General features: G+C 72.8%; 43 protein-coding genes and 1 pseudogene. 20 read left to right on the top strand and 24 right to left on the bottom strand.

Annotation, left to right across the window (positions count from 1 at the left end; genetic code table 11):
* Window positions 1-146 precede the first annotated feature (146 nt).
* From ACFZBD_RS04040 to ACFZBD_RS04015, 6 genes are all read right to left on the bottom strand, one after another.
* The gene (locus ACFZBD_RS04040) at window positions 147-1,328 is read right to left on the bottom strand and encodes an acetylornithine transaminase (protein ID WP_391134891.1); all 1,182 of its coding nucleotides are present in this window, start codon (window positions 1,326-1,328) and stop codon (window positions 147-149) included.
* Entirely contained in the window at window positions 1,325-2,308 is a 984-nt protein-coding gene (gene argB / locus ACFZBD_RS04035) for an acetylglutamate kinase (protein WP_391135932.1), read from the bottom strand. Before argB ends, ACFZBD_RS04040 begins: the two co-directional genes overlap by 4 nt.
* Before the next feature lie 74 nt (window positions 2,309-2,382).
* Window positions 2,383-3,534, bottom strand: a complete 1,152-nt coding sequence (gene argJ, locus ACFZBD_RS04030; RefSeq protein WP_391134888.1) for a bifunctional glutamate N-acetyltransferase/amino-acid acetyltransferase ArgJ — start codon at window positions 3,532-3,534, stop codon at window positions 2,383-2,385.
* 118 nt (window positions 3,535-3,652) lie between these two features.
* Window positions 3,653-4,690 carry an N-acetyl-gamma-glutamyl-phosphate reductase gene (gene argC, locus ACFZBD_RS04025; RefSeq protein ID WP_391134885.1) on the bottom strand — a complete coding sequence of 346 codons (1,038 nt, stop codon included), beginning with the start codon at window positions 4,688-4,690 and terminating at the stop codon, window positions 3,653-3,655.
* 52 nt (window positions 4,691-4,742) lie between these two features.
* Entirely contained in the window at window positions 4,743-5,411 is a 669-nt protein-coding gene (locus ACFZBD_RS04020) for an isochorismatase family protein (protein WP_391134882.1), read from the bottom strand.
* A gap of 211 nt (window positions 5,412-5,622) precedes the next feature.
* Window positions 5,623-6,345, bottom strand: a complete 723-nt coding sequence (locus ACFZBD_RS04015) for a DUF2470 domain-containing protein (protein ID WP_391134879.1) — start codon at window positions 6,343-6,345, stop codon at window positions 5,623-5,625.
* Window positions 6,346-6,581: 236 nt separating this feature from the next.
* Here ACFZBD_RS04015 and ACFZBD_RS04010 point away from each other — a divergent pair, with 236 nt between their 5' ends.
* From ACFZBD_RS04010 to ACFZBD_RS03995, 4 genes and pseudogenes are all read left to right on the top strand, one after another.
* Window positions 6,582-7,439, top strand: a complete 858-nt coding sequence (locus ACFZBD_RS04010; protein ID WP_391134876.1) for an ATP-binding cassette domain-containing protein — start codon at window positions 6,582-6,584, stop codon at window positions 7,437-7,439.
* The gene (locus tag ACFZBD_RS04005; protein WP_391134873.1) at window positions 7,436-8,410 is read left to right on the top strand and encodes an ABC transporter substrate-binding protein; all 975 of its coding nucleotides are present in this window, start codon (window positions 7,436-7,438) and stop codon (window positions 8,408-8,410) included. Before ACFZBD_RS04010 ends, ACFZBD_RS04005 begins: the two co-directional genes overlap by 4 nt.
* Window positions 8,411-8,414: 4 nt before the next feature.
* A pseudogene (locus ACFZBD_RS04000) lies at window positions 8,415-10,480 on the top strand (iron ABC transporter permease).
* 167 nt (window positions 10,481-10,647) lie between these two features.
* Complete coding sequence (locus tag ACFZBD_RS03995) at window positions 10,648-11,319, top strand: hypothetical protein (protein WP_391134870.1); 672 nt, start codon at window positions 10,648-10,650, stop codon at window positions 11,317-11,319.
* A gap of 38 nt (window positions 11,320-11,357) precedes the next feature.
* Here ACFZBD_RS03995 and ACFZBD_RS03990 read toward each other — a convergent pair whose 3' ends face one another.
* Together ACFZBD_RS03990 and ACFZBD_RS03985 are read right to left on the bottom strand one after the other, a co-directional pair.
* Window positions 11,358-12,095, bottom strand: a complete 738-nt coding sequence (locus ACFZBD_RS03990) for a LuxR C-terminal-related transcriptional regulator (protein ID WP_391134867.1) — start codon at window positions 12,093-12,095, stop codon at window positions 11,358-11,360.
* Between the two features lie 78 nt (window positions 12,096-12,173).
* Window positions 12,174-13,877 (bottom strand): amidohydrolase family protein, encoded by a 1,704-nt coding sequence (locus ACFZBD_RS03985; protein ID WP_391134864.1) that lies wholly within the window; start codon window positions 13,875-13,877, stop codon window positions 12,174-12,176.
* Window positions 13,878-14,275: 398 nt separating this feature from the next.
* On the opposite strand from ACFZBD_RS03985, the gene ACFZBD_RS03980 reads away from it, so the two are divergent.
* The 13 genes from ACFZBD_RS03980 to ACFZBD_RS03920 all read left to right on the top strand — a co-directional run bounded on the left by ACFZBD_RS03980 (window position 14,276) and on the right by ACFZBD_RS03920 (window position 22,028).
* Entirely contained in the window at window positions 14,276-14,575 is a 300-nt protein-coding gene (locus ACFZBD_RS03980) for a gas vesicle protein GvpO (protein WP_391134861.1), read from the top strand.
* Between the two features lie 74 nt (window positions 14,576-14,649).
* Window positions 14,650-15,093, top strand: a complete 444-nt coding sequence (locus ACFZBD_RS03975; RefSeq protein WP_391134858.1) for a gas vesicle protein GvpJ — start codon at window positions 14,650-14,652, stop codon at window positions 15,091-15,093.
* A gap of 3 nt (window positions 15,094-15,096) precedes the next feature.
* Window positions 15,097-15,810: a GvpL/GvpF family gas vesicle protein gene (locus tag ACFZBD_RS03970; protein ID WP_391134855.1), complete on the top strand. Its 714-nt coding sequence runs from the start codon at window positions 15,097-15,099 to the stop codon at window positions 15,808-15,810.
* Window positions 15,811-15,835: 25 nt separating this feature from the next.
* Window positions 15,836-16,093 (top strand): gas vesicle protein GvpG, encoded by a 258-nt coding sequence (locus ACFZBD_RS03965; RefSeq protein WP_391134852.1) that lies wholly within the window; start codon window positions 15,836-15,838, stop codon window positions 16,091-16,093.
* Window positions 16,094-16,430: 337 nt separating this feature from the next.
* Window positions 16,431-16,886: a gas vesicle protein GvpJ gene (locus ACFZBD_RS03960; protein WP_391134848.1), complete on the top strand. Its 456-nt coding sequence runs from the start codon at window positions 16,431-16,433 to the stop codon at window positions 16,884-16,886.
* Window positions 16,883-17,923, top strand: a complete 1,041-nt coding sequence (locus ACFZBD_RS03955) for a GvpL/GvpF family gas vesicle protein (RefSeq protein WP_391134845.1) — start codon at window positions 16,883-16,885, stop codon at window positions 17,921-17,923. Before ACFZBD_RS03960 ends, ACFZBD_RS03955 begins: the two co-directional genes overlap by 4 nt.
* Window positions 17,920-18,192, top strand: a complete 273-nt coding sequence (locus ACFZBD_RS03950; protein ID WP_391134842.1) for a gas vesicle protein GvpJ — start codon at window positions 17,920-17,922, stop codon at window positions 18,190-18,192. Before ACFZBD_RS03955 ends, ACFZBD_RS03950 begins: the two co-directional genes overlap by 4 nt.
* Window positions 18,189-18,479: a gas vesicle protein GvpK gene (locus tag ACFZBD_RS03945; RefSeq protein ID WP_391134839.1), complete on the top strand. Its 291-nt coding sequence runs from the start codon at window positions 18,189-18,191 to the stop codon at window positions 18,477-18,479. The genes ACFZBD_RS03950 and ACFZBD_RS03945 overlap by 4 nt, the downstream gene beginning before the upstream one ends.
* Before the next feature lie 64 nt (window positions 18,480-18,543).
* The gene (locus tag ACFZBD_RS03940) at window positions 18,544-18,957 is read left to right on the top strand and encodes a hypothetical protein (RefSeq protein ID WP_391134836.1); all 414 of its coding nucleotides are present in this window, start codon (window positions 18,544-18,546) and stop codon (window positions 18,955-18,957) included.
* A 151-nt stretch (window positions 18,958-19,108) separates the two neighbouring features.
* Complete coding sequence (locus ACFZBD_RS03935) at window positions 19,109-19,723, top strand: NAD(P)H-dependent oxidoreductase (RefSeq protein WP_391134833.1); 615 nt, start codon at window positions 19,109-19,111, stop codon at window positions 19,721-19,723.
* Window positions 19,724-19,777: 54 nt separating this feature from the next.
* The gene (locus ACFZBD_RS03930) at window positions 19,778-19,963 is read left to right on the top strand and encodes a hypothetical protein (RefSeq protein WP_391134829.1); all 186 of its coding nucleotides are present in this window, start codon (window positions 19,778-19,780) and stop codon (window positions 19,961-19,963) included.
* Between the two features lie 165 nt (window positions 19,964-20,128).
* Window positions 20,129-20,284: a DUF6131 family protein gene (locus tag ACFZBD_RS03925; protein WP_391134826.1), complete on the top strand. Its 156-nt coding sequence runs from the start codon at window positions 20,129-20,131 to the stop codon at window positions 20,282-20,284.
* 130 nt (window positions 20,285-20,414) lie between these two features.
* Window positions 20,415-22,028, top strand: a complete 1,614-nt coding sequence (locus ACFZBD_RS03920; protein ID WP_391134823.1) for a phospholipase D-like domain-containing protein — start codon at window positions 20,415-20,417, stop codon at window positions 22,026-22,028.
* A 108-nt stretch (window positions 22,029-22,136) separates the two neighbouring features.
* Here ACFZBD_RS03920 and ACFZBD_RS03915 read toward each other — a convergent pair whose 3' ends face one another.
* A complete protein-coding gene (locus tag ACFZBD_RS03915; RefSeq protein WP_391134820.1) occupies window positions 22,137-25,265 on the bottom strand; it encodes a hypothetical protein in 3,129 nt (1,042 codons plus the stop codon).
* A 593-nt stretch (window positions 25,266-25,858) separates the two neighbouring features.
* Here ACFZBD_RS03915 and ACFZBD_RS03910 point away from each other — a divergent pair.
* The 3 genes from ACFZBD_RS03910 (at window position 25,859) to ACFZBD_RS03900 (ending at window position 36,234) form a co-directional block, all read left to right on the top strand.
* Complete coding sequence (locus tag ACFZBD_RS03910; protein ID WP_391135929.1) at window positions 25,859-33,751, top strand: polymorphic toxin-type HINT domain-containing protein; 7,893 nt, start codon at window positions 25,859-25,861, stop codon at window positions 33,749-33,751.
* 195 nt (window positions 33,752-33,946) lie between these two features.
* Window positions 33,947-34,726, top strand: coding sequence for a hypothetical protein (locus ACFZBD_RS03905; protein WP_391134817.1), 780 nt, complete (start codon window positions 33,947-33,949; stop codon window positions 34,724-34,726).
* Between the two features lie 173 nt (window positions 34,727-34,899).
* Window positions 34,900-36,234: a radical SAM protein gene (locus ACFZBD_RS03900; protein ID WP_391135926.1), complete on the top strand. Its 1,335-nt coding sequence runs from the start codon at window positions 34,900-34,902 to the stop codon at window positions 36,232-36,234.
* 136 nt (window positions 36,235-36,370) lie between these two features.
* Here ACFZBD_RS03900 and ACFZBD_RS03895 read toward each other — a convergent pair whose 3' ends face one another.
* The 15 genes from ACFZBD_RS03895 to ACFZBD_RS03825 all read right to left on the bottom strand — a co-directional run bounded on the left by ACFZBD_RS03895 (window position 36,371) and on the right by ACFZBD_RS03825 (window position 57,618).
* Entirely contained in the window at window positions 36,371-37,915 is a 1,545-nt protein-coding gene (locus ACFZBD_RS03895) for a hypothetical protein (RefSeq protein WP_391134814.1), read from the bottom strand.
* A 7-nt stretch (window positions 37,916-37,922) separates the two neighbouring features.
* Window positions 37,923-40,655 carry a GTPase-associated protein 1-related protein gene (locus tag ACFZBD_RS03890; RefSeq protein WP_391134811.1) on the bottom strand — a complete coding sequence of 911 codons (2,733 nt, stop codon included), beginning with the start codon at window positions 40,653-40,655 and terminating at the stop codon, window positions 37,923-37,925.
* Between the two features lie 80 nt (window positions 40,656-40,735).
* Window positions 40,736-41,920, bottom strand: a complete 1,185-nt coding sequence (locus tag ACFZBD_RS03885; RefSeq protein WP_391134807.1) for a hypothetical protein — start codon at window positions 41,918-41,920, stop codon at window positions 40,736-40,738.
* On the bottom strand, window positions 41,921-43,708 hold the full coding sequence (locus ACFZBD_RS03880) for an Hsp70 family protein (RefSeq protein WP_391134804.1): 1,788 nt from the start codon (window positions 43,706-43,708) through the stop codon (window positions 41,921-41,923).
* 2 nt (window positions 43,709-43,710) lie between these two features.
* Window positions 43,711-45,675, bottom strand: coding sequence for an AAA family ATPase (locus tag ACFZBD_RS03875; RefSeq protein WP_391134801.1), 1,965 nt, complete (start codon window positions 45,673-45,675; stop codon window positions 43,711-43,713).
* A 263-nt stretch (window positions 45,676-45,938) separates the two neighbouring features.
* Window positions 45,939-47,402 carry a hypothetical protein gene (locus tag ACFZBD_RS03870; RefSeq protein ID WP_391134798.1) on the bottom strand — a complete coding sequence of 488 codons (1,464 nt, stop codon included), beginning with the start codon at window positions 47,400-47,402 and terminating at the stop codon, window positions 45,939-45,941.
* A gap of 216 nt (window positions 47,403-47,618) precedes the next feature.
* Window positions 47,619-48,281: a 4Fe-4S cluster-binding domain-containing protein gene (locus tag ACFZBD_RS03865; protein ID WP_391134795.1), complete on the bottom strand. Its 663-nt coding sequence runs from the start codon at window positions 48,279-48,281 to the stop codon at window positions 47,619-47,621.
* Window positions 48,278-49,339, bottom strand: a complete 1,062-nt coding sequence (locus ACFZBD_RS03860) for a hypothetical protein (RefSeq protein WP_391134792.1) — start codon at window positions 49,337-49,339, stop codon at window positions 48,278-48,280. The genes ACFZBD_RS03865 and ACFZBD_RS03860 overlap by 4 nt, the downstream gene beginning before the upstream one ends.
* Entirely contained in the window at window positions 49,330-50,247 is a 918-nt protein-coding gene (locus tag ACFZBD_RS03855) for a protein phosphatase 2C domain-containing protein (protein WP_391134789.1), read from the bottom strand. Before ACFZBD_RS03855 ends, ACFZBD_RS03860 begins: the two co-directional genes overlap by 10 nt.
* The gene (locus ACFZBD_RS03850; RefSeq protein WP_391134786.1) at window positions 50,244-51,020 is read right to left on the bottom strand and encodes a hypothetical protein; all 777 of its coding nucleotides are present in this window, start codon (window positions 51,018-51,020) and stop codon (window positions 50,244-50,246) included. Before ACFZBD_RS03850 ends, ACFZBD_RS03855 begins: the two co-directional genes overlap by 4 nt.
* On the bottom strand, window positions 51,017-51,214 hold the full coding sequence (locus tag ACFZBD_RS03845; RefSeq protein WP_391134783.1) for a hypothetical protein: 198 nt from the start codon (window positions 51,212-51,214) through the stop codon (window positions 51,017-51,019). Before ACFZBD_RS03845 ends, ACFZBD_RS03850 begins: the two co-directional genes overlap by 4 nt.
* 144 nt (window positions 51,215-51,358) lie before the next feature.
* On the bottom strand, window positions 51,359-52,591 hold the full coding sequence (locus ACFZBD_RS03840) for a hypothetical protein (RefSeq protein WP_391134780.1): 1,233 nt from the start codon (window positions 52,589-52,591) through the stop codon (window positions 51,359-51,361).
* Between the two features lie 58 nt (window positions 52,592-52,649).
* Window positions 52,650-53,315 carry an RES domain-containing protein gene (locus ACFZBD_RS03835; RefSeq protein ID WP_391134777.1) on the bottom strand — a complete coding sequence of 222 codons (666 nt, stop codon included), beginning with the start codon at window positions 53,313-53,315 and terminating at the stop codon, window positions 52,650-52,652.
* Window positions 53,315-54,133, bottom strand: a complete 819-nt coding sequence (locus ACFZBD_RS03830) for a hypothetical protein (protein WP_391134774.1) — start codon at window positions 54,131-54,133, stop codon at window positions 53,315-53,317. The genes ACFZBD_RS03835 and ACFZBD_RS03830 overlap by 1 nt, the downstream gene beginning before the upstream one ends.
* A complete protein-coding gene (locus tag ACFZBD_RS03825; protein ID WP_391134771.1) occupies window positions 54,130-57,618 on the bottom strand; it encodes a CHAT domain-containing protein in 3,489 nt (1,162 codons plus the stop codon). The genes ACFZBD_RS03830 and ACFZBD_RS03825 overlap by 4 nt, the downstream gene beginning before the upstream one ends.
* Window positions 57,619-57,671 lie beyond the last annotated feature (53 nt).

The following is a 57,671-nucleotide window of genomic DNA, read 5'->3' as shown; positions in this document are numbered from 1 at the left end:
CCGTGGCCGGTGCCCGGCGCCGGGGAGGGGACACCCGGTCCGCGGTACGAAAGGGGCGGGCCCGGGAGCCGTGTGGCTCCCGGGCCCGCCCCTTTCGTACGGTCCGTTGCTCTCCCGGCCCCGCCGTTTTCGCGCGGCCGCCCGCCTCAGGCGGCGAGGATCTTCGGCAGTGCCTCGACCAGTTCGTCGATCTCGCGGTCCGTCACGATCAGCGGGGGAGCCAGCCGTACGACGGCCGGGCCGGCCGCGTTGACGAGGAAACCGGCGTCCTGGGCCGCCTGTTGGACCAGGGCGGCGGTCGGGGAGGTGAGGACGACGCCGAGGAGGAGGCCGGTGCCGCGGACTTCGGCGATCCGGGGGTGCCCCAGCGCCTCGATGCCCCGGCGCAGGCGGTCGCCCGCCCGGGTGACCCGGGCGAGGAGCCCCTCGGCATCGATGGTGTCCAGCACGGCGAGGCCGGCCGCGCAGGCGACCGGGTTGCCGCCGAAGGTGGAGCCGTGCTGGCCGGGGCCGAGCAGGTCGGCGGCCGCGCCGAAGGCGACCAGGGCGCCGATCGGCAGGCCGCCGCCCAGGCCCTTGGCGAGCGTGAGGGCGTCGGGGTCCACGCCGTCGACGGCCTGGTGCGCGAACCAGTGGCCGGTCCGGCCGATGCCCGTCTGGACCTCGTCCAGGACGAGCAGGGTGCCGGTCGCCCGGGTGATCTCCCGGGCGGCGCGCAGATACCCGGCGGGCGCCGGGACGACACCGGCCTCGCCCTGCACCGGTTCGAGGACCACCGCCGCGGTCTCCTCCGTGACCGCCGCGCGCAGCGCCGCCACGTCGCCGAACGGCACGTGCGTGACCTCTCCCGGCAGCGGCAGGAAGGGATCCTGTTTGGCCGGCTGACCGGTGAGGGCCAGCGCTCCCATGGTCCGCCCGTGGAACCCGCCCGCCGCGGCGACCAGACGTGGCCGCCCGGTGCGCCGGGCGAGCTTGAAGGCCGCCTCGACCGCCTCCGTACCGGAGTTCGCGAAGAAGACCCGGCCCGGCCGGTCCAGCAGGCCCAGCAGCCGCTCCGCCAGCGCGACCGGCGGTTCGGCGACGAAGAGGTTGGAGACATGGCCCAGGCGGGCGATCTGGGTCCGCACGGCGGAGACGACGGCCGGGTGGGCGTGGCCCAGGGTGTTGACCGCGATCCCGCCGGTGAAGTCGGTGTACGCGCGCCCCGCCTCGTCCCGGACCGTGCTGCCCTCGCCCCGGACCAGGGCGAGCGGGGGCGTGCCGTACGTGTCCATCATGACCGCGCGCCAGCGGTCGGTGAGCGTGCGGGCGCCGTCGTCGTCGGTCACGCGCCGACCTCCTCGGTCGCGGGCCGGGGGCCCGCCTCGTGATTTGTCGTCGTCGCGTCGTGCGGCCCGTCGTCCGGCACGCGGTGCGAGACCGGGGCGGGGTCCGGTACCACGGTCGTGCCCGGGCCGTGCTCGGCGAAGACGCCGCGCAGCAGCGCGTGCGGCACCCGGCCGTCGACGACCTGGGCCCGGCGGACGCCCGCCCGGACCGCCCGCAGGCAGCCCTCCATCTTCGGCAGCATGCCGCTGACGAGCGCCGGGAGCAGCGCGTCCAGCTGCCCCGCCGTCAGACGCTCGATCACCTCGGTGCTGCGCGGCCAGTCGGCGTACAGCCCCTCGACATCGGTCAGGAGCACCAGCCGCTCCGCTTCGAGGGCCACGGCCAGCGCGGAGGCGGCGAGGTCGGCGTTGACGTTGTACACCTCCCCGTCCGTCCCGCGCGCGACGGGCGAGACCACGGGGATCCGGCCCTCGTCGAGCAGGGTGCGCACGGTACGCGGGTCGACGTCCACGACCTCGCCGACGAGGCCGATGTCCACGGGCCGGCCGTCCACCCACGCGGGCCGCCGTACGGCCGTCATGGTGTGCGCGTCCTCGCCCGACAGGCCCACGGCGAAGGGGCCGTGGGCGTTGAGGGCGCCGACGAGCTCGCGCTGGACCGATCCGGTCAGCACCATCCGGACCACGTCCATGGTCTCCGGCGTGGTCACCCGCAGCCCCGCCTCGAAGCGGACCTCCAGGTCGAGGCGGGCGAGCATGGAGCTGATCTGCGGCCCGCCGCCGTGCACGACGACCGGCCGCAGGCCCGCGTGCCATAGCTCCACGACGTCCTGCGCGAAGGTCCGGTGCAGCGCCGGGTCGACCATGGCGTTGCCGCCGAACTTGATGACGACCGTCCGGCCCTGGAGCTCCTCGAGCCACGGCAGGTCGGCGGCGGTCAGCCCGGCGGCGCCGGCGTCGGTGATGTCGAGCCGCACCATCGGCCGTGCCGCCGACGGCGCCGGGCGCGCGTCCCCGCCGGGCAGGTGTCCGGTGCGTGTCGTCCCCGGCCCGCTCATGAGCTGTACGCGCTGTTCTCGTGGACGTACTCGGCGGTGAGGTCGTTGGTCCAGATCACCGCCGAGGAGTCGCCGGAGCAGAGGTCCACCGTGATCGTGACCGAGCGCCCGGACAGGTCGACCTTGTCCCGCGACTCGCCGGCGGCGCCGTTGCGGCACACCCAGACGTCGTTGATCGCCACGTCCAGCCGGTCGGGGTCGAAGACGGCCGAGGTCGTACCGATCGCGGACAGCACCCGGCCCCAGTTCGGGTCCTCCCCGTGCAGGGCGCACTTGAGGAGGTTGTTGCGGGCCACGGACCGGCCGACCTCCACGGCGTCCTCCTCGGTGGCCGCGCCGACGACGGTCACCTCGATCTCCTTGGAGGCGCCCTCGGCGTCCGCGATCAGCTGCCGTGCCAGGTCCAGGCAGACCGCGTGCACGGCCTCGGCGAACTCCTCCGCGTCGGGCACGGTCCCGGAGGCCCCCGACGCGAGCAGCAGGACGGTGTCGTTGGTGGACATGCAGCCGTCCGAGTCCACCCGGTCGAAGGTGGTGCGCACCGCCGTCCGGAGCGCCGGGTCGAGCGCGTCCGCGCTCACGTCGGCGTCCGTGGTGAGGACGACCAGCATGGTGGCGAGGCCGGGGGCGAGCATGCCCGCGCCCTTCGCCATCCCGCCCACGGTCCAGCCGGCCCGGGTGACGACGGCGCTCTTGTGCACCGAGTCGGTCGTCTTGATCGCGACGGCGGCGTCCTCGCCGCCCTCCGGGGACAGCGCGCCGCCACAGGCGGTGATGCCCGCCATGACGCGGTCCATGGGCAGCCGTACGCCGATGAGCCCGGTGGAGCACACCGCGACCTCGTGCGGGACCGTGTCGACGACCCGGGCGGTGTGCTCGGCCATCAGCAGGGCGTCGACGGCGCCCGCCTGCCCCGTACAGGCGTTGGCGCCGCCGGAGTTGAGGACGACGGCCGTGATCCGGCCGTCGGACAGGACGCGCCGGGACCAGCGGACGGGCGCGGCCTGCACACGGTTGGAGGTGAAGACCCCGGCGGCGGCGCGGGACGGCCCGTGGTTCACCACCAGGGCCAGGTCGCGGTCGCCGGACTCCTTGATGCCGGCGGCCACTCCGCCGGCGAGGAACCCACGGGCTGCGGTCACACTCACTGTGCTTCTCCGTTCTCCGCCGGGGCCGACGCCCGGGCGGTTCCCGCGACCGTGCCCGCACGGCGCGGTGGTGCGGGCTTCGTCGTCGACTTCGGACCGGCGGTCGTGCGCACGTCGCTCACGGAGCCACTCCGTTGTGCGGCAGGCCCAGCTCTTCGGGCAGGCCCAGGGCGACGTTCATGCTCTGCACCGCGCCACCCGCGGTGCCCTTCGTCAGGTTGTCGATGGCGCTCACGCAGATCAGCCGGCCGGCGTCGGGGTCCACGGCGATCTGCACCTGCGCGGTGTTGGAGCCGAGGACGGCGGCGGTCGAGGGCCACTGCCCCTCCGGCAGCAGGCGGACGAACGGCTCGTCGGCGTAGGCGGCTTCGTACGCCGCGCGCACCCGCTCCCCGCCGGCCGCGGCGGCCTCGGGGCGCAGGGCGGCGGAGCAGGTGGCGAGGATGCCCCGGGGCATCGGGGCCAGGGTCGGGGTGAAGGAGACCGTGACGCGCTCGCCCGCCACCGCGGAGAGGTTCTGCGTCAGCTCCGGGGTGTGGCGGTGGCCGCCGCCGACGCCGTACGGGCTCATGGAGCCCATCACCTCGGCGCCCAGCAGGTGCTGCTTCAGGGTCCGTCCGGCGCCGGACGTGCCGCTGGCCGCCACGATCACGGCCTCCGGCCGGACGAGGCGGTCGGCGTAGGCGGGGAACAGTGCGAGCGTCACCGCCGTGGGGTAGCACCCCGGTACGGCGATCCGCCGCGAGCCCTTCAACGCGTGACGGGCGCCGGGGAGTTCCGGCAGCCCGTACGGCCAGGTGCCGGCGTGGGCGGAGCCGTAGAACCGTTCCCAGGCGGCCGGGTCGCGCAGCCGGAAGTCCGCGCCGCAGTCCACGACGAGGGTGTCCGGGTCCAGCTCGGCGGCGAGCGCGGCCGACTGCCCGTGCGGCAGGGCGAGGAAGACGACGTCGTGACCGCGCAGGGTCTGCGCCGTGGTCGCCGTCAGCACACGGTCCGCGAGGGCGGCCAGATGCGGTTGGACGGAACCGAGCGGCCGGCCCGCGTTGCCGTGCGCGGTCAGCGCGCCGATCTCCACGCCGGGATGCGTCACCAGCAGGCGGAGGATCTCCCCGCCGGCGTAGCCGCTGGCACCGGCCACCGCGACCCTCAAGGTCATCTCGATCCGTCTCTCTCGGTACGTGTGGGGGCTGCTGTCACAGGGGGCGCTGTCACGCGTCCCTGCGCGCCTCGCGAGGCGACCGCCTGTTGAGCAGGAGGTCGCGCAGCAAGGACTCGGTCGTGCACACCACCCCGCTGCGGGCGGCCCACCGCAGGGCCATGGCGTGCTCCTCCGGGGAGAAGTCCGCGACGGCGTCGGCGACGACGAAGGGCTGGATGTCGTTCATGAAGGCGTCCGCCGCGGTCAGCAGGACGCCGAGGTGGGCGTACACACCGCAGAGGATCAGCTGGTCGCGGCCCTCCTCGCGGAGGAGCCGGCCGAGGTGGCTGCGGAGGAAGGCGTTGTGGCGCACGTTGGCGAGCAGGTGCTCGCCGGGGCGGGGCGTCAGCGGCTCGACGATGGCGGCGGCGTCTGGTTCCCCTATGCCGGGGCCCCAGACGTCCGCGACGAGGCCGCGCTGGCCCGGGCGTTGGGCGGCGGGCTCGGCGCTGAAGACGACGGGCATGCCGAGCGCTCCGGCGAGTTCGCGCAGGGCGGCGATGTTGGCGACCAGCTGCACCACCGGAGCGTGGCCGGTGGGGAACGGTCCGACGAAGTGGTTCTGCATGTCGAGGACCAGGAGCGCGGCGCGGCCGGGATCGATGGACCAGGAGGCGCAGGAGCGGGGGAGCGCGCCGGGGGACGGCATGGGGTAGGTCTCGATGGCCGGCAGACCCATGGGTGCTTCCTCCCCGAACAAGGGGGCGAACCTCGGCGCCCCCACGATCACTGCTTAGCTGAGCCTAACCTAAGTCTCACTGGGCGGTGGCTCCCTCGTGCCCGGCTCGTCACGCCCATCCGCTCTCAACCGCGCTGTCTTCACGCCGAGTTGGCGGTGAACGGCGGCGGCGGGTGATCGAATGCCCGCCCGGAAGCCCGCCCGGGCGCCGTCAGGGGCGCGGGGAGGGGTGCCGGTGGTGCGCGCAGCGGGGCGTCGTGAGGAGCTGCCGGACCTGCTCGCCGGCCTCGGCCGCGTCCCGGGCCGTGACGGGGAACAGCAGGCGCAGGTCGCAGTGGCCCTCGCGGTACTCGCAGCGCAGGGTGATTCCGTGCCGGTCCACGGCCAGCGGCATGACCCGGACGACGCCGTGCGGCAGCCGGGCCCCGGCGAGGACGACGAGGTCGGCCACCATGTCGTCGTGGGCGTCGGCGAGGTGCGTCAGCATCGCGGCCTCCTCCACGGCGAGCGGGTCGGGCGCGGCGAGGGCGAACGCGTCGAGGCCGACCTCGGTGGTCCGCGCCGAGGTCTTCAGGGTCACCCGGGCTAGGTCGAGGCGGAGCGTCTCGCCGTCCGGCCCGTCGGCCGGGGCGAGCCATCCGGAGACGGTCACCCGGGCCCGTACGCGGTCGCGCAGCGCCGTCGGCGCGATGTCGGTGAACTCCAGGAGGGCGGCGAGGCTGCCACGCGGCGCGGAGGCGATCTGGGCGGCCAGCGGGCTGTCCGGCTGGGGGCGGAGGGTGATCCGCCCCTTCCTGTCCACCGCGTGCAGACCGATCAGGTCGTACTCCTGCCCCTCCGTGGTGAGCGACAGGGAGACGGCCCGGGCGAGCACGGAGCGGACGAGCTCCGGCGCGGTCTGCTCGGGCAGGACGGTGTCGGTGGCGGCGCTCACGGTGAACTCCTCGCGGGGCGGGTCCGGATGAAGGCTCGGGTCGGAACGGCACGCCGCTTCGACTGAGGTAAGGCTAACCTAACTACACTTGAGCCCGTACGTCCATATCGCGAGCACCCGTGTCGCCCCGGCCGGCCGCCCGCGGGGTGGCCGAATAAACGTGGCCGAATGGCGTCTTGTGCGCGACCCGGGGGCCGTCTTTCCGAGGCCGATTAGGTTAGGCTAACCTTCGGGTCGTGCAAGCTGGTGAAGAGGGAACCGCGGCCCGACCCCGCGGCCATGAACTGTCGGCCACGGACGTCACCGTGGCGTACGACGGCGTCGACGTCGTCCACGACGCCGCGTTGACGCTGCGACCCGGCGAAGTGACCGTCCTGGTCGGCCCGAACGGCAGCGGCAAGTCGACGCTCCTGCGCACCCTCGCGCGCCTGCAGCGGCCCCGTACCGCCACGCTCGTCATCGACGCCGACACCGACGGCCTCGCCCTGTCACCCCGTGAGTTCTCGCGCCGGGTCGCCCTGCTGACGCAGGGCCGGCCCACCCCCGGCGGACTGACCGTCCGGGACGTCGTCGAATTCGGCCGCTACCCCTACCGCGGCCGCTGGGGCAAGGCGGACCCCGACGGCCGGGCCGCCGTCGATCGCGCGCTCGCCCTCACCGGCGTCGCCGAGTTCGCCGACCGGGGCGCCGAACACCTGTCCGGCGGCCAGCTCCAGCGCGTCTGGCTGGCCGGCTGCCTCGCCCAGGAGACCGGCGTCCTCCTCCTCGACGAACCCACGACCTATCTCGACCTCCGCTACCAGGTCGAACTCCTCGACCTCGTACGGGACCTGGCGGACGACCACGGCATCGCCGTCGGCGCCGTCCTGCACGACCTCGACCAGGCCGCGGCCGTCGCCGACCGGATCGTCCTCCTCAGCTCGGGCCGCGTCGTCGCCGACGGCCTCCCGGACGACGTCCTCACCGCACAGCGGCTGACCGACACCTACGGCATCCGCATCGAAGTCGACACCGACACCCTCACCGGGCGGCTGCGCACCCGCGCCATCGGCCGCCACCACACGCGAAGCGAAAGGCTCGGCACCTCCTCATGAGACGCCTCCTCCTCACCGCGGCCGCCACCGCCGCGGCCCTCACCATGACCGCCTGCGGGACGACCGAGCCCGCCGCCGACAACGACACCAAGAAGCCCGCCGAGCGCATCACGCTCACCGACGACTCCGGCACCAAGGTCGAGCTCGACGGCCCCGCCAAGAAGGTCGTCGCCACCGAGTGGAACGTCGTCGAGAGCCTCGTCTCCCTCGGCGTCGCCCCCGTCGGCGTCTCCGACGTCAAGGGCTACAAGATGTGGGACTCCGCCGTCCCGCTGAAGAACGAGCCCAAGGACATCGGCACCCGCGGCGAGCCGAGCATGGACACCATCGCCGGCCTCGCCCCCGACCTCATCGTCGCCACCGACCTCCCGGCGGCCGCCGTCAAGCAGCTCCGCAAGGTCGCCCCCGTCCTGGAGCTCCGCGCCGCCGACGCCGCCGACCCGATCGGGCGGATGACGAAGAACCTCGACCTCATCGCCAAGGCCACCGGTACCACCGAGCAGTCAGCCACGCTCAAGAAGCAGTTCGAGGCGAAGATCGCGGAGGGCAGGAAGGCCCTCGCCGGCGCCGGCCTCGGCGGCGCGCGCTACGCCTTCGCCGACGGCTACATCGTCTCCAACCAGGTCTCGATCCGGCCCTTCACCAGCGGCTCCCTCATCGGCGCCGTCAACGAGAAGCTCGGCCTGAAGAACGCCTGGACCGTCAAGGGCGACGCGGCCTACGGCCTCGGCACCACCGACGTCGAGGGCCTCACCAAGCTCGGCGACGTGCAGTTCGCCTACATCGGCAACGCCGGCGACGCGTCCAGCACCCCCTTCGCCGGCGCCCTCGCCAAGGACAAGGTCTGGACCTCCCTGCCGTTCGTCAAGAAGGGCGACGTCCACCGCCTGCCCGACGGCATCTGGATGTTCGGCGGACCCGGGTCCATGAACGCGTACATCGACGCGGTCGTCACCGCGCTGACGAAGTAGGACCATGGCCGTCACCTCGACCACCACCGCCACCCGTCCCGCGGCGGCCGCGTCCCGTACGGGCGCGGTCGCGGTGACGGCCGGCCTCGTCCTCCTCGTCGCCGTCCTCGCGACCGTCGACATCACCCAGGGCACCGCCGCCGTCGGCGCGCCGGAGGTCTGGAAGGCCCTCACCGGCCGAGCCGACCCCTCCGACGCCTCCGTCGTCATCGCCTCCCGGCTGCCCCGCGCGGCCGCCGGCATCCTCGTCGGCGTCGTCCTCGGCATGGCGGGCGCCGCCCTGCAGGCCGTGAGCCGCAACGTCATCGCCTCACCCGACACCCTCGCCGTCAACGCCGGCTCCTACCTCGCCCTCGGCGCCGCCTCCGTCACCGGCCTCACCCTCCCGCTGGTCGCCGGCGCCGGCGTCGCCTTCGCCGGCGGCCTCGCCGCAGCCGCCGTCGTCCTCGGCCTGTCCGGGCTCGGAGCGGGCACCGTACGGCTCGTCCTCGCCGGCAGCGCCCTGACCCTCGGCCTCACCGCCGCCACCGAGGGACTCCTCCTGCTCTTCCCCCGGCAGACCGACGGCCTCTACCAGTGGAACCAGGGCAGCATCTCCCAGAGCGGATTCGACGGCGTCCTGCAACTGGCGCCCGTCGGCGTCCTCGCCCTCCTCGGACTCCTCCTCGTCGCCCGCCGGGTCGACGCCCTGGCACTCGGGGACGACGCCGCCCGCGGCCTCGGCGTCCCGGTCCGCACCACCCGCGTCACCGCGGTCGTGCTCGCCGCCATGCTCTCCGCGGCGGCCGTCACCCTCGCCGGACCGATCGGCTTCGTCGGCCTCTGCGCCCCCGCGCTGGTCCGCCCCCTCGCCCGCCGCTTCCGGGGCTTCGCCAAGTCGCGCGCCGGCCTGCCGCTCACCGGCCTCGCCGGCGCCGCGCTCGTCCTCGGCTCCGACGTCCTCCTGCGCTCCGTCGTCCCCGCGGACCTCGCCGTCGCCGTACCGACCGGCGTCGTCACCAGCCTGGTCGGCGCCTGCTTCCTCATCGTCCTGGCCACCCGGGTCCGCGACACCGCGGGAACCACGGCGACCGAACGGCTGCGCCTGCGCAGCCGGACCGTCTTCCTCGCCACCACCGCCGTCCTGGCGGCCGCCCTCGTCGGCGTCACCATCGGCGCCGTCCTGCTGGGCGACACCGCGCTGCTGCTCGGCGACGTCGTGAACTGGGCGCAGGGCAGGGCCGGGCGGGCCGTCTCGTTCGTCCTCGACACCCGGCTGCCCCGCGTCTTCGCCGCGCTCCTCGCGGGCGCGTCCCTCGCCCTGGCCGGCACCCTCGTCCAGGCCGTCACCCGCAACCCGCTCGCGGAGCCCGGCATCCTCGGCGTCACCGGCGGCGCGGCCCTCGGCGCCGTCCTGCTGGTGACCACCGTTCCCCTCGCCGCGTCGTGGAGCGTGGCGGGCGCCGCGTTCGCGGGCGCCGCGATCAGCGCCACGGTCGTCTTCGGGCTCGCCGCGAAGGGCGGGTTCCAGCAGAACCGGCTCGTCCTCGTCGGCTTCGGCGTCGCCACCGCCACCTCCGCCCTGGTCAGCCTGCTGATCATCCTCACCGACCCGTTCAACGCCATCAAGGCGCTGACCTGGCTCTCCGGCTCCACCTACGGCCGGACCTTCCCCGATCTGCTGCCCCTCGCCGCGGTCCTGGTCGTGGGCGTGTTCGTCGCCGTCACCCAGCGCACCGAACTCGACCTGATCTCCCTCGACGAGGACACGCCCCGGCTCCTCGGCCTCGACGTCGGCAAGGGGCGCCTCGGCTTCCTCGTCCTCAGCGTCCTGCTCAGCGCCACCGCCGTGTCGGCCGCCGGCACGATCGGCTTCGTCGGCCTCGTCGCCCCGCACGCCGCCCGCGCCCTCGTCGGCCGCCGCCACACCCGGTCGTCCCCGTCGCCCTGCTCCTCGGCGCGCTCCTCGTCTCCGTCGCGGACCTGGTCGGCCGCACGGTGATCGCCCCGGCCCAGCTCGGCGCGGGCCACATGACGGCGGTGATCGGCACGCCGTACTTCCTGTACCTGCTGGTACGCAGCCGCCGCTGACGCCCGTCCCGACCGACGCACGGGGCCGTTCCCTTCCGAAGGGAACGGCCCCTCGTCGCGTCACCGCCACCCGCCCCCTCGGCATCCGCCGAACGGACCGCGCTGTGCCGCCGGTTGCGCCACACTGGGCGCAGCCACCCGCCGCCGTCGCGGCCGAAGGAGGAGCCATGGACCGGCTGCGCGACCTCGTCGACCGCCACCGCGACCTCGCCCAGAGCCCCGTCCGCTTCCGCCCGTCCACCTGGCGCCCCCGGCTGGAACCGCACGGCGCGGCCCACGTGCTCGACATCGGTGTCGGCTGCGCGGACGGCCGCGGCGGAGACCGCCTGCTCGGCCGCGGTGATCTGGCCGCGCTGCGCGACCGCGCCGGGGACGACCCCGAGCGGCTGCGGGACCTCTTCGTGGCCGTCATGGTGTGGGGCTCGGGCACCACCAACGGCCGCGGGCCGCGGTACACCGCGGCCGCCCTCGCCGACCCCCGCCTGCCGGCCGTTCTCGACGCCACGCGCCAAGCGGTCCGGGACGGCGATCCCGCCGAGGCCTACCGCCGGTTCGTCCTCGACGGCGTGGGGCGCTCCTTCTTCACCAAGTGGTTCGCGGCCGTGGACGACCGCCCCGCCCCGTCCCCGAGGGCCCTGATCCTCGACGCCCGTGTCCTGCACTCCCTCAACGCCCTCGGCTGGACCACCTGGCAGGCGGCCGGCACCCGGCACTGGCCCGCCCGCTACACCGCGTACATCACCTGCATGCACACCTGGGCGGCGTCCTTCGGGGTCACGGCCGACTGGCTCGAATGGCTCCTCTTCTCCCTGAACGGGCGCGTGGACGAACGGGCCTGACGCCCCGCAGGCACGTCTCCCCGGCTCGGTCGCACCGCTCACGGACCCGGTTCGAGCCCCCAGGCGGCCGCGCGGGCGGCGGCGGCCGCCCGGTTGGGGAGGTCGAGCTTGGCCAGGATGTGCTCGACGTGCGTGGCCACCGTGCGCGGGGCGATGTGCAGCCGCCCCGCGATCTCCCGGTTGGTCCGTCCGCCGGTCAGCTCGCCCAGCACCTCCAGCTCGCGCGGGGACAGCCCGCCCGGCGCGGCGGCGGAGCCGTACGCCCTCCTCCCGTACCCACCGGTCGCGGACTCCCGCGGTACGGGGCCGGCGAACGAGGCCGTGAGCAGGGCCAGGGACTCGGTGAGCAGCGTCACCACGGCCCGTGCGGGGTCGCGCGGGCTCCGGGGCCGGCGCGTGCTGACGTTGAGCATCCCGACGTACCGGCCGTCCGGCGCGAACAGGCACTGCGCGACCCCGTCCTCGATGCCCAGCGGCCGCAGCACGTCCCGGAAGCCCGGCGAGGCCGCGAGGAGCGGCGGCGGGACGTCCCGCAGCCACAGCCCGCCGCGCGCCGGGTCGCGGAGCACCGCGAAGACCGGGTCGTCGTGGAGCCGTGTCTCGATGTACGCCGTGGCGTCGTACGGATAGTCGCCCGCCAGCGTGGTGTGGTGGCGCCGCAGCGGATCCCAACGGGTCAGGGAGGCGTGGTCGTACGCCACGACCTCGGACAGCGCCGCCAGGACCGTGTCGGCTCCGGCGGCGCCTTCGGCCGCGCTCCGGGCCGTCTCGCGCACGTGGAGGGCCGCGGCCAGAACGGCCAGGTGCTCCGTTCGGATGTCATGCCCCCAGGGTGATCATGGAAGCGGGCGGGGTCAAACCGGCATGGCGTCGTGGACGACGCGGCCGTCCACGACGGTGAGGAGGACCGGCATCCGCGGGATGTCGTGCGGATCGGCGGTCAGCAGATTCCCGCCGAGCACGCAGAGGTCCGCGACCTTCCCCACCTCCAGGGAGCCCTTCCAGTCCTCGGCGAAGTCCTGCCAGGCCGCGTCGACGGTGTACGTACGGATCGCCTCCGCGAGCCCGATGCGCTGGCCGGGCCCGCTGACCCGGCCCGAGCCCTTCGACTCGCGGAGCAGCATCGTGGCGACGCCCTGCCGCCAGTCCGGGAAGGTCACGGGGGCGTCGGAGCCGCTGGCCACCCGCACCCCCGCGTCGATGGCGTCCCGGTAGGGCCAGGCGTACGCGGCCCGCTCCGGGCCCACGAACTCCTCCTCCATGTCCGCGACGGTCCACTTGATGGTGGGGTTCATGTTGACCCCGAAGCCGTGCTCGGCGAGCGCCTTCATGCTGCGCGGGCCCAGGAAGTCGCCGTGGATGACGTAGTGCCGGGCGTCGGGGCGGGGGTGCTCGGCCGTCGCGGCGGTGAAGGCGTCGACGACGGTGTCGATCGCGCGGTCGCCCGTGACGTGGACGCCGAGCTGGTATCCCGCCCGGTGCGCGTGACGCAGCATCGCCCCCATCTCGGCGACCCGCTCCGCGTCCGTACCGCCGCCGACGCAGAGGGCGCCGCAGCCCCCGCCGACGTACGACTCGTGCATCCACGCCGTCCTGTTGGGGACGATGCCGTCGGCGAAGACCTTGACGCCGAGGATCCGCAGCAGCCGCGGATCGGTGTCGGCCGGGACCTCCATCGTGTCCAGGGCGCGGGCGAACTCCTCGGCGGTGCTCGCCATGCCGGTCGGCAGCAGCAGGACGCCGACCCGTGCCGTCAGCTCCCCGTCTGCGAGCAGCCGGCGGTAGACGTCGAGGGTGGCCGAGCCCATGGAACCGCGCATGATGCGGTCGCCGCCGGGGCCCAGGCCCGGCTCCGTGAAGCTGGTGATCCCGAGCCCGGCGAGCGTCTCCAGGGCCGCCCTGACCGCGGCGGTGCGCGTCTCGGGGGAGAGGGGCGGCAGCACCCGTTCGACGAAGGCCTGTGCCCCCTCCTGCAGCAGGCCGGTGGGCTCCCCGGCGCCGTCGGTGACGATGACCGAGCCGGGCGGGGCGACGGTGTCCCGGTCGACGCCGGCGAGCCGCAGGGCACGGGAGTTGACCCAGGTGGCGTGGCCGGAGAACGAGTGCAGCAGCACCGGATGGTCCGGGCTGACGGCGTCCAGGTCCTGCCGGGTCGGCAGCCGGGACGGGTCGGCGACGCACTCGTCGAGAAAGCCGGGGTCCCAGCCGCCCCCGACGATCCACTCGCCCGCCGGCACCCGCCCGGCCGCCTCGCGGACGGCGGCGGCCACGTCGGCCAGGGACCGTACGGCGGGATGGCCGACGTCGAGCGACAGCGGCGGCCTGGTCAGACCGAACGCGCAGCCGTGGAGATGGGAGTCGTTGATACCGGGAAGCAGCGTCGCCCCCGCGAGGCCGACGACCCGGGTGCCCGGGCCGATGAGCGGCGCGACGTCCTCCCGGCTCCCGACGGCGCTGATGACCCCGCCGGTCACGGCGAGCGCCGAGGCGACGGCGAAGTCGGGGTCGACGGTGACGACCTGTCCGTCGAGGAACACCAGATCCGCGTCCGTGGTCACTGCGGGGTCCTTTCGATAGCGCGACGGACCGCGAGGGAAGGGCGGCCGGCCGGAGCCTGCCGCCTCGTGTGTGCCGGTCCGGAAGGACTATGCGCGCCCCGCCCCGCCGTCCACATCGGTCATCCGACCGAGGGCATCGGGCAGGCACGGGAACCGGGCGCCGCGGCGCCTGTGACGTACGTCTCGACGCCGGGACCGCCCGCTCCGGAGCCCCCGTCATCTCCCGCACCGGCGATGCGGTTTGTGAGCCGCGGACCGGATTTCGTCGAACCGGCGGGCCGAATCGGCGTGAGTCACGCATACGTTCGGAACACCCGGGCACGCGAACGTCAGCCATAGACGGCGGACGGAGAAACACACCTCTCCCGGCCGATCTTCCGGGCCCTACAGGCGGGATCATGAACGCGACTGACAAAGAAGACGACAAGAAGACCGGCGAGCGCGTCGACATCGCCACGGCCATGCGCCGGGCCGCCGGTCAACTCTCCGAACTTCTCGGGTGCGCAGCGGGATCGGTCTCCTCGGTGAAAGCCACCGAGGACGGCTGGCAGGCCGATGTGGAAGTGGTCGAACTCGAAAAGGTTCCGGACACGATGAGCGTCATGGCGTCTTACCACGTCGCTCTCGATCCCGAGGGCCGGCTCGTCGGCTACGAGCGCACCAAGCGCTACGCCCGAGGCCAGATCGACCGCCGCTGACGGCGGACGGGCGCGCCGACCGCCCCGTGTAAGGGACGCCGGCCGCCACAGGCATCACCGGAAGGAGTTTCACCGTGACACTCGTCCAGCAGAGCAACGCAACGAGCGGCGGAAGCGGCTCGGGCAATCTCTACGATGTTCTGGAACTCATTCTCGACCGAGGTCTCGTGATCGACGCGTTCGTTCGCGTCTCCCTGGTCGGAATCGAAATCCTCAAGATCGACGTCCGAGTGGTCGTCGCCAGTGTGGACACGTATCTGCGGTTCGCCGAGGCGTGCAACCGACTCGACCTGGAATCCGGCCGCAAGGCCCCCGCGCAGCTCACCGACATCGTCGGTGACGTGACCGAGAGCGGCGCCAAAGGAAAGTCGAAAGGCGCGCTGAGCGGAGCCATGGAGGCCTTCACGGATTCCCTGAAGACCAAGAACGACGAAGACGAGGAAGAGGGGCGGAAGCAGCCGGCGCGCAAGTCGACGTCGAGCCGCTCGTCCGCCCAGCGACGCGAGCGCGAGGAGTAGCAGGTGTCCACCTACGTATACGCCATCACCTCCGCCGACCACCCCCTGCGCCTGGACAACCTCCAGGGCGTCGGCGAACCCCCGTCGCCGCTGCGGGCCGTCACGGCGGACTCGGTGGCCGCGGTCGTCAGCGACGCGCCCGAGGGCCTGCGGGCCAAGCGCCGTGACGTCCTCGCCCACGAGCACGTCCTCGAAGCGCTGATGTCGGACGGAGCGACCCTGCCGATGCGGTTCGGTCTCCTCGGCCCCGACGACGCGCGGGTGGCCGAGGTACTCGGCCAGGAGGCGCCGGCCTACCGTCAGCGGCTGGCCGAACTCGACGGCCACGTCGAGTACAACCTCAAGGCCGCCCGGGACGAACAGGACCTGCTGCGCGAGATCATGGCCCACTCCGACCAGGTCCGGGAGCTCAACGAGCGCACGCGCTCGAACCCGGCCGCCCAGGAGGACCGGATCGCGCTGGGCGAACTGGTCGCCCAGGAGGTCGCCGCCCGCGGCGGCGGTCAGGCCGAGGACACCCTGGAGCGCCTCGCCCCGGCCGCGGCCCGCGTCTCCCGCGCCGAGCCGGGGGCGAGCCACTTCCTCAACGTCTCCTTCCTCGTCCCGGCCGCGTCGTCGGACGCCTTCGTCCGGGCCGTCAGCCAGGAGGCCGAACGGCGGGGCACCGCCTACACCTTCACGCTGACCGGTCCGCTCCCGCCGTACAGCTTCGTGTGAGCGTTCCGGAAGGGAGGCACCCACCATGGGGCTCATCACCGGTGTACTGACCTTCCCGATGGCCCCCCTGCGCGGTACGGCCTGGGTGCTCGATCAAGTGGTGCTCGCCGCCGAGCGGGAGTACTACGACCCCGAGCCCGTGCGCAGGCAGCTCGCCGCACTCGCGGACGAGCTGACCGAAGGCCGCATCGACGCGGAGGAGTTCGACCGGCGGGAGGACGAACTGCTGGACCACCTCGAGGCGATCGAGGAGTACCGGCAGCGCCGGGGGAGCGGCTCATGACCCCTGAGGGCCATGTGACCGCGGCTCCGGCGAGCGGGACCCGGCGGGGCCGAGCGGAGACGGGCGCGCCCACGAGCGGCGCGCCCGGCTCGGCCCCGCCCCCTCCCGAAGGGCCTCGGGGGTGCGGACCGGCGCGGTGGGTGTGACGTACGACGCTCGCGCGGAGGCATAGGACGCTCGTGCGGAGGTAGACGACCTCGCGAAGGAAGACCACCCCGACGAGAAGCCACCGCGACGACAAGCCACCACGACGACGAGCCCGTCCGCCGTTCCCACGCGCCGGGCACCCGTCCGCAGCCGACCGAGAGCCCGAGCACCGAACGACAGGGGCGACACCGTGTCCGAATCATTCGCAGGCCGTCTGCCGGCCCCACCGCGCACCTCACCGGTCCACGGTTCGCAGGGCTCGTCCGCGAACCTCGCGGACATCCTGGAGCGGGTGCTCGACAAGGGCATCGTCATCGCGGGCGACATCAAGATCAACCTCCTCGACATCGAGCTCCTGACGATCAAGCTCCGTCTGCTCGTCGCCTCGGTCGACAAGGCGAAGGAGATGGGCATCGACTGGTGGGAGCACGACCCCTCCCTCTCCTCCCGGGCCCGCCCGGCGCAGTCGGTCGAGAGCCCTCAGGGTGCGGCCGGGCAGCGGGATCCGCTGGCCGAGGAGAACGAGCGCCTCCGCGCGGAACTGGCCCGGCTGCGGGCGACGGCGATCGCACCGGCCCCGGACGCGGACGCGCCGGAGACGGCCCCCGCCGGCGGCGCGGTCCGGGACGAGGAGAACGAACGGTGAGCACCCGAGAGCAGACCCGGGAGCAGACCGGGGAGACGGCGGAACGCCCTCTCGTCGCCCCCACGGCCCCCGCCCCCGGCCATGACACCGCCACCGCCACCGGTCTGGGCACCGGCATCGCGCCGGAGGACCGGACCGGGTTCGCGCCGACCGCCTCCCCAGGCCCCGCGACCGGCGTCACCGCCCGCGCCGAGGCCGGTGCGGAGCTGACGTACGTCTACGCCGTCGGCCGCGACGACGGGGGACTGCGCCGTACCGCCGCCGGGATGACCGGCGTCGACGGACACGCCCTCCGGCTGACCGGCGTCGACGGGCTCGTCGCCCTCGTGTCGACCGTGCCCGCCGACGTCTTCGGCGAACAGGCGCTCCGCGCCCAACTGGAGGACCTGGCGAGGCTGGAGGCGATCGCCCGCGCGCACCACGCCGTGGTCGTCGCCGCGTTCGCCGAGACCGTCGTCCTGCCCCTGCGCCTCGCGACGGTCTACCGCGACGAAAGCCGCGTGGTCGCCATGCTCACCGAGGAGCGGCACCGGTTCACGGACCTCCTCGCCGGCCTCGACGGGCACGTCGAGCTGGGTGTGAAGATCTACGCGGACCCCGACGCGGTACCGGCCCCCGCCGAGCCCTCCGCGCCCGAGGCCGCCGCCGGCTCCGCGAGCCCGGGACGCGCGTACCTGGCCCAGCGCCGGGCGCGGCGGCGCACCACCCAGGACCTGTACCGCGCCGCCGGCGACGTCGCGGCGGAAGCGGCGCACCTGGCCGAAGGGCTGGCCCGCGCCAGGGCCGTCCACCGCCCCCAGCAGGGGGAGTTGTCCCGGCACCGCGGCGAGAACCTCTCCAACGAGGCGTATCTGGTGCCGGTGGAGAGCGTGGACCGGTTCCGGGAGGACGTCGGCGGCCTGGACGGACGCACTCCCGGTGTCCACGTCGAGGTGACCGGCCCCTGGGCCCCGTACTCGTTCGCGACACCGGACGGCGTCGGCGGCGACGCGTCGGACGGTGCCGGGCCGGGGGAGGACGAGGGTGCGCCGCGATGAGCACCCCGTACGCCGACGACAGGTTCCACGACCTCGGCCGGGTGCGCTCCGACGGACGCCTCCTGGACACCGAGCCCGTGGCCGGGCCGCCGGTCGCCCTCATCGACCTGCTGGACCGCCTCCTGACCGGCGGGGCGGTCCTGACCGGGGACCTCGTCCTGTCCATCGCCGACGTCGACCTGGTCCACATCAACCTTCGTGCGGTCATCCGCTCGATCACCGGTGAGGAACCGGCGCCGGAACTCTACGGAAGGGGGTCCCCGCAGTGAACGAGACGGCCCGCAGGCTGGCCACCGACCCGGACACGGTCGAACGGGACCTGATGAAACTCGTCCTGACCATCGTCGAGTTGCTGCGTCAGCTGATGGAAAGGACGGCGGTCCACCGGGTCGACCAGGGCGACCTCAGCGAGGACCAGGAAGAACGCATCGGAATGACGTTGATGATTCTTCACGAACGCATGGAAGAGCTGTGCGAGCGGTACGGCCTTTCCATGGACGATCTCAATCTGGATCTGGGCCCGTTGGGCTCACTGCTTCCCCGTGACGGGAACTGACCCGCACGGTTTCCGTCCCTACACAGACCGTTTCATACGCGGTTGAACGGCAAGGAGGAATACCATGACTGCTGAAAGCGACAACGCCAGGAATTCCAGCACCGCCCAGGCCAAGAAGACTGCGGCCAAGCGGACCGAGACGAAGGCCTCCGGCGCGGCCGCCAAGGCCGGTTCGGTGGCACGGGACGCCGAGAAGTCCACGACGACGAGCGTGCGGTCGGCGGGAGACGCCACCAAGCGTGTCGGCCGTGCCGCGGCGAGCGGCCTCCAGAGCGGCCAGCAGGCCGTGACCGCCAACGCCGCCAAGGCGGCCACCGTGGCCACGACGGCCTGGACGGTCGTCAAGCAGCGCAAGGCCATCGCGGCCGGCGCGGCGGCGGGAGTCGCCGGTGTGGCCGGCGCCGCCTTCGCGATAGGCCGCTCCACGGCCAAGCCGGCGGTCGGCCCGCTGACGCGGCTCGCCCGCGGCCGCATCTGACGCCCCGGCCCGGACCCGGACCCCCGGCCCGGACACCGGCGCCCACGCCCCGCCCCCTCCCCCGGGGGGCGGGGCGTCCGGCGTGTGCCAGATGACGCAATATGGCGCTTCGGATGACATAGGGGACCTGTCGCCGGGTAGCGGGGGACTCATGGACACCACACCACTGCGCGCCGTCGCCCTCGTCTGCAGCCTCTCGCCGTCGCCCGCCCCCTCCAGCTCCCAGCTGCTGGCCGAGCAGACCATGGCGGCCCTCGCCGACCACGGCGTCACGGGCAAGACGATCCGCATCGCCGACCGCAACGTCCTTCCCGGCATCGGGACCGACATGGGGCAGGGAGACGACTGGCCCGAGATCCGGGACACCATTCTCGGAGCGGACATCCTGATCCTGTCCACCCCGATCTGGCTCGGACACCCCTCCAGCATCGCCCAGCGGGTACTGGAGCGCCTGAACGCGGAGATCTCGGAGACGGACGACGAGGGCCGCATGCTGACGTACGGCAAGGTCGCCGGCGTCTGCGTGGTCGGCAACGAGGACGGCGCGCACAAGGTCAGCGCCGACCTCTTCCAGGGCCTCAACGACGTCGGCTTCACCCTCGCCCCCAACGCGGTGACGTACTGGGTGGGCGAGGCGATGCAGGGCACCGACTTCCAGGACCTCGACGAGACCCCCAAGGCCACCGCCGCCACGACCGCCACCCTCGCCGCCAACACGGCCCACCTGGCCCGGCGCCTGAAGACGTCCCCGTACCCGCCGTCCTGAGCCCCGCCTCGTCCGACCCGCCACGACCACGACCACGACCGAAGGAGTACGACCATGACCGAGGAGAAGCGCGGAGAGCAGCGCTCCGACACCACCCCGTCGGAAGCCGTGGGGGAGAGCGGCGACGAGGAGTCGCGCCGCGAGGCCGAGGACGCCGTCGTCGACGGCGGAGCCGCCCAGGGCACCCGGAAGGGCTCGCGTAAGGACGACGACCCGTCGCCGGAGAGCGACCAGGGCTGACGGGTCGAAGATCGGTGCGGCGGCCGCGGGCAGGCGCCCGAGCCACCCCAGGTCAAATTCTCGCGCCGACCATGAATGAAATGCCCCCGACAGTGGTACTCGCACAGTGCCTTTTCACTCCGTTCTTCTCGGCGGAGTCATCCATGGAGGTGCTGGGAGGTCGTCGTGATTGTCCTCGGAGTGATCCTGCTGATCATCGGATTCGTCACCGGAATTTCGATTCTGTGGACGATAGGCCTGATCCTCGCCGTGATCGGTCTCGTCCTCTGGATAGCGGGCGCGGCCGGGCATGCGGTCGGAGGCCGGTCGCATTACTGGTGAGGCCGGTCGCCTCTCCGATGAGGAATGAGACCCGGTCATCCCGGAGCGCCGTACGAGCCGGAGGAATCCCGCCCGTGCGGCGTTCCGGGCGTTCGGGGGCGGGTAGGCGCGGGAGAGGAGGACCGATCCTGTGACACATGCCGAATGGCTTCTCGTACCCGGCGAGCGCGGCAACACCGCGACCCGCCTCGACCGGCGCCACCCCGACGGCGCGACCTGGTCGGAAGGAAACGACGCGCGGCCCGTGGTCCACGGCGCCGCCTACTTCGCGGAACTTCTCACCGCGATCCGCGCCATGCGCGAGGGCGACCTGCTGATGTTCACCGACTGGCGCGGCGACCCCGACGAGCGGCTCGACGGCCCCGGCAGCGAGATCGGTGCGGTCCTGAGCGACGCCGCCCGCCGGGGCGTGATCGTCAAGGGGCTCCTCTGGCGCTCCCACCTGGACAATTTCCGCTTCAGCGAGGAGGAGAACCGCCACCTCGGCGAGGAGATCGAAGAGGGCGGCGGCGAGTGCCTCCTCGACATGCGGGTCCGCCCCGGCGGCTCCCACCACCAGAAGATGGTGGTGCTGCGCCACCCCGGCCGCCCCGAACGGGACGTCGCCTACATCGGCGGCATCGACCTCTGCCACAGCCGAAACGACGACGCCACCCACGAGGGCGACCCCCAGGCGCTGCCCCTCGCCGCCGCCTACGGCCCCCGCCCGCCCTGGCACGACGTCCAGCTCGCCCTGCGCGGACCGGCCGTCGGCGACATCGAGACCGTCTTCCGCGAGCGGTGGGAGGACCCGTCCCCCCTCAGCCGCAGCCCCCTCACCCGGCTGCGGGAGCTACTGCACCGCGAGGACACCAGCGCCGACCGGCTCCCCGAGCAGACCCCCGACCCCGAGCCCCGGGGCGGACAGAGCGTCCAGGTGCTGCGGACCTACCCCAACCGCCTGCTGCGCGGCTATCCCTTCGCTCCCGACGGCGAGCGCAGCATCGCCCGCGCCTACCTCAAGGCGCTGCGCCGGGCCAGGTCGCTGATCTACCTGGAGGACCAGTACCTCTGGTCGCCCCGGGTGGTGGCCAGCTTCGCCCGCGCCCTGCGCACGAACCCGGAGCTGCGCCTCATCGGCGTCATCCCCTCGCTGCCCGACCAGGACGGCCGGATCTCCCTCCCGATGAACCTGATCGGGCGGATCACGGCCCTCGCCGAGCTGCGCCGCGCCGGAGGCGACCGCGTCGCGGTGTACGGCCTGGAGAACCACGCCGGCACCCCCGTCTACGTCCACGCCAAGGTGTGCGTGATCGACGACGTATGGGCCTCCATCGGCTCCGACAACATCAACCTCCGGTCGTGGACCCACGACTCCGAACTCAGCTGCGCCGTCGTCGACCGCACCAAGGACCCGCGCGAACCGACCGATCCGGGCGGACTCGGCGACGGCGCCCGTACGTTCGCCCGGGACCTGCGCCTGGAGCTGATGCGCGAGCACCTGGACGCCGAGCCCGCCGCCTCGGGGGAGCCGGACGAGCTGTGCGACCCCACGGCCGCCTTCCACGCCTTCGAGAAGACCGCCGCGGCGCTGGACGCCTGGCACGAGGGCGGCCGCCAGGGCCCCCGGCCGGCGGGCCGCCTGCGCCGCTACGCCCCGCCGGACCTGCCCGCGGTACGCAAGGCCCTCACGACCCCCCTGCACCACGCCCTGGTGGACCCGGACGGACGCCCCATGCGCCTGCGGCGCCGTAACGCGTTCTGAACGGGCGCGGGTAGGACGGGCCGACCGCACGCGCCCTACAGGCCGGGAGCCCCGGACGCCGTCGAGGCGTCCGGGGCTCCCGGAATTCATGGCAGAGGGGACGGTGCGTCAGCCGAAGGCCTTCACTCCGGCCCAGTTGGCGGAGAGGACGACCTTGACGGCCCCGTTGGTGTTGGTGGTGGACGGGTAGTAGATGCGCATCTGGCCGTCGTCCTTGAAGCGGACCCACATGTCGGGGATCCGGTCTCCGTTCACGTCCGGGATGCCGACGATCGCCGAGATGTGCGCCTCGGTCCAGTTCGAGCCGTACGAGGTGTCGACGCCGCCGCGGGAGTTGGCCGCGACCATCAGCGAGTTGATGTCGACGCTGCCCGCCACGGGGCCGGGCTTGCCGTGACGGATGTAGATGGTGCCGGAGTCGAGACTGCGCCACAGCAGGTCGGGCGTGTTGTCGAGGTCGATGTCCGCGACGTTGACGATCTCGCGGCGGGCCCAGACGTCGGCGTTCATCAGGGTCGCGGTCTGGAACGTGGCGCCGGTGTAGCCGGACAGGGTCCAGAACGCCGTGCCGGCGCGCACGACCACGTCGGGGAGCTTGTCACCGGTGATGTCGCCGACTGCCTTGAACTGGATCCAGGTGGAGGGAGCGGGCGCGTTCGACGGCAGCTTGATCTCGAGGCGGTCGTCGACGTTGAACGTGCCGTAGCCGTCGCCGGGGTAGAGCCAGAACCGGCCGTCCGGGGTGCGCGCGAAGAGGTCGGTCGTCCCGTCTCCGGGGTAGACGTCGTTGAACTTGCTGATCATCGCCGCCTGGCCCGTGCCGGCGTCGTACCAATGGCCCGTCGGGTGCAGCTTGTCGTCCGACGTGTACGAGCCGGCCAGGCCGGCGTACAGCTCGCCGCCCGGGCTGCCCGGGTAGGAGAAGAGGTTGCCGTTGGCGTCGATGAGCATCAGGTCCGCGATGCCGTCACCACCGACATCGCCGGGGCCGTCGGCCGTGTCACGCGGCGGGACGTAGAAGTTGTAGTCGGTGCGGGCGCTGACGTTGCCGTTCGCGTCCAGGGCGAAGACGTGCAGCCAGTTCGGGCCGGCGTGCGGCGGCTTGAGGTCGCTCTTGGTGAACGAGCCGTTGGTGGCGTTCACGTCCGTGTACGCCACGCCCTCGAAGCCGTAGCGGAACTTCGCGGCCCCGGGAGACGTGAACGTGATGTCACCGGTCTCCCCGAACTTCACCTTCGCCCAGGTCGCACCGTCGGACGTGGCCTTGGTGAACAAGTTGCTCGTGACGACGGGCTGCGGCGGGGCCGAGCCGTCGATCGTGAGGCGGCACGGCTCGGCGGTGTTCGGCGGGAAGAAGGAGGAGACCGCGCCCGCCGAGTCCTCGGCCCGCACGTCCCACGAGTACATGGTCTTGTCGTCCAGCGGGAACGTGACGGGGATCGTCACCGTCGCCGTACCACTGGAGTTCGGGGTGACCGGGTACTCGGTCGGGGTGCCGCCGGTCTTGAGGAAGCGGAAGCGCAGCTTCGACAGGTTGCCGTCGCCGTCCTTGGCGTTGGCCGACAGGGTGATGTTGGTCTTGCCGACCGTCACGCCTCCACCCGGGCCCGGCACACAGGCGCCGCCGGGCGTGGTGGTGCCGGCGGTGGGCTCGCTCGGGGGACGGTTGTAGTCGACCTCGAGGGTGGCGGAGGTGGCGCGGAACTTGCGCCAGGTCTGGGTGTCGCCCTCGCTGGTGGCGCGCATGCCCAGGGTGATGTTCGACCAACCGTTGTTCGCCGCCGTCTGTGCGGCCGCCTTCACGTTGGCGTTGTCGAACGCCTCGTACGCGTCCGCGCAGGAGGTGGACCAGCCATGGGCGAAGGACTTCGACTGCAGGTGGGTGGACCAGGAAGGCTGCGCGTTCCAGGTCGTACCGGTCGAGATGCCACCGGTCAGGTAGAACTGGAACTCGCGGGTGGTGCAGGACCAGGAGTGGTTGTTCAGCACCTTGTAGGAGGCCCGGGTGACCGTGGCGCCCTTCATGCCGGGGTCGAAGCCCATGCGCCAGAACGAACGGCCGAGACCGCCGGTGTCGCTCTCGTAGCCCACGCGGGCGTCGGAGGTGCCGGAGGAGAAGTTCGTACCGTTCCAGAAGCTGCTGTTGGGGTACTTCTTGTAGGCGGTGGTCCACGCCTGCCAGGCGGAGTTCATCGTCGGGTCGACGAACAGCGGGAACTTCACGCCGGGCTTGGTGAACAGGCCGGTGGCGGCGACGTTCAGGGAGAGACGGGCGGTGCTCGTCTTGTCCCCGTCGAGCGAGACCGGGAGCTGGGCGGAGTGGGCGCCGGGCTCGATACCGGTCAGACCGGAGAGCTTGAGGACGTCGGCGGGGGTCGCCACGGACGTACGGGGCGTGGAGGCGGGTGCCTCGGGGTCCTGGCCGCTGGAGTCCCACGCGAAGGGAGTGGGAATCGAGGCGACTTCCTTGCCGGCCTTGTCCAGGACGAGGACGCGGCCCTTGGGGGCGTCCAGCTGGAAGGTGGCGGTCGTGGACTGGAGTCCGTACGCGACCGACTTCAGCGCGTCCTGCTTGGCGGCCTCGGGGGTCTTGACGATGAGGAGCTGGGCGACACCGCCTTCCTCACGGGCGACCAGGAGCAGGTCGACACCGGGAAGAACTTCGGAGTAGAGGGCACGGGGGCCGTCGAGGACCGGCTCGGGCAGCGCGCCCGGCCAGGTGTAGGCGACGGTGTGGCCGGCGACGTCCATCTCCGCGAGCACGGTCTGACCGGGCTGCGGGGCGCGGGCGAAGGAACGGTCTGCACGGGACGCGTCCTTGCTGCCGCTGGAGAACCGCACGGGCACGGCGGCGTTGACCGGCACGATGCCGAGTCCACGGGGCGCCTTCGCCGAGCGGACCAGCTTGTTGTCGATCGGGGCCCACTCGCCGTCGGCGTTCTTCGCGCGCTGCGGCGTGGCGTGCATCTGGGAGCGCATCTGCCCGTTGGGGAGCGCCCAGGTCTGCTGCGTGGCGGTGGTCGCCGTGTCGACGAGCACCTGCTTCCGTGTGCGCTTGGCCTCGGCGACGGCGGCCGCCTCGTCACGGGGGCCGGTCGACGCGGGCTTCGCCTCGGTGGCCTTGGTGTTGCCCTGGGCGACAGGCGGGGTCTGGGGCTGCCACCAGGGGATGAGGGCAGCGGTGAGGGCGGCCAGAACGAGGCCGAGGGTCAGGGACAGCCTGGTGCGCGTGCGCACGAAGGGGCTGAGAAATCTGGGTGGCGGCGCGGACACGCGGTCTACTCCCGTAGGTACCAGGCGGAATGGGACAGCACAGACAGCCCCGACGGCGAACCGCCGGGGCAGAAGGGCGCGCACACGATCACATGTCTGAGCAGGGGCGTCCAGACATGAGAGTTTTATTAATTCGTGACCGAGGGAGAGGTGTTGACCTCTGTGACGACCGACATCTCCACTCTTGGGGCTTTCCGCCCCAGGAAAAGGCAGGGATGGCCCTTATTACCGGATCTTTCTGAAAGATCGTAAGGTGATGTGCTCTGGTCAAGTATGACCGGTGAGCCATCTCACTTCCCCCGTGACCTTGTCACCTTGTGTGATCTTGAGTTCTCCCAGGTCATGACGGACAGTGCCGACGCGCGCGTCTTGACGGACGCGCGTTCTTCGGTGTTTCCGCACCTTCTTCGTTGTCTGTTTTTTCCTGGGTGGGAGTCGACGCAATGCGTTCTTCAGGTCCACCGTCATGGCTGGGGCGGGGACGCCTAGCCGTGACGGAGTCACAAAGACGGCGCCGGCGGTTGAGCCGCACGGCGACCGTCCTTTTGTTGTCCTCGATGCTGACGGTGACGAGCCTCAGCTCGCAGGCGTTGGCGATCCCCGGCGACGGCATGAGCCGGGAAGAGCAGACGGCGCAGGTGGACCTGCCGGATCTGCCGAAGAGCACCGAGCTCGAAGGCGATGTGACGGCCGAAAAGGCGCTGACGACTTCGCCTGAGGTGCCGGTCACGCCGTATGTGCCGAAGAACGTCACCCCGTGGGTGGCCGATCTCGGCACGGCGACGCTGACGGCGACGAGCGAGCCGGGCACCACGGTCCCGGTCACCAAGAACCTGCCCGTCGCCATCGGTGTCCCCGAGGGCGGCAATGCGGCGGATCTGGCCGGTCAGTGGAGCGTCGACCTGAAGCCGGTCGAGGCGTCCCAGGACGCGGGCGTGCCCGGCATGATCATGAAGGTCACGCCTCCGGCCGGGGTCGACCCGGCCGCGCAGGTCGCGCTGAGCGTCGACACGACCGGGTTCGCCGACCTCTATGGCCCGCAGGCTGCGGAGCGTTTCGGTCTGACGCTGCTGCCGGAGTGCGTGTACTCGGATCCGACCGCGGGTGAGTGTGCCGACGACGGCACCACGACCATGGCGGGCGGCAAGGACGAGTCGACCGGTTTCGAGCGGCTGCAGTCCTCGGTGGAGGAGGTGGCGGCCAAGGACGCCCCCACCAAGACCACCGCGGCGAAGGACGCCAAGACCCGCAAGGTCCTGACCGGCACGATCCCGGTCGCGAAGCTGCTGGAAGAGGGAAGCACCGGCGCTTCGGCGCGCAAGGCGTCCTTCTCTTCGGCGGAGACGACGACCAGTGGTAACGCCGTCGGCATGATGGACACCGGTTCCTCGGTGTCCGGTGACTTCACGGCCTCGCCGCTGCTGTCGTCGGGTGCGTGGTCGGCGGGATCCTCGTCGGGTGCGTTCACGTACAACTACCAGGTGCAGGTGCCGGAGACCGCCGGCGGTCTGATGCCGAAGATCGGCCTGGGCTATTCGTCCCAGTCGGTCGACGGCCGGACCTCGGCGACGAACAACCAGGCTTCCTGGATCGGTGACGGCTGGGACTACAACGCGGGTTCCATCACCCGTACGTACGCCAACTGCCGCGAGGACTCGAAGCGTGCGGGGTCGAACAACGCGACCCACAAGACGGCGGACCAGTGCTACGGCTCGGAGAACGCCACCCTGTCGCTGGGTGGCATGACGACCGAGCTGGTGTGGGACGCGGCCAAGGGCACCTGGTTCACCGCGAACGGTGACGGTTCGAAGATCGAGCGGCTCAAGGACACGTCCAAGGACCCGCGCTCGGGCATGAAGGACGCGGACGGCGAGTACTGGGTCGTCACGACCAAGGACGGCACCCGCTACCACTTCGGTCTGAACAAGCTCCCGGGCTGGTCGGACAACGGCACCGCCGCCGACGACCCGTACACGGACTCGGTGCTGGCCGTCCCCGTCTATGGCAACCACGCGGGCGAGCCCTGCTACAAGGCCGGTGACTGGAAGAACTCCTTCTGCAACCAGGCCTGGCGCTGGAACCTCGACTACGTCGAGGACATCCACGGCAACGCCATGTCGCTGTGGTGGAAGCGCGATGTCAACTACTACGCGCGGAACTTCAACTTCAAGGCCCCGGTCGAGTACCACCGCGACGGCTACCTGACGCGCATCGACTACGGCCAGCGCAAGGACTCGATCTTCTCGGCGCCCGCGCCCGCTCGTGTGAACTTCTCGGTCGAGGAGCGCTGCTTCACCGAGGGCACGCTGACCTGCGTAGAGGAAAACTTCACGTCGAAGGACATGGGCAAGTACCGCATCTGGTACGACACCCCGGCCGACCTCCGCTGCGCGGCGGTCACCTCGACGTACAAGCAGAAGTGCTGGAACGCCGGCCCGACGTTCTGGACGCGCAAGCGCCTGGACAAGATCACCACCTCGGCCCAGCGCCGCACGGACACCACCGCCCGCCAGGTCGTCGACGAGTACAAGCTCGACCAGAGCTTCGCCTCGCTGAAGACCGGCCCGAACACGGCCCTGTGGCTGGAGTCGGTCACCCGCACCGGCTACGCCCGCAACGGCTCCACCGACGCGAGCATCACGCTGAACTCGGTGCGCTTCGAGTCCAACGCCGAGGACATGCCCAACCGGGTCAAGGCGTTCAACCCCAGCCGCCCCGGTTTCTCCCGCCTGCGCATCGCCCGTGTGATCAACGAGTACGGCGGCGAGACCTTCGTCACCTACAAGCCGATCGAGGGCCAGTGCGCCACCGGCTCCGGTCTGCCGACAAAGGCGGACACGACCGGTCTGAAGGCGAACAACCGCCTGTGCTACCCGTCGTACTGGAGCCCGGACCCGGAGAAGGAGGAGATCGACTGGTTCCACAAGTACGTGGTCGAGTCGATCGAAGAGCTCCCGAACGTGTCCGGCTCGTACGGCACGAAGACGTTCTACGAGTACAAGAACGCCGGCTGGAAGCTCGCCGAGCAGGAGTTCAGCAAGAAGTCGACGCGGACGTATTCGCAGTTCGCGGGCTTCGAGCAGACCGCCGTCCTGACCGGTCCGAAGCCGTCGGACGCGGACAGCGGCGAAGGCTCCACCGGTGAGAACACCCCCGGTGTCGACGCTCCGCAGACGAAGGCCGTCACCCGCTACTACCGCGGCATGGGCGACACCGTCCCGGTCAAGGACGTCCACGGCGTCGAGATCGCCAAGGACAAGGAGCCCTTCGCCGGCCGAATAGCCGAAGAGCTTTCCTATACGAGCGCGGACAAGGCCGACACCGACTGGCTGACCCGCAGTTCTACCAAGCTCGAGGCCACACTGCTCGGCACCCGCGACCGCGAGGACGGCCTGACCGACCTCAAGGCCTGGCGGGTCACCGAGCCGGAAGAGATCGCGTACACGAAGTCATCCGGTACGAACGCCGACGACCCGCGTACGCAGCGCACGGTCCGGACGCTGACGACCTACGAGCCGACCTACGGTCTGCCCACGCAGGTCGAGTCCTTCGGTGACACGGGCAAGACCGGCGACGAGTCGTGCACCAGGATGGAGTACCTGCACCAGACCGACAGGAACATCATCGGTCTGTCCAAGCAGGTTCTGAACTCGCCGACGAACTGTGCAGCAGCCAACTTCGCGGACGTGTCGACGCTCAGCGGCGCCACTCGTATCGCCTACGACGGCACGGCCTACGGTACGACTCTCGCGGCATCGTCCCGAGGCTTGGCGACCGAAACCTGGTCACTGAAGGGGGACGGTTCCGGCTTCCAGACCACCGGTACCAAGGGCTTCGACGCCATCGGCCGGGTGATCAGGCAGACCGATCCCGACGGCAAGTCGTCGACCATTGCCTTTGACCCACCCACAGGTCAGGTCTTCAAGGTCACCCAGACCAACCCGCTGGGCCACACCCAGGTGCAGGAGCTGGAGCCGGGCCGCGCGACCACGCTGAAGACGATCGACCTCAACGGTCATGTGAGCGAGGCGAAGTACGATCCGCTGGGCCGCCTGGCCCAAGCATGGGCTCCAGGCCGTGCCACCACTACGGTGCCGGACTTCCGTGCCGAGTACACGATTCCGAAGCCGGTGGTGGACCCGGAGGACGCCGAGCGCGAGATCCGCAAGCCTCCCTACGTGACCACGTACGCCCGTGGGCACGAGGACCGGATCGAGACCTCGGTCACCCTCTACGACGGCCTCGGCCGTGAGCGGCAGACGCAGGAGGAGGCCACCGGCGGCCAGGGCCACCTGATCACCGACACCCTCTATAACAGTGCGGGCGAGGTCTTCCAGACAAACAACGCCTACCTCACCCAAGAAGCTAAGCCCGGCGAGCTCTTCACCCCGCTCGCCGACACTGCCATCCCCAACATCACCCGCTACACCTACGACGGCCTCGGCCGTGTGGTGACCGAGACCCCGTATATGAAGTGGGTCGACCCGAACACCACCGAGACCATCTCCAAGGCCTACCCGGAACGGGCCACCAAGTACGAGTACGGCCAGGACTGGTCCAAGGTCGTCAACCCGCAGGGTGCCTCGTCCTACCGCGTCTACACAGATGCGCTTGGACGTACGGTGCGCACGGACACTTTCAATCCGGCGGCGCCCGGCGGCTTTACCTCGACGAGCTACCAGTACGACACGCGCGGCCAGATGGTGAAGGCGACCAACTCCGCCGACCCGACTCACCCGTGGTCGTGGACGTATGACCACCGTGGCCGGATGGAGACCGCCACCGACCCCGATTCGGGGACCACGCGGACTTCCTACGATCATCGCGACCGCGTCCTGACGGTCGCCACTGCCCGCGGCGTCATCTGGAACAGCTACGACGAGTTGTCCAGGCCCAAGCAGCAGCGTGCGAACGACGCCGCCGGCACTCTGCTGGCCGACTACACCTATGACACCGCGAACGGTGGCAAGGGACAGCCCGCCACCGCCACCCGATACACCGACGGCCTGGCCTACACCCAGAAGGTCAACGGCTACACCAAGGACTACGACCCGACGTCCACGACCCTGAGCCTGCCGCAGTCGCTTGCCGACACCTGGGGCCTGGCCAAGGACTACACCTACGGATACTCCTACACGGACACGGGCCTCCTGGAGGAGGCCGCTCTGCCTGCGGTCGGCAAGCTTGAGGCCGAGAAGATGGTCGTCCGCCACGACAAGGATGGCCTTCCGCTTTCGGTCTCCGGTAAAGACTGGTACGGCGCTGAGACCGTCTACTCCCCCTATGGACAGGTGGTGCGTTCCACGCTGGGCTCGCAGCCCTACCGCGTGTGGACGCAGAATCTGTTCGACGAAGGCAGTGGCGAGCTCAAGGAGCAGACGGCCTATCGGGAGCACAATCCCGGTGGCGCCGCTGGTGGCAACCTGGCCTCCAACCGCGCGTACACCTACGACCCGGCCGGAAACGTCACCTCGATCCACGAGAAGTCGACTCCGGTAGCGGAGCGTCAGTGCTTCGTATACGACCCGCTGGGTCAGCTGAAGTCGGCCTGGACCTCCAAGGACGAGACCGCCTGCAGCTCGCCGAAGAACACCGACGGCACGCTCAACGTGTCGGCAGGTGATGACGGTTCCGGCTACTGGCAGGAGTACGAGTACGACCTCCTCGGAAACCGCACCAAGCTGACCGAGAAGGACCTGACCGGTGCCACCGCCAAGGATGCGGTCACTGACTACACCTACGGCAAGGGTGCAACCAAGGAACAGCCGCACACGCTGACCAAGGTGTCGAAGAAGTACACAACCCCCGCCGGCGCGGCGGTGAAGGCCGAAGCAGCACGCCTGTACGAGCTCACCGGGGAGACCAAGTCGGTCACCTCGCTCGAGAACGGTGACAAGCAGGAGCTGACCTGGACCATCGACGGCAAGGTCGACCGGATCACCGGTCAGGGCAACGGGGGCAAGACTCCGTATGTGGGTCTCGGCCAGAAGTGCGTCGACCTCAAGTCCGGTCTCGCTGCGGCAGGCCAGCCGATTCAGCTCTACCAGTGCAACGGCACCGTGGCGCAGAACTTCAAGTTCACGCCCAAACCGGGTAGTGGCAGTGCGCCGCAGACGGACCCGAACCTGGGCACCTTGTCGGTTTACGACACGTGGTGTCTGCAGCCCGCAGCGAACACCGCAGGCTCAGCGGTCCAGTTGCAGAAGTGCAACGGCACTGCCACGCAGGAACTCAAGCGGACGGCGGCCGGTCAGCTGAACCATGTCGCCTCCGGTCTGTGCCTTGCGGTCAAGGACGGCGCCAATGTCAACGCCACCGCGATCGTCCTGGCCACTTGCAACGGCACTTCGACGGCGCAGCTGTGGTCGCCGCAGAATGACACCCGTCATATCTATGGCCCGGACGGTTCACGCCTGCTGACCATCCAGGGCAAGCAAGCCACGCTCCACTTGGGCGAGGCCGAAGTGACCGTGCAGCAGGGCGGCGTCCTGATCCGCACCGAGCGCACCTACACCACCCCCGGTGGCGCGGTCATGCGCTACGCGAGTGGTACGGGCGGTGAAACACTTGTCGCCCTGGCGATGGATCACCAGGGCAGCGTCTATGTTGAGGTCGCTCTCTACAGCGGTCAGCCGGTCCGGGTCAGGAAGCAGGACCCCTTCGGCAACCAGCGTGCGGCCGACACCGTCGGCTCCAACATCCAGACCCACAAGGGTTTCCTGGGCCAGACCAGAGACGATGCCTCCGGCTACCAGCCGCTGGGCGCTCGCCTCTACGACCCGGTGGTCGGACGGTTCCTGTCCGCCGACCCCATGCTCGACCTGAACGACCCGCTGCAGTCCAACGGGTACGCCTACGCGCACAACAACCCGGTCACACATGCCGACCCCACCGGTCTGGCGATCAGCCTGACCGCATCGGAAAAGGCAGCGGCGCTCGCCGGCGCGGGTCTGTCCGCGGCGCAGGTCGCGCAGGCGCAGTCCACCATGGGCAAGTCCCTGACCTCGGTGATCCTCGCCGTGGCCTGGGAGACGCTGAAGGACTTCATCGGCATCAACGACGCCATGGCCTGCTTCGGCGGTGACATGTGGTCGTGCGGCAGCCTGATCATCGGCGCCATCCCGTGGACCAAGCTCGGCAAGATCCCGTCCGTCCTCAAGGCCGTCAACCGCACCATCGACGCCATCCAGGCGTTCAAGGCGGCGAAGAAGGCCGCCGAAGCTGTCCTCAAGGCCGCCAAGGCGGCCGAAGAGGCAGCACTCGCGGCCAAGAAGGCGGCGATCGAGAAGGCCAAGAAGGAGGCCGCTCAGAAGGCGAAGAAGAAGGCAGCCGAAGAGGCAAAGAGAATCGCCGACCGAGCGTTGGCCCAGAAGAAGAAGACGGGCAACCCGGTCCAGAAGCGGGTTCAGGCCAAAGCGGCGCCGAAGGCCTCTTCCTCAGCTGGTAAGAGTGGCGGCAAGGGTTCCGGAGGCGGCGGCAAGACAAGCCTCAGCAAGCCTGGCGGATCTTCCGGTGGCTCCTCTCGTAACAAGGGTGGATCCAGCGGCAGCGGCGGCTCCGGAAAGGCCGAGGAAGGCGGCACCTGCAACAGCTTCGTACCCGGCACGAAGGTGCTGATGGCCGACGGCTCGGGCAAGCCGATCGAGCAAGTGAAGACCGGCGACAAGGTCGTCTCGACGGACCCGGAGACGGGCGAGACACGTTCCGAGACGGTTACCGCTGAGATCAAGGGCGAAGGCCTCAAGCGCCTGGTCAGGGTGACGATCGACACGGACGGTGCGGCCGGCGCGAAGACGGCGCAGGTCACCGCGACCGACGGTCACCCCTTCTGGGTCCCCGAGCTGGGCAAGTGGATCACTGCCACGGACCTCGCGTCGGGCCAGTGGTTGCAGACCAGTGCCGGCACCTACGTGCAGATCACCGCGATTCAGCGGTGGACTGCACAGAAGGCAGCCGTCCACAACCTGACGGTCTCCGACCTCCACACGTACTACGTGTTGGCTGCGGCGGCCTCGGTTCTCGTCCACAACTGCAATGAGCCGCAAGCGGCGAGAGCGTCTCAGATCAACAACGCCGAGCCGAGTCAGGCGAACTTCGACATCCACACCGTCGCCGTTCTGGATGTAGAGATCCCTGGAGCGGGCGTCAGGAGACTTGTGGCCGGAAACGGCGAAGAGGGGTTGACCCCGGCGCAGATCACGGCGCTCAACGACGACGAGTTCCACATCGGTCCCGATCTTGTTCCGGGAAGCCTGCACGCCGAACAGCGCGTCATACTCGGAGCTATGGCTCTGGGGGCGACTCCCGTCCAAGGCGGGGCGTCTCGCAACATCTGCCGTGCAGTGTGCGGAGTGTTGATCTTCGCGAGCGGCGGAGCACCCTTCGGCGAGGTTCGGCCGGGTAACGGCCAGACCACGCATCGCGTCCGAAGCTTCCGCTTCTTCAGTTAACGCCTCGTCTGTGGTAGAGGTGACGGCCCGCCAGCTGGTCTGGCGGGCCGTTTCCATTTATTCGCAAAGACGCGGTGCAATTCTTGCCGAGTTGAGTGTCGGGCCTGTGCGCGGAGGTTTGTATCGCGGAGCGATGATCTGCCCTCTCGCGACAAGGCATAGGATAGTCCTCCGGACCGTGAAGGGACTGACACAATGGGTAGCGCTGTTGATCGCGGGCGTGCTGGGGTGCTTGCAAGCGTCCGTGCCGGGGACGTCGTCGTGATGGAGTGTCCGGCGCAGACGGTCGAGGTAACCGGCCTGTCGGCGGAGTACGTTTCTGTTCGATGGCCCTGGAATCGAATCGACCCCGAGTCGCAGATGCAGTGGAACGGATCGCGAGCGATCCCGCGAAACGCCGGAGATGAAGGCTGGGACGAGGAGCCGTTCCAGATCGTTTCGTCCGATTCTTCCCTCGAAGTGGGGGGGTATTGTGAACTCGGAATGCCGGCCACTGTCGCGTATGTGGTACATGTGGAGAGATTTTCTGATCCCTTGGATGTCGGCTGGTTGCCTCGTCCGCACGCATACGTGTCCCTGGTCTCTCATGGTGTTTCCTTTCCGCCCCACGCAGAGGAGATCGGCTTCACCGTGGACCCGAATGGCGAGGAGCCAATCGAGTCGGCATTGGTCTTCAGGCCATATGCGTTCTTGGAGTCCGGTGACGAGGTGGCCGACAGCGAGGGCCGCTTGTGGACGTACTCCGCGCCGTGGAAGTGGGTACCGTTTGACGGCAGGCCTGGCGAGTACCCTGCGTGGCCGTTGCAGTTGATCTGTCGCGACGGTGGGCAGGTTCCGCACGCAGCTCAAAGCATCGCGCGCGCCACGAGTGTGGGCGTCCACGACGATGAGATGGCTCGGTGGCTGCGGGCGGCCGGTCTGGCAGAGGTCCCCCAGCTCCCACCGCGCGCCTTCATCGGAGACCTGCCGCACTGAGGTCGCTGCACGACTTCACCGGCCAGGGGGTCGGCGTCCGGGCGGCGCACCGGGCCCTTCCCGGGTGGGCCGGCCCGGCGTCCGCCCACTGGTCAGCAACCCGGCTCCCCGTCCGATTCGGGCGGAGATACCCTTCGAGGTGATCCTCAACGGAGTCAGGGATGGAGCAGCACATGGAGAGCCTCAGCCGTACCGCGCTGGTCGAGGGACTGATGGGCCGCTTTCCGCACGTGCCGCGGGAAGCCGTGATCAAGGAGGACCTGCTGCGGGGCGGCATGGCCTTCGACGAGTCCGCGCTCAGTGGGACGGCCGACGGGGGATCCGGGGACGTCAAGCCGAAGTCGTATTTCATCTTTTCCTTCGACCACCGCACCCTCCCCGAGCTCGGGGCCGCCGCGCTCAACCGGCCGCCCGAGGAGATCGTGCTCACCGGCGGGCCCTACGACCTGCGGCGGACCGTCGTGTCCGTGCGGGTCAATCCCGACTCGCCGTACGTCGTCCGCGCCGGGGAGGACGGGGCGCTCGGGCTGTACCTCGACGGGACGCGGATCGCCAACGTCGGGCTGCCTCCGATGCCGGAGTACTACCGGCACACCCTGTCGAACGGCAAGTCCGTCATGGAGGTCGCCCCGACCATCCAGTGGGGCTACCTCGTCTATCTCACCGTCTTCCGGGTGTGCCAGTACTTCGGCGCCAAGGAGGAGTGCCAGTTCTGCGACATCAACCACAACTGGCGCCAGCACAAGGCGGCAGGCCGTCCCTACACCGGGGTCAAGCCGGTCGAGGAGGTGCTGGAGGCGCTGGAGATCATCGACCGGTACGACACCGCCGGGACCTCCCGCGCCTACACGCTCACCGGCGGATCGATCACCTCGCAGGTCGGCGGCCGGGACGAGGCGGACTTCTACGGCCACTACGCCAAGGCCATCGAGGAGCGCTTCCCCGGGCGCTGGATCGGCAAGGTCGTCGCCCAGGCGCTGCCCCGCGACGCCGTCCAGCGGTTCCACGACTACGGCATCCGGATCTACCACCCCAACTTCGAGGTGTGGGACCGCCGGCTGTTCCAGCTGCACTGCCCCGGCAAGGAGCGCTACGTCGGCCGCGACGAGTGGCACCGCCGGATCCTGGACTCCACCGAGATCTTCGGGCCGCGCAACGTGATCCCCAACTTCGTCGCCGGCATCGAGATGGCCGAGCCGTTCGGGTTCACCAAGGTCAGCGAGGCGATCGACTCCACCGCCGAGGGGCTGCGGTTCTTCATGTCCAACGGGGTCGTGCCGCGCTTCACCACCTGGTGCCCCGAGCCCACCACGCCCCTGGGCAAGGCGAACCCGCTCGGCGCGCCGCTGGAGTACCACATCCGTCTCCTGGAGACCTACCGCGCGACGCTCGAGGAGTTCGGCCTCAGCTCGCCGCCCGGATACGGCCCCGCCGGTCCCGGCCGCGCGGTGTTCTCCGTCAGTTCGTTCATGGACAGCCTGGAGGGGCTGGAAGCGCCCGCCGAGTGACGTTCTCGGGGCCGGTGGATGCCGACGGCGAGGAGGCCGCCCGCGCGCAGCCCCGGCCGTCGGCACCTCGCAGCGCCCGCGCGCAGCCCCGGCCGGTCCCGGCCGTCGGCACCTCGCAGCGCCCGCGCGCCCGCCGTCACCGTCGCGGGCGGCGGTCCAGGCACCAGTCCACGAACCGGCCGATGCTCGCGTGCACCCGCCCCTCCTCGACCGTCACCGCCGCCGTGAAGAAATACCGCACCTCCGCGAACTCCAGCTCCATCGCCTGCACCAGATTCCGCAGGCCGAGCCGGCCGGCCAGCCACTCGCGCGCGGCGGCGCTGTCGTCGAGGCGGTCCGGGAGGAGGCCGTGCTCCGCCAGCAGGTCCGTCTTGCTGATCGCGACCGCCAGCCGGGGGAGCCGCCCCTGTCTGCCGAGGCGGGCCGCCGTCTGGGAGGAGTTCCCGAAGATCACGTCCGGCGGGTCGGTGGAGGCCAGGGTCCGGTCCGGTGCGGGCGCGGGCGACTCCTCCAGGAGCTGCCAGGTGGCCTCCACCGCCAGCGGGTCCAGGACGAAGACGAAGGTGCGGGCGGCCCGGACGTACCGCAGCGCGTCGGCGTCCTCTCCCGACATGAACTGCTCGCCCGCCGTGTCGAAGACATGCACCAGCTGCTCGGCGCGCCCCTTCCCCAGCACCACCGAATGCGCCCGCAACAGCGTCCTCTGCGTGGCACGCGTATGGCCCTTCATCTCCAGGACCTCACGCAGCACCTGGTAGTTGGCCGTCGTCTCGTCGTCCGCGAGCCGCAGCGCCGGGCCCCCCGCCCCCGCCGCGTCCTCGAGCGACATCAGCATGGCGGCCATCAGCTGCGTCTTCCCCGCCGCCCGGCCGCCGACCATCGGCAGCACGATCTCCCGCGCGTGCCCGGCGTCCTGGTTCAGCGGCTTGCCGCAGCGCGCGTGGGTGCAGAAGGCGGGGAGCCGGCTCCGTCGGCGCATCAGCATCACCAGCGTCGGCATCCGCTCGCCGCACTCGCAGCGCCTGCGGAACAGCCCGTACCGCCCGGGACGGATGTCGCTGTGCCGCCGCCGGCAGGACTCGCGCGGGCAGGCGTACGAGGGGTAGGGCACGCGGTCGTAGCAGTGCGGGCAGAGCACGCCCCGGCGCAGCCCCCGCACCGTCAGCACCCCCCGGTCGACCGCCCGCAGGCCGCCCGCCGTGGCGCGGGCCGCGCCGTTGAGGAGCAGGACGGCGAGCGCGTGCACGAGCAGCGCGAGGACGATCAGCGGTACGGCGATCGCGGCGCCGGCCGCCAGTCCCACGCAGAGCGCCAGGGCGTGCGCCGTCTTCAGGGCGCCCGGCTCCCGGGCCTGGGTGAACCGTTCCTGGGCGAGGGTACGGAAACGGTCGCCCACCGCCCTGCCGTAGACGCGCGGCCCGAGCGTGAGCAACTGGCGCAGGTCCCGCGCGGCCGGGCCGAAGAAGTAGTTGCGGTAGGCCGGCACCGGCTCGTCCTGTGGCCGGTGGGGCGGGATGGTCTCGAATTCCGGGGTCCGCCGCCGCGTCACCCCGACCACCAGCCGGGCGTACCGCCACAGCAGCTCGCCGACGAGACCGAGGGCGCGGACGACCGCCGTGCACGCGCCCAGCAGCAGCGCCGCGCCGAGCAGCACGGCGAGGAGAGTCGACAGTGCTGACATCCCGAGGTCACCGCTTCCCATCAGAGTCCTCCGATCCGGTCCGGGGGCCGGTCCGAGGGCCACGACCAGGGTCGGCACCGGGGCGCATATCAGGGCCGGTACCGGAGTCGGCACCGGGCCGCGCACGACGGTCCGCCCCAGGTTCGGCCCCCGGCCCCGTACGCCGCTCCGGCCCCCCGCCCCCCTCCCGCCCCCTCCGCGGTTCCGTACCGGACCCCTCGCCCGGACGGTCCGTCGGTCCCTGCCGTCCCCGGCCGAGCGGCAGCCACCGCACGCCCTTCCTGCGCTCCGTCGTCCGCTGCTCCGTGATCCCGTCCGCGAGCGAGGGAAGGATCGGGCGTACGGTCGCGGCGAGCCGCTCCACGTCCTCGGCCGGCCAGTACCGCACGGCGTGCGCGAAGACATCGGCGACCAGCTGACGGTGCTGGTGGGGCAGCCGGTCCAGGAGTGCCGTGTCCTGGTACGCCAGGGCCAGCCCGGCCACGTGGCCGAGCAGGACCCTGTCCACCGCGCGGCGACCCGAAGGCCGGGCGCCGTGCCGGGGTGCGGCCGTCGTCGTATCCAGGACGGCCCGCAGATAGCGGTCGGCGAGGGAGAAACCGAACCCGCCCACCATCCTCGGCACCCGCCGCGGGTCGGCCGGGGCCCGGGTCAGCGCGTCCACGAGCCGAAGGTCCCGCAGGGTCCTGATCGGCGCCGGGAGCGAGCCCGTGGGGCCCGCGAAGGCGTCCGCGAGCCGGCCTGCGTCGTCCGCTTCGCGCAGCAGCCGGGCCAGGGCGAGGGCCTGCTCCACGGTCTCCCGGGTGTCCGGGGTCAGCCAGGGCCGCCACTCGGGGGCGGCGAGGACCGCGCACAGCTCCAGGAAATCGGCCAGCCGGGCCTCGTCGACGACCTCCCGCAGCACCGTCCGCTCGAACCACGCGCCGAGGACGGCCTGGGCGTCCGCCCTGCCGCCGCCGGGCAGCCGGCGCGCGATCTCGATCGCCTCGCGGTGTGTCCAGGGCGGCTGCCGCCACAGGCCGCGCAGCAGCGCCGGGTCCGGGACGTCCTGGCCGCGCAGGGCGAGGATCCGGAACATCACCTCCACGCCGCGCCCGGGCTCGCGCTCGGCGCGCGCCAGCCAGTGGTGCTCCTGGAGGACCGGCCGCCCCTCGAGGTCCCGGGCGTCGAGCAGGTCGGCCGGGAACTGGGAGAAGAGCTGGTGATGGCCCTCGCGCCCGGCCACGAGCGCGTCGAGGGCGGCGACCAGCGCCCCCCTGAACACCCCGGACGTCCGCAGCAGCCTCCGGACCTCGCCCCGCAGCGCCGGGTCCGGCGAGCGCCCGGTCGCCGACTCCAGGAGCACCCGGGCCAGCTCGCCGCAGGTCTCCCGGAGCACGTCGCCGGGCAGGTCGAGCCCGGCGCCGTACGCCCACAGCAGGTGCCGCACCCGCTGCCGTACGCCCCCCGCCTCGGGGAGCAGCGACCGCCACAGCCGTACGGCCCGCTCGCGCTCCTCCGTGTCCGCCAGGGGTACGGGTGCCACGGCGTCGTCCGCACCGGCGAGGTAGGCGCGCATCCGGGACTCCTGGAGCGCGCCTTCGAGTTCGCGGTGCAGCGCCGTGTCCCCGCCCGCCCGCGCGGCGGCCGACAGGATCCGCAACTGCGCCTGGGAGAGGTCGGGTCGGGAGCGGCGGATGTCCCGGGCCACCACGGCGCGGCGCGCTCCGAGGTGGTCGGCCGTCGGCAGCCAGTCGAGGACGGCCGCGACGTCCTCCGGCGCGAGCGGGATGCCTCCGCCGGCCGCGGCCGCCGCCACGGGCGGATGCCAGTCCCCGGGGTGCCGCTCACCGCCGTGGGTGTACTCCGCCGCCCAGGACCAGACCGACCGGATCGACGCGAGCCCGATCCGGGTCAGCAGCCGCACCAGGTGGTGGACCGGGACCCCGTCGGGGAAGCGGCCCGCGGCGAAGTCGAAGAGCGTGTAGGCGTCCTGGTCGTCCGGACCGATCTCCGGCTTCGCCTCGGGCACGCAGCCGATGAGGTGCAGCCGCCCGCGCGTCGGCCGGAAGAGATAGGTGGAGAAGGAGAGCCTGCGGGCGAGCGGGGGCGGCAGGAGATAGCTGACGGCGGCGAACCAGTGCGCGATCCGGTCCGTCGTCCGGTCGACCACGACCACCGAACGGTCCTCACCGAGCGCCGTGAACACCGCCGCCAGCAGCTCCGTCAACCGGTGCGCGTCCGGCTGCGCCCGCAGGAACGCCTGGACGGTACGGGAGTTCAGGGGCCCGCAGGGCGGGGGAGCGTCGAGCGGGGGAAGCTCGGACTCCTGCGCCACCCGTGTCGTCCACACGGGCGAGTTCCACAGCTCGATCGCCAGCAGGCCGCCGCCGGCCGCGGCGAAGTCCTCGGTGTGCAGGGCGTGGGCGAAGTAGTTGCCGAACCTGCGCGCCGAATCCCGCCCGACGTACCGCACGTGCACCGCGGTCGCCCCCGCCCCGAGGGGACGCGCCGCCGCCGGCCCGCCGGCCGCCCCCGCGTCCGCCGGCCCGCCCGAGGCCTCCTCCCGTACGAAGGAGAACGCGACCGGACACCGCGCGAGCTGCTCCGGGGTCTCCGACTCCACCAGCGAGCGCGGCGGGTCGTAGCCGGCGAGGGCCTCCACCGCGTGCATGGTCTCGGTGGTGACCCCGGCGCTGACGGCGTTGAACTGGAAGCCGGAGAACCCGCTCAGCCCCCGCTCGCACGACGTGTAGTACAACTGCCGGAACCGCCCCCCACCGGCCCCCGACCTGGCCCCGCCGGCCCCCGGCTGCGATCCCGCCCCGCCGGCCCCCGGACTCATCCGCGCCCCGTCCTCGGCACCGAGCCGTACTCGCTCAGCAGCCAGAGCAGCGGATCCGTCACCCGGTAGGGCTGGATGCCGGTACTGGCCACCCGCGCGTCCGGCGTCGGCGTGTGGCCGAGGGCGGAGACCCCGAAGTAGCGGTACCTGCTGTACGTGTTGTCGAGGATCCGGTCGATCGGCACGCCGTCCCACTCCCGCAAGAGCTGCCGCACCTCCTCGTGCACGCTCAGGCTGTCCTCCACGTCGAACCGGCCGCCCGACGGGGGATGCGCGCGCAGCGGGCTGCCCTTCTCCAACAGGTGCCAGAAGGCGTCGAGTTTGGTGAAGACCACCGCGACCGGGGTGTCGATCTTGGCGCCCGACCTGCGCTCCCGCGACGCGAGCAGCATGTTCGTCACCCGCCCGAGGACGTTGACGGGCGCGTCGAATCCCTCGGATCCGGGCAGCGCGGTGCCGGGCAGGGCGGAGGGCCGGGCCCCCGCCATCTGGAGCGGATCGAGGAGTAGCACGATGCCGTCGGCGTTGGCGAGGTAGCGGGTGTTCAGCTCCACGTTCTCGCGGGAGTTGAAGTCCTCGCCGGCCGTGTCGAAGAACGACAGCACCGTGTGCTGCGGCCGCTCGCCGAACAGCCCCTTGCGCCGCAGCCCGAACCGGAAGACCAGCGGCTCGACACGGTTGTCGTTGGCGACGGCGGTCCGCGTGCCGAGGAACATCCGCCGGCCGGTGTAGAGGTGGTCCTGATAGTCGGAGGTGTAGCGCTGCATCGTGGCGTCGTCCGCGCCGACCAGCGCGGCCCCGAAGTCGGCGCCCACCTGGTTCATCATCTCGTGCAGCAGCACCGTCATGTACACCGTCTTGCCGGACGCCTTCGCCCCCACCAGGGCGATCATCCGGTTCTCCACCGTCCCGAACTGCGCGGGCAGCGTCGAGTGGCAGACCGGGCAGATCCGGTACGTCGTCTCGCCGTCGCAGTCGGGACACACCGCCGTGGCGCGGCGGCCGTCCGCCGTGAACACCGGGCCGACCTCGCCGCGCTGGCCCATCCGATCGGCGAGCACCTGGTCGCGGCGGCGCACGCACCGCTTCTGCGTACGGCTCTGCCGGCTGTTGCAGCGGAAGGCGATCTCCCGGACGGTGAACGTGTCGTAGCAGTACGGGCAGGTCACTCGTCTGGCCATTCAGGTCACTCGCAGTCGGTGGAGGGCCGTGGGGCGCACGTCGACGCCCTGGTCGGCGGCGGCGTCGGCGTCGGCCGGGAAACAGACCAGCCAGGAGGTGTCCCGCGTGGCGGGGAAGGGGAACTCGACGGCCAGCGGCTGCCGGGCGGTCAGCCGCTGCGCGGGCACCTCGTGCAGCACGGCGCCGTCGGACATGCGGGTGGGGCGGTAGCGGCCCACGCCGTGGACGATGCGCAGCGCGGGCAGCTCGCAGGCGGTCTCGGAGGTGAACGTCACCGTCGCGATCCGCCCCTTCAGCCGCCTGCGCACCGACGGTTCGTACTCCACCACCGGCGGCTCCGCGTCGATCAGCAGCGAGGACGCTCCCTCGCAGTCGACGCCCCGGTCGGCCACGAGCGCCTCCACCGTCAGGGTCACCGCCCCCCGGCCCACCGTGAGGTCCAGCCCGCCGTCGTGCTCGTACTCACGGCGGCCGCACCGCACATCCCCCGAGAGCGGCCCGCGTGCCGAGGTCTCGCCCTCGACCCGCCAGCGGACGCGGGCGGTACGGGCGCCGGGCGGCCACGCCCACAGGACGAGGAGATGCGCACCCCGGCGCAGTGCCTGCAGCTCCTCGACGGGGACGGCGACCAGGGCGCCCGGGGCGCCACCCGCCGTTTCCGCGGACCCCTCCGGCCCCGGCCCGGCATCGCGCCACGGCTCGGCGGGAGGCTCGTTCCGTACGGGGCCTTCGGCCCCGGCGGGCGCGGCCGCGGGCGGCGGCTCCGATGCCGACGGGGGAGCGGGCCCGAACCCGGGTTCCGCCACCGCCTCGGACCCCGGATCGAGCCCCGGCTCGGACACCGGATGGGGCCCCGGCTCGCGTGGGGGCTCGGTGTCGAGGGGCGGCTCCGGTAGGGGCCCGGGCACGGGTGCGCGCGCGGCTTCCGGTGCGCGTACGGGAGGGGCCGGCGGTTCCGGTGCGACGGGCGCGGCCGGGGGCTCCGGGTCCTCGTAGCGGTACGCGGCCGGCGGCTCGGGATCCTCGACATGGTGCCGGGGCAGCGGCTCCGGCGCGTGGAGCCGGGGGGCCCGGGAACCGTCCTGGCCGTACCGCACCCGCAGCGCCCCGAAGTCGAACAGCGCCAACAGGCCGTAAACAACCGCGAGTTCGGGTTCGTGGCAGCGCACCGGGAGTCCGAGCGCGGTCTCCAGACGGTCCGCGGTGCCGGGCGCCCCCGGCAGCTCGCCGGCCAGCAGGACGGCGTCCGGATGCCGGGGGGCGTCCGCGCAGAACCCCGTCACCGCCGCGACCGTCCCGCCGTCCCAGTCGCCTTCGGGAACCGGGAGCCGGCGGGTGGCGGCGACGTGGACCGTGCGGTGCGGGGCGATGTCGAGGACGGTCAGATCCAGGGTGCCGGCGCCCTGGTCGCAGACGAGGACCGTGCGGTCCACACCCTCCACGACCGCGCCGTAGTGGAGCGCGGCGGCGACCGCCTCCGGCACCACATGGGCGACCCTGAGGCCGGCCTGTTCGGCGGCCCGGCGCAGCGCCTGCTCCCGCTCGCCCGCGCCGTCCTCCGGGTCGCCGCCGTCGCCGACCGGCAGGGCCAGGGCCACCGCCGTATCCCCGGCGCCGGAGTCCGCACGGTCGGGGCTCTCCCGCGCGGCCGCGAGCAGCGCCGCGAGAGCGGCGGCCGGGTCGGCGGCGAGGGCCGGGTCGAGCGGCACGGTGGTGACGGCCGGGCGCCCGTCGGGCCCCCACCCTCCGATCCGCCCGTGCGGGCGGCCGATGTCGATGGCGTACACGCTCAGTACCTCCCCGCCCCGTCCGGTCCCGCCGTCGCCCCGGTGTCCGGTGCGACCAGGGGTGTCCCGTCGTCCGCGATCCCGACACGGAGCCGGTCGCCCGCCGAGGGCCGGTGCTCGATGAAGTGCCGTACGACCGCCGCCCGCAGCCGTTCCAGTTCGTTGCGGATCTGCCGTCCGCCGTACGCCTGGCGCTCCGGGTCGGCCATCCGGGCGGTGATCCACGGGTGGACGCTCGCCGTGTCGGGGACCAGCTCGACCTGGTGGCGTTCCCTGACGGACTCGGCCAGTTGGGCGAGGAGCCGGTCGGAGATCCGGACGATGTGCCGGCGGCGCAGCATGTCGAAGACGACCACGCCCGGCTTCAGCCGGCCGTAGATCTCCGGCCGCCCGATGTCCCGGAACTTCTCCTCCACCGCACGCGTGAAGTGCTGCTCCAGCAGGGCGTACGGCAGCTCGTCCCCCCGCTCGGCGAGCAGGTCCTGGACGGCGTCGGCCCCGGTGTTGGAGGTGAAGATGATCAGGCACTGGGAGAAGTACGCGGTCTGGCCGCGGCCGTCGGTCAGCCGCCCGTCCTCCAGGATCTGCAGGAACTTGTCCAGGACCTTGGGGTGCGCCTTCTCGATCTCGTCGAAGAGCAGCACGCTGAAGGGGCGCTCCTGCACCCGGCGGGTCAGCTCGCCGCCCTGCTCGTACCCCACATAGCCGGGCGGCGCGCCCGCCAGCCGTTCGGCGGCGTGCTCCTGCTGGTACTCGCTCATGTCGAACCGGGCGTACGCGCTCTGGTCGCCGAAGACCAACTCGGCCACGGCTTTGGCCAGTTCGGTCTTGCCGACGCCGGTGGGGCCGACGAAGAAGAACGCGCCGCGCGGACGGTCGGTGCCGGAGTGTCCGAAGTCGACGCCCACGAACGCCGCCTGCAGGGCGGAGGCCACGGCCTCCACCGCCGCCTGCTGTCCGACGACCCGCCCGCCGAGCACCGTGGCGGCCCGGCCGACGACCTGCCGGTCCAGCTGGGTCCAGGGATCCACGCTGACGTTGAGCCGGTGCTGCTCCATCAGCTTGTCGGGCTTCTGCACGGGGGAGTTGCGCAGCCAGGACGTCCGCGCCAGGGCGTCGATCTCCCAGCCGGCCATCCCGTCCGTCGCGCCCACCAGCGCCTCGAACTCGGCGCGGGTGGCATCGGCCGCGCCCCGGAACTCGTGGCGCAGCAGCGACAGCCAGAGCCGGCGCTCGCTCGGGTCCGGCGGTCCGACGTGCAGCGTCGCGATCCGCGGGTCCTCCAGGGGGAACCAGCCGGGCAGCCGGCCCACGTCCCCGACCGCGCACAGCACCGCGTTCCGGGCGTGCGGGGCGGGGCCGGCGCCGGGCCCGGGGCGCGGGGCGACGGCGTCCGTCATCGCGGCCCGCAGCCGCAGCCAGCCGAGGTACGACTCGGGCTGGCCGGGCGGCAGATGGTGGTCGACGTCCTGGAAGACGAACGCGGTGGCGGCGTCGGCGGAGGTGACCAGCCGGCGTACGACGGCGGTGACGTCCTCGAAGGACGCGGGCCGCCGCGCGGAGCGCGGGGCGAAGAGCCCGGCCTGTCCCCGGCGCCGCTCCTCGCCCCGCCGGGTCTCGGCGGCGGGCGGCGGCGCCGAGTCGGACGCGGACGCCCCGGCCCGGGCACCGCCGTCCGGGGACGCGGCGGCCGGTGGCGCGTCGGCGGCCCGAGCGGTCCGGGGCAGCGCCGCCACCAGCGTGTCGAAGCGTTCGGCATGCCCGGGGATCGGGAAGGTGAGCCCGTCGACCGGGTCCCACCAGCCCACGACCTCGGCGCCACGGGCGTGGAGGACTCCGGCGATCAGCTCCCGGAACGACGCCGGACGGTCGTCGAACCACCACCGGTCCCGGATCCGGCCGTCCAGGATCACCTGCCGGCCGCGCCGCAGCTCCCAGCCGAGGGAGACCGCCCACAACGGCATCATCCCGTCGGCCGCGGCGGGCCCTTCGCACGACGCCGGACCGCTCCCTGGCCCCTCGGGTCCAGGTGCGCCCGCGAGAGGCGTCCCGCCCGCCGCCGGGGACCGTACGGGTTCTTCCGGGGCCCGCATCGCTTCCGTCGGCTCGGCCGGGATCCGTATCGCTTCCGTCGGCTCCGGCTCGACTCGTATCGCTTCCGTCGGCTCCGGCTCGACGCGTATCGCTTCCGTCGGCTCCGGCTGTTCCGGCTTTCCCCAGTCGACGCCGGTCATCGCGTCCTCCCCGTCTCGTCACCCGGCAGCCCGCGGGCGTGGCGGCGCGGGGGCTTGCCGTCCCAGGTGAGCTCGCCGGGCACGAAACCCTCGCCGTTCATGGCCCGGTGCACCCGGTCGAGGAGTTCCTCCGGGGCGCAGACGGCACCCTCCGCAGACGGCCGCGGCGACATGTCCGCCTCGCCGTCCACGTGATAGGTGAGGACCGCCGTCCCGTCCGCGCCCGTGCCGACGGTCGCCTCGTAGACCGCGCCGCTCGGGCGTTCGAAGGAGAGGACGAGCAGCTCGCCCCGGTCCTCGCCGCCGGCGAAGTCGAGACCGGCGTCGGTCATGGCGTCCTTGAGCGCCCGTGCCAGTTCGCCGCGCCGGGCATGGGCGAGCTGCAGCTCGTCCAGACGTTCCTCCGCCGCCGGCAGGAGACGTTCGAGTCCGGCCACGGCGGCCAGGGCCGCGTCCGCGCGGCGGCCTTGGAGCGCGGTCGTGACGGCGCGGACGGCCTGCTCCAGCTCTTCCGCCAGTTCGGGGTCGGCCAGGTCGACGGCGTCGCGTACGGCGTCCTCGGCCCCGCGCTCCACCACTTTGAACCGGTCCGCCGCCTCCGTGAGCGCCGCGAGCAGTGCCTCCGCCCGCGCCTCGGCCTCCTCGCCCCGACGGCGCTCCTCCTCGGCCGCCCGGGCCTCCGTCTCCTCGGCGCGCCGCACGTCCTCCTCGACGCGCCGCGCCTCCTCCTCCGCACGCCGCCGGTCCCCCTCGACGCCCCGGGCCACGGCGGCCGCGTGCCGGTTCACGGCGTGCTCCACCGTGCCGAGCAGCGCCTCGAAGTGGACCTCCTGCCCCTGGCCGGCCGTCGCACGCAGCCGTTCGAGCAGCTCGGCGCTCTCGCGGGCGCCCTCCCGGTCGTGTGCCTCCCCGTCCGCGGCGATCTCTTCCAGACGGCGCTCCAGGGCCCGCACGGTCTCCCCGCGGTCCGTCCGGTCGGCGGGGGCCACCCCGCCGTGCGGCACGAGGACGACGACCCGGCCCCGCAACTCCTCGATCTCCGCCCCGAGCGGGGCCTCGCCGCCGACGGCGCCGCGCAGCTCCACGAGCCGCCGCTCGACGGGCGCCAGTGCGGTCGCCGTCTCGGCGGAGGCGCGCAGCGGGGCGACGAGGCGCTCGATCTCGTCCAGCCGACGCGCGTCGGCCCGCCCCCGCTCGCGCCGGGTGTCGGCCGCGTGCGCGTCCAGCCGCGCCTGCCGCCGCGCGGCCACCTCGGCCCGCCGCCGCTCCGCCTCGGCACGGGCCCGCTCCCGGCGTTGCGCCGCCTGCCGGGCCCGCTCGGCGGCGAGCGCCGCCCGCTCCTCGGCCCGCTCCCGCTCCCTGGCCCGCCGGGCTGCCGCCCGTGAGGCCCGCACGGCCAACTGCAGCGCCGCGAAGCCCGGATCCAGGGCGACGGGGCTGTACATGATGGACCCGCTCATCGCTGTCCCCTCCCAAGGTGCTGTCCGGAACGTCCCGCCGGGGCCGTGGCCCTTCGGGTGGACGCCGATACTCTCCGGGCCCGTCCGCGGTCGTGCCCGGACCCCGATTCCCGCCCCCGGACACGCCCTCGGGCCTGTCCGGAACCTCGCCCGCCGGTCGCTGCGCCGCCCCGCGCGCCCGCCCGGCGCGCCGCCATCCGCCGTCTCAACGTGGACTCACCCCTTCCGGCCGTCGGGACGCGGCAGGAGCCCCCGCGCCATGAGCTGTTCCTCGAAGCCCTCCCGGAACCCCGGCACGGGCGGCACCCCGGCCCAGGAGAAGGAGCCGTCGGCGCCCACCGACAGTTCGACGCCCGCGGTCGTGTCGTCCTCGGCGAGGACCCGCGCGACCTCCTCGGCGTAGCGGCCGGTGAGGGCGAGCAGTCGCTGGTTGGACGAGCCGCGCCACCGCAGGGCGGCGTGCCTGGCTGCGACGTACGGACCGTCCACGAGCAGGTCGAGCCGGTCCAGCAGGGCCCGCTGCCCCGGGGTGCCCCGCCGCAGCCGCTCGTGACGGAAGCCGGAGTACGCCATGGCCGTGAACCCGGGCCGCTCCTCCCGTACGGCGTCGAGCAGTTCGGCCAGCGCCTCCGCCTGGGTGAAGGGCTCGCCGCCGGAGAGCGTGACGCCCTCGACCTCCGTCAACGCCCCCAGGTGCCGGGCGAGTTCGGGTACGGGGACGGTGGTGCCGCCCTCGAACGGCAGGGTCTCCGCTGCGACGCACCCCGCGCAGCGCAGCGGGCACCCCTGCACCCACACGACGGCGCGCGGACCCGGCCCGAGGACCGTGCAGCGGTCCAGCGTCCGGGCCACGGAGAGGAGCGTGCCGGGCGCCGTCATGACCGGTCCGTCCCGTCGCCGTGGGGCGACGGACCGGGGTAGCTCTCCGCTCCGCGCGCGGCCTGGTCGCACCAGGGACACCACGGTCGCTCGACGGTGTGGACGTGCGTGGGGCGGGTGGCGCAGACGGTGAGCCGCCCCTGCGCGCGGGCGGCCGCCAGCTCCCGCGCCCATACGGCCGCGGGCGGCCGGCGGCCGCCGAACGCCGCGCGGAACAGCTCCGTGAGGCGGCGCGGCAGCAGATCGGCCGGCGGCGCCGAACGGGGGAGGACCACCGACGTGCGGTCGAGGAGACGGCACCGGCCCCGCAGGAGGTTGTCGTCGAGGGAGAGGTAGTCCGAGCCGTCCGCCGGATGCCCGGCGAAGGGGTGCAGCCCGGCCATGAGGAGCTGGTGGGCGAGGACGGCGAGGGCGAAGTCGTCGGTGGAGGCGTCCGGCAGTGCCGCGGCGGCGGCCGTGTCCGCGCCGATCCGCTCCGGCGCGGTGTAGCCCGGCGTCCGCATGCGTCCGGCGAAGAGCTCACGGCCGTCGGTGAACTGCCACGAGTCCACGTCCGCCATCCCGACCGTGCCGCCCCGCTCGTCGACCCACAGGTTGTCGGGGTTGAGGTCCCCCACGACGTAGCCCTCGGCATGGACCTCGGCGAGCAGCCGGGCCAGCGCCTCGGCCGCGGCGAGCGCGGTCGCCCAGGTGGCGTCCGGCATCGACGCCCGCCGTCCGGCGGGGGAGAGCAGCCGGGCGAAGGGCCGGAAGTCGCGCCGCATGTCCGGCATCACATAGCCGTCGACGTCGTCGCGCACGGTCCGCACCGGAACCATCGGCCAGGCGAGCCGGACGGGGGCGCCCGCGAGCAGCCGTACGGTACGGGGTTCGCGCCGCTGCCGTACGAGACGTTCGACGCGCCGCCGGTACGCCGCCCGGTCCGCCGGGTCGGGGACGAGCTTCGCCACCAGGGCGCGGTCGTCGCCGACGGCGTACACCAGGCCCTCCGAGCCGCCGCCGATCCGTTCCGTCAGGAGCCACTCGCGGCCGCCGCGCGACACCACCTTCACCACCACGGACCGTCCCCTTCCGCCGCCGTCAGCGCGCACAGCACGGTGAGGTCGTCGCCGGTACGGGCCGCGGCGGGCCCGGAGAGCAGCGCGCGCAGCGCGGCCGCGTCGCCGTCGCCGCGCCGCAGCGTCTCGGCGAGGGGCGGGAAGAAGGACGCCGAGGGCAGCGGGCCGACCTCGTCCGGCAGTCCGCGCGAGGAGGGGTGGTCGAGGGCGGCGGGCGCACAGCCGTCGGTGGCCAGGACCACGCCCGTCAGCTCCGTCTCCCACACCGCGAAGGTCCGCAGCCGCAACCGCGCGCCGGGGGAGGTGAGGAACGCAGGCGGCGGGCCGTCGGGGCGGGGCGGTGGCAGGACGAGATGACACCGCTCGGCCGCGCCCGCCTCACGGGTGAGGACGGCGCCGAAGCAGTCGCCCGCCGACAGGAACGCCACCCAGGGCGGCCGGACGACGGCGACGGCCAGTGCGGCGGCCCACTGCTCGACCCCCGCCGGTCCCGTGCTCCCCGCGGATGCTCCGCCTCCCCCCGGTCCCTTGCTCCCCGCGGATGCTCCGCCTCCCGCCGGGTCTCCGGTCCCCGCCGGTTCCCCGCCCCCCGGCGGTGCGACGGCGTCCTCCACGGCCCGGGCCGCGCGCAGGAACGTCTCGACGGTGCGGGCGCCCCGGTCCGCGGTCCAGCCGGTCCACTGCTCCGGCCCCGCCGCCCGGTCCGGCAGGCCCGCGGAGAGCACCCGGCAGGCGATGTCGACGGCCAACCGGGCGCCCAGCGCCGCCCGTTCACGGCTGCCCATGCCGTCCGCGACGGCCAGGACCACGCCGCCGCACTCCGTGTCGACCGCGCGGAAGGCGTCCTCGCAGCCCCGGCCCGCGGCGACGTGCGCGGCGCCCGTCACCGAGGCTCCCGTGACGATCACAGCCCCTCCTCCAGCCGCTTCATCCGTGCGCGGCGCGCGGCCAGGTCCGCCACCTGCCGATGGATGTCGTCCACGTCCCGCACGGCGCCGACCCGGTCGGAGCTCTGGAAGAACAGGTCCAGGATCTGGCCGAAATCCAGGGTGTCGAGCATGAGCGCGGCCTGGGGTGCGAGCACCCGCAGCAGCCCGAGATCCGCCCCCCGGACCCCGACGGCCTGGAAGACGCACTCGCCCCGCTCCTCGCCGAGCCGCAGCGCCCGCGCGGTCGCGGCGAGCGCCCCGGCGTCCTGGGGCCGGCCATCGGCGTCGCTCGGAGCGCCGTCGGTCAGCACCCATAGGAACGGGCGCCGCACCGGCACCCTGCGGTCCTGGAGGGCGCGGTAGCGCTCCCGCGCGAGGGCGAGCGCGGTCTCCACGGCGTCGGTCAGCCGGGTCAGCCCGCCGGCTCCCAGCCGGGGCGGCCGCATCCGGTCCACCGGCACGAAGAGCCGTTCCGACGGGACCGACTCCACCGGGACCAGGCACTCCTGCCCGGGGTCGTACGCCTGCACGTGCGAGTCGAAGGTGATCAGGCACACCTCGATACGGGAACGCAGCCGGGGCTCCGCCCGCACCCCGTCGAACCAGTCGACGAGGGCCTTGTTCAGCTCGTCGATCCGCGGCCGCTCGGCGGGGCGGCCCATCGAGGCCGAGGTGTCCAGGAGCAGCACGACGGGCTGCCGCTCCTCGTATCCGTACCCCTCGCCGTGTCCGGCGTCCGGCGGGGCGCTCACGCGTCGGACGCCGGACCGGGAAAGGCGACCAGTCGGCCGCCCGCGGAGTCGTGGCGCACCTCGACCTCGGCCCCGGGCGCCAGACCGCCCGGCTGTACCCGCACGCGCAGCAGGACCCCCTCGACCAGGACGTACCCGTCCGGGTCCGGCCAGGTCGTCAGCCGTCCGACGGCACCGTGTGCCCACCGTTCCATTCCCCCGTCCATATGGATCACAGTAGGTGACGCTTCCTCAATTCACTTCCCCTATCGTGGAATTGAAGATCCCAGCGAAGTGGCGAGGCCGCCCGGAGCCCCTGTCACGAGTCCCCCGCTCTCCGGCCGGCCCGCCACCTCCAGTCAACCGGACCGGCCGGTCGTGGACGGGTCGCGGGCAGGTCGCGTTCCGGTCAGGAGACGTTCGAGCACCCCCGCGGCCGCCGGGCCGCGGACCACGAAGTGGAGATCCCAGGCCGCGCCGCGCGACAGTTCCGCCTCCACGGCCGGCCAGAGCGCGGCGATGCTCGCCCGGTACGGAAGACCGCCGCGGCCCGCCCCGAGGAGCGGGAAGCACACCGAGCGCAGAGGAGGGTCGAAGCGGGCCGACTCCCGCGCCAGGCCGGCGAAGACCTGGGTCGCGGCGCGGGTGACATCGGCCGGCAGGACGTCGTAGTCGTTCGTCCCGGCGCGCGGCACGGCGACGGCGGCGTGGTAGATCCGGCGCACGCCCTGCGCGGCGAGCGCCCCCGTCCCGGTCGCCGCCACCGTCCCCGGCAGCACCGGGCGGCCCGACGTCCCGTGGTGCGCCTTCCAGCGGAGCAGCTCGTCGTGGACCGGGTCGTCGAGCACGTCGCCCGTCACGCCCCAGAGGCTCGCGGCGCGGCGGAGGGAGGCGGAGACGGACGACTTGTACGGCTCGGGCAGGGCGAGGTGCGTATTGACGGGGGAGACGACCACGTCGACGTCGCGGAGCAGGTCCACCGGATGGACGTGCAGGGTGAGCCGCACGGTGCGCCCGCCGGCCCGGACCTCCAAGGACCGGTGCGTCCGGGGATCACCCTCGGCCGCGGGCGACCCACCGGCGCCCGGGCGAGTGCCCGGCGTGCGTCCGCCGTCGGCGCTGCCCGGGCCCCTCCCGCCGCCGTACGCGAGGTCCCCGCTCCCCACGAGGGCCCCCGGACTCCCGGTGGCGATCCCCGGGCTCGTCCCCACCGCATCCGCGGGCGCCGGGGCGTCGAGCAGCCGGGCCACGGTCTCGGCGACCTGGCCGAGCACCATCACCTCATGGGCCTTGCGGAAGCGCTCGACACTCACGCCGTACACCTCGGCGGCCCGCCGTCGCCGGTCGGCCGCGGGCCAGTCGCGCGTGCCCTGGGCCAGCCCCAGCGTGTACTCGGCGGCGGTCCGCAGCGTGCCCGCGTCGAGTAGTGCGACGGCCAGCCGGAGCAGCCCTTCGACCGTGCCGTCGGGCGAGCGGGCCTCGGCCGCCCGCCGCAGCTCCGGCAGCGCGAGTCCGTGCAGCCGGACCACCCCGGCACGCCGAACGGCCCTGAGCTCGACGGCGACTGACGACGGGTCGGTGATCGGCGGCATGGCGGCCACCCTCGCACCGCGCCCGCCCACCGACAAGCGTTTTGCGGCCCCTACCGCCTCACTCCGGCCACGGGGGCACCACCACCGCGCGCAGCGGGGCGAGCAGCCGGTTGACCTCCGCGACACCGGCCGGCGAGCCGAGGTCCGTACACCCGCCGTCGTCCGCGGCGTTCAGCGCCTCGGCGCCGCAGCGGTCCTCGAAGAGGACGGAGGCGAGCCGGGGCCGCAGCCGCCTCGACTGCCACACCAGCCCCATGGCGCCCGGCTCCTGGGCCCGCATCTCGCTCGCCCAGCGCCGGGTCTTCGCATAGCGGTCCCCCTCCGCTTCGAGCAGCCACGAGTCCTGGCAGACCGCGGCCAGGTCCTCCTCCGTGATCAGCGAGATGAGCCGCAGGTCCACCCGCGTCCGCAGCCGCGTGAGGGCGCGGCCGCGCACGGCGGCGTACGGGACGAGCCGCAGCCCGGTCCCGGTGTCGAAGTCCAGGGACCGCAGCAGCGTCTCGGCGAGCGCGGTGGCGGGGTCGGCCGCCACGTAGAGGTACGAGTACGGGTCGAGGGAGGTGCCGTCGAAGCGGTTGCCGCCGAAGTGCGCGTCGACGGTGACCGGGTTGAACCGCTCGGCGGGACGCTTGACGCTGTGCACCCGCCACAGCTCCGTACCGGCCGGCAGGACGTGCTCGTGGGGCCGCATCGTGTACGCGGCGGGGGAGACGTTGCCCGGCATCAGTCGGCCTCCACCAGAGCGCGGGCGGCACCGGCGAGCACCTCGTCCGGCAGCTCACCGAGGAGGGAGGCGGGCGGGCCGCCGAGCCAGCTGTTGCGGCTGAGCCACCAGTCCGCCGCGCCCCAGGGGTCGATGTCCGCGAGGAGCAGCCGGTTGATGCGCAGGACGACGGGCAGCGGACCGCCGGTGCCGGCGGTCCCGCCCGCGAACTGGAAGGCCGGGTAGCGGGCGCCGTGCACCGGATCGGCCAGCCGGATCAGCTCGCCCGGCGGGGACGCGCCGTCCTGCCGGGCCCGGAGCTGCCGGGGCCCGAGCGCGGGCGCGTCGAGCAGCCGGCGCCGGACCCCCGCGATGATCTGCTCGGGGGTGAGCGGCGCCGGGGCCTCCGGGCCCTCACCAGTCCTCGCGGTTGCGGGCGCCTCGGGGACCTCACCAGCCCCCGGGACCTTCCCGGTTCCCGCCGCCCCTGGGGCCTCCCCAGCCCCCGCCGCCCCCGGGCCCCCCTGCGGCCCCAGAGCCCCCGCCCCCGCGAGCCGGGCCAGCAGGTCCCGGGCCAGGACGGCCGTCTCGGCGTCGGGAACGCCCCCGGCGAACCGCACGCCGTCCAGCGCCCGCCGCACCTCGTGCTCGTGCGGCAGCGCCACGAGAGCCAGCCGGACGCCCTGGAGCGCCCGGCGCTGGGCCCGGACGTCCTGCCCGGCCGACCCGGCCAGTTCCCGCAGCCGGGAGACCAGCACCTCCCGCTGGCCGGTGTCGAGGGCGGCGACGATGTTCGGCCAGTGCCGTCCGAGGAGTTCGAAGAGTTCGGTCGTGTTCATCGGCGCAGCGTCCTCCGGCCCATTCCGGGATGCCCTTGGTGGATGAAGGCCGCCCACACCGGAAGCCGGTCGAGGCCCGGGCGCTCCATCTCGCGCCGCAGCTCCTCGCCGAAGCTCGGCGGCGCCGTACGGTCCGGGTCGAGCATCCACATCTGCGCCCCCCGGAGCGCGTCCGCGGGGCTGAACCCCTCGACCGCCACGAAGTGGTGGAAGACCGCCATCATCACCGCCGACGCGCCGTCCTGGGTCGTCCACCGCGACCCCACCACGTCCCGCGCCCCGCTCGCCACGAACGCCGTCGTCAGGGTCAGTGCCTCGTCGTGGTCGCGGGTGCTCAGGTCCGTCTCGCAGGCGCTCAGGACGACCAACGGCCCGTCGGTGGCCGGCCGTTCCCCCGCCGTGTGGTCGAGGAGCCGGGTCACCGTCAGCATCCCGAGGTCCGGCTCGGCGCCCCGGCCGCCCCGCTCCGGAGGCAGGGTCTCGCTGTCGCCGGGGAAGGCGAGGTGCAGCGCCGACGCCGTGGGCCGTACGCCCGCGGAGCCGTGCGAGGCGACGTGCAGCAGCGACACCGGACGCGGGCCCCCGAGCAGCCCCAGCAGGTCGTCGGGCGTGCCGGCGGCGACCGGTTCGGCGGGCGGATCGTAGAACTCGCCGAGGAGCCGGGCCTCCGGATAGAAGGAGACGTGGAGCGCGGTGGCCTCGCGCTCGGCGTGGGTGAGGTCCATGCGCGGGTCCGCGACCAGCGCCGGGGCCGCGCCGGGCGCCCGCCGGTTCCGCTTCACCGTCCGCAGGAACTGCCCGCCCGACGCGGCGTAGCTGATGACCATCACCTGGCAGGCGTAATCCTGGGGCGCGGCCGCCGGGAGCCGGGCGGCGTGCCACGGTACGACGCCGAGGCGGCCGCACGGCACCAGGACGATCCGGGGCCCGCCGGGCCGGCCGCGGCGCCGGTCCTCGTTGGCCGCCAGACGCTGGGCTACTCCCTGCAGGACGTGCCCGAGGGCCGCCTCGAACGCCCAGTCGCACAGCGCCGACAGCGCCGTCTCCCACCCCTCCTCGGCCTCGCGCAGGGCCGCGCGCTCCGCCTCCGGATCGTCCGCGGCGAGGGAGGTGTCGGCCGCCTCGCGCAGCCGTCGCGAGCGGACGGACGCCGCTTCGAGATAGTCGTCCAGGGGGCGGCTTCCCGGCCCCGACATCAGCGGCAGCTGGAGCACGCCGGTCCCGATGTCGGGACCGATCAGCACCGCCATGCCGGGGTGCTCGCCCGTGCCGGCGAGGAGGTAGACCAGGGCGTCCGCGTCGGCGTCGGCGAGGCCCGCCTGGAGCTCCGCCACCGTCGGCGTGGTGAAGAGGCCCTGGCCCTGCTCGCGGTAGCCGAGCGCTTCGAGCGCCTGCCGGCGCAGGCTGCTCGGCAACTCCCCGGGAAGGACGTCGGCCGGGGTGCCGTCCGTCGTCCCGTCGGCCGCCCCCGCGCCGTTCGCCGTCCGCCGTCCCGCGCTCCAGCTCCGCCACGCGGCGGCGGTGTCGTGCCGCCCGCGGGCCTCCAGGAGTTCGGGGACGGCGGCCGCGGTGGAGGCCGCCTGGAGGACGAGGGCGCGGCCCAACTCCAGTGCCGCGACGGTCTCCTCGACCTTCGCGTTGCGCGCGGACCAGAGCGCGGCCTGGACTCCGCGGTCCGCGCCGGAACGCGCCGTCGTCAGTCCGTGCTCGGAGCCGAGCTGGAGGACGACGTCCGCCGCCAGGGCGTGCAGCCCCTCCATCGCGGTGCCGGTGGCCGCCGCCTGGTCCTCCAGGTTCCGGCGCGCCCAGCGGGTCTGGTACACCTCGGCCAGCTGCCACAGGGCGTCGGCGGCGAAGTAGTGCCGTTCGCCCCGCCGGACGGCGGAGCGGACGTGCTCCAGCTCCGCGATGGCGCCCTCCAGATCCGCCACGTCCTGGGTGAGGCGGTAGCGGGTGACGAAGGCCAGCGCGGCGATCCAGTGGTCGCCGGTCGGCGCGTCCGGTGGGGCGGCGAGGTCGCCCTGGAGCGGCTCCGGGTCGGAGGTGAGGGCGGCGCGCATGCTCCGTACGTCCGCGGCGAGGGTCGGGAACATCGCGCGCATCGACGCGGGGGTGTTCTCTCCCGACGCCAGCGCCTCCTCGTGACGGGTGAGGCCCCGCAACTGCTCGGCGACGTCCTGGGTGAGCCCGCCGCGCGTCTGGTGGGCCGTGCCCAGGACGATGAGGACCAGGGACCGGAACATGTGGTCCGGAGGCGTGGCGGCCTCCATCCGCGCCAGCTCCTCGACGACGGCGTCCACCGCGGCCAGGTCCCCGGCCTCGGCGGCCTCGTTCTGCCGGGTGAGCAGGGACAGGCACCGCAGGGGGAGCATGAGGCCTTCAGGATCGCCGGTGGCGACGAGCGACTCGCCGAGGTCCGGGACGTCGGAGCTGAGCCTCCGGGCGGTCTCCTCGTCCACGAGGGCACCGCCGACACCCCTGCCGACGCTCATCACCGCGCCGAGCGCGGACGCGAGGACCGGCCGGAGTTCATGGTCGGGCGGGAGCGAGTCGTACGCCCCGCGCAACCGTCGGAGGGTCTGGTCCAGGACCTCCGGGTCGCCCCGCCTGTACGCCTCGAACGCGGTGAGGAGTGCGGGCATCATGGCGCCGACGGCGCGGGTCGTCCCCTCGTCCTCGGGCGTCGGGGTGCCGCTTTCGGCGCCCGGCCTTCCGGCGTCCGCTGTCGTCGTGGTGTCGCCTTCCGCGCCCGCCCTTCCGTCGTCCGCGGCGGCCCGGGGAGCCGGGGTGGTGGCGCGCGGGGTCGTGTCCACGTCGGGTATCAGGTCGGCCAGGGCGGTGAGTTCCTCCCGGTACGGCGAGTCGGGCGGGAGGCTCGCGAGGACCCGTGCGATGCCTCCCGCCTCGTCCATCCGGTCCAGGGAGGTGAAGACGGCGGCGGCGTTCTCGAGCTGCTGCCGGGCTTCGGGGGGCAGGGACGAGGCCAGCCCCTGGACGTCCGCCAGCATCGCGCGTATCTCCTGCGCCGCGGCCACCACCTGCTCCGTGCCCAGCCGGTCGTGCATGGCGAAAGCGTCGGAGATCCGGGGCGCCTCCCCGAATGACCCACCCATCTCCGCGACAGGCAGGGCGAGTTGGGCGAGGAACATGGCGGCCCAGCGCCGGTCGGCCTCGTCCGCCCCCGCACCGTCCTCACGGGTGGCCTTGAGTATCCGCCGGGCCTCCTCCCGGTCCTCCGGCGCCCCGCCGGCCGCGAGGTAGCGCAGCGCCAGCGCGACCCCCAGGCGTACGGAGATCTTGGTCCGGAGGGAGTCGTCGTGGTAGAGGGCGGTTTCGAGCTGACGGAGTTCGGCCACGCAGTCGTCGTACTCCTCTCGCGGAGGCGGCTGTTGCCCCTCGCGGGGCAGCAGCTTCGCCGCCCGCTCGGTCGCCGCGGTCACCCACGCCTGGAGCCCCCGCAGCCCCCCGCTCTCCGCCTCGCCCATGCGTCCCCGCTCCCTGAGCTGCCGCTCGCTCCGTCGACGGCCATGATGACCGC

This window comes from Streptomyces sp. NPDC008121, assembly GCF_042957155.1.
Lineage (GTDB): Bacteria > Actinomycetota > Actinomycetes > Streptomycetales > Streptomycetaceae > Streptomyces.
Note: the sequence above shows the minus strand (reverse complement) of the source record. Positions and strands in the feature narration are given on the sequence as shown.

Coding starts and splice junctions, on each gene's coding strand:
- ACFZBD_RS04020 (WP_391134882.1), bottom strand. CDS start 5,411: ATGGGTCTGCCGGCCATCGAGACCTACCCCATGCCGTCCCCCGGCGCG.
- ACFZBD_RS04005 (WP_391134873.1), top strand. CDS start 7,436: ATGAGACGCCTCCTCCTCACCGCGGCCGCCACCGCCGCGGCCCTCACC.
- ACFZBD_RS03965 (WP_391134852.1), top strand. CDS start 15,836: ATGGGGCTCATCACCGGTGTACTGACCTTCCCGATGGCCCCCCTGCGC.
- ACFZBD_RS03935 (WP_391134833.1), top strand. CDS start 19,109: ATGGACACCACACCACTGCGCGCCGTCGCCCTCGTCTGCAGCCTCTCG.
- ACFZBD_RS03825 (WP_391134771.1), bottom strand. CDS start 57,618: ATGGGCGAGGCGGAGAGCGGGGGGCTGCGGGGGCTCCAGGCGTGGGTG.
- ACFZBD_RS03950 (WP_391134842.1), top strand. CDS start 17,920: ATGAGCACCCCGTACGCCGACGACAGGTTCCACGACCTCGGCCGGGTG.
- ACFZBD_RS03905 (WP_391134817.1), top strand. CDS start 33,947: ATGGGTAGCGCTGTTGATCGCGGGCGTGCTGGGGTGCTTGCAAGCGTC.
- ACFZBD_RS03885 (WP_391134807.1), bottom strand. CDS start 41,920: ATGGCCAGACGAGTGACCTGCCCGTACTGCTACGACACGTTCACCGTC.
- ACFZBD_RS03870 (WP_391134798.1), bottom strand. CDS start 47,402: ATGAGCGGGTCCATCATGTACAGCCCCGTCGCCCTGGATCCGGGCTTC.
- ACFZBD_RS03830 (WP_391134774.1), bottom strand. CDS start 54,133: ATGAACACGACCGAACTCTTCGAACTCCTCGGACGGCACTGGCCGAAC.
- ACFZBD_RS03930 (WP_391134829.1), top strand. CDS start 19,778: ATGACCGAGGAGAAGCGCGGAGAGCAGCGCTCCGACACCACCCCGTCG.
- ACFZBD_RS03865 (WP_391134795.1), bottom strand. CDS start 48,281: ATGACGGCGCCCGGCACGCTCCTCTCCGTGGCCCGGACGCTGGACCGC.
- ACFZBD_RS03910 (WP_391135929.1), top strand. CDS start 25,859: ATGCTGACGGTGACGAGCCTCAGCTCGCAGGCGTTGGCGATCCCCGGC.
- ACFZBD_RS03980 (WP_391134861.1), top strand. CDS start 14,276: ATGAACGCGACTGACAAAGAAGACGACAAGAAGACCGGCGAGCGCGTC.
- ACFZBD_RS03875 (WP_391134801.1), bottom strand. CDS start 45,675: ATGATGCCGTTGTGGGCGGTCTCCCTCGGCTGGGAGCTGCGGCGCGGC.
- ACFZBD_RS03940 (WP_391134836.1), top strand. CDS start 18,544: ATGACTGCTGAAAGCGACAACGCCAGGAATTCCAGCACCGCCCAGGCC.
- ACFZBD_RS03900 (WP_391135926.1), top strand. CDS start 34,900: ATGGAGAGCCTCAGCCGTACCGCGCTGGTCGAGGGACTGATGGGCCGC.
- ACFZBD_RS03840 (WP_391134780.1), bottom strand. CDS start 52,591: ATGCCGCCGATCACCGACCCGTCGTCAGTCGCCGTCGAGCTCAGGGCC.
- argC (WP_391134885.1), bottom strand. CDS start 4,690: ATGACCTTGAGGGTCGCGGTGGCCGGTGCCAGCGGCTACGCCGGCGGG.
- ACFZBD_RS03845 (WP_391134783.1), bottom strand. CDS start 51,214: ATGGAACGGTGGGCACACGGTGCCGTCGGACGGCTGACGACCTGGCCG.
- ACFZBD_RS03895 (WP_391134814.1), bottom strand. CDS start 37,915: ATGTCAGCACTGTCGACTCTCCTCGCCGTGCTGCTCGGCGCGGCGCTG.
- ACFZBD_RS03995 (WP_391134870.1), top strand. CDS start 10,648: ATGGACCGGCTGCGCGACCTCGTCGACCGCCACCGCGACCTCGCCCAG.
- argB (WP_391135932.1), bottom strand. CDS start 2,308: ATGGTGCGGCTCGACATCACCGACGCCGGCGCCGCCGGGCTGACCGCC.
- ACFZBD_RS03835 (WP_391134777.1), bottom strand. CDS start 53,315: ATGCCGGGCAACGTCTCCCCCGCCGCGTACACGATGCGGCCCCACGAG.